This window comes from Grimontia sedimenti, assembly GCF_011045095.1.
Lineage (GTDB): Bacteria > Pseudomonadota > Gammaproteobacteria > Enterobacterales > Vibrionaceae > Enterovibrio > Enterovibrio sedimenti.
Genome location: NZ_JAALDL010000007.1, coordinates 115,343 through 173,013 on the forward strand (window position 1 = coordinate 115,343; position 57,671 = coordinate 173,013).

Annotated in this window: 57 protein-coding genes and 2 pseudogenes (2 of these 59 running past the window's edge); 21 read left to right on the top strand and 38 right to left on the bottom strand. The window is 49.9% G+C overall.

The window, feature by feature from the left end:
• From G5S52_RS11270 to zapE, 5 genes and pseudogenes are all read right to left on the bottom strand, one after another.
• Window positions 1–632: pseudogene (locus tag G5S52_RS11270) on the bottom strand (cytochrome b) (its annotated part extends 628 nt beyond the left edge of the window); the annotation flags it as partial.
• A complete protein-coding gene (gene petA / locus G5S52_RS11275; protein ID WP_002537336.1) occupies window positions 632–1,222 on the bottom strand; it encodes a ubiquinol-cytochrome c reductase iron-sulfur subunit in 591 nt (196 codons plus the stop codon). The pseudogene G5S52_RS11270 and the gene petA, both read right to left, overlap by 1 nt.
• A gap of 392 nt (window positions 1,223–1,614) precedes the next feature.
• Complete coding sequence (gene rpsI / locus G5S52_RS11280; protein WP_002537334.1) at window positions 1,615–2,004, bottom strand: 30S ribosomal protein S9; 390 nt, start codon at window positions 2,002–2,004, stop codon at window positions 1,615–1,617.
• Between the two features lie 12 nt (window positions 2,005–2,016).
• A complete protein-coding gene (gene rplM, locus G5S52_RS11285; RefSeq protein WP_002537332.1) occupies window positions 2,017–2,445 on the bottom strand; it encodes a 50S ribosomal protein L13 in 429 nt (142 codons plus the stop codon).
• A gap of 233 nt (window positions 2,446–2,678) precedes the next feature.
• The gene (gene zapE / locus G5S52_RS11290; protein WP_165013591.1) at window positions 2,679–3,782 is read right to left on the bottom strand and encodes a cell division protein ZapE; all 1,104 of its coding nucleotides are present in this window, start codon (window positions 3,780–3,782) and stop codon (window positions 2,679–2,681) included.
• A gap of 181 nt (window positions 3,783–3,963) precedes the next feature.
• On the opposite strand from zapE, the gene zapG reads away from it, so the two are divergent.
• From zapG to degS, 3 genes are all read left to right on the top strand, one after another.
• Entirely contained in the window at window positions 3,964–4,377 is a 414-nt protein-coding gene (gene zapG, locus G5S52_RS11295; protein ID WP_002537329.1) for a Z-ring associated protein ZapG, read from the top strand.
• 87 nt (window positions 4,378–4,464) lie between these two features.
• A complete protein-coding gene (locus G5S52_RS11300; RefSeq protein ID WP_165013593.1) occupies window positions 4,465–5,832 on the top strand; it encodes a Do family serine endopeptidase in 1,368 nt (455 codons plus the stop codon).
• 140 nt (window positions 5,833–5,972) lie between these two features.
• Window positions 5,973–7,037, top strand: coding sequence for an outer membrane-stress sensor serine endopeptidase DegS (gene degS / locus G5S52_RS11305; RefSeq protein ID WP_165013595.1), 1,065 nt, complete (start codon window positions 5,973–5,975; stop codon window positions 7,035–7,037).
• Between the two features lie 79 nt (window positions 7,038–7,116).
• Here the strand turns inward: degS and murA are convergent, their stop codons facing one another.
• From murA to mlaF, 7 genes are read right to left on the bottom strand one after another with little or no spacing between them, the layout of a single operon-like run.
• Window positions 7,117–8,373, bottom strand: coding sequence for a UDP-N-acetylglucosamine 1-carboxyvinyltransferase (gene murA, locus G5S52_RS11310; protein ID WP_002537322.1), 1,257 nt, complete (start codon window positions 8,371–8,373; stop codon window positions 7,117–7,119).
• Window positions 8,374–8,389: 16 nt separating this feature from the next.
• Window positions 8,390–8,647: a BolA family iron metabolism protein IbaG gene (gene ibaG / locus G5S52_RS11315; protein WP_002537320.1), complete on the bottom strand. Its 258-nt coding sequence runs from the start codon at window positions 8,645–8,647 to the stop codon at window positions 8,390–8,392.
• Between the two features lie 2 nt (window positions 8,648–8,649).
• Window positions 8,650–8,973, bottom strand: a complete 324-nt coding sequence (locus tag G5S52_RS11320; RefSeq protein ID WP_165013597.1) for an STAS domain-containing protein — start codon at window positions 8,971–8,973, stop codon at window positions 8,650–8,652.
• A complete protein-coding gene (locus G5S52_RS11325) occupies window positions 8,970–9,617 on the bottom strand; it encodes an ABC transporter substrate-binding protein (protein WP_165013599.1) in 648 nt (215 codons plus the stop codon). Before G5S52_RS11325 ends, G5S52_RS11320 begins: the two co-directional genes overlap by 4 nt.
• 5 nt (window positions 9,618–9,622) lie before the next feature.
• Window positions 9,623–10,099: an outer membrane lipid asymmetry maintenance protein MlaD gene (gene mlaD, locus G5S52_RS11330; RefSeq protein ID WP_002537314.1), complete on the bottom strand. Its 477-nt coding sequence runs from the start codon at window positions 10,097–10,099 to the stop codon at window positions 9,623–9,625.
• Between the two features lie 4 nt (window positions 10,100–10,103).
• Window positions 10,104–10,874 carry a lipid asymmetry maintenance ABC transporter permease subunit MlaE gene (gene mlaE, locus G5S52_RS11335; protein ID WP_192815500.1) on the bottom strand — a complete coding sequence of 257 codons (771 nt, stop codon included), beginning with the start codon at window positions 10,872–10,874 and terminating at the stop codon, window positions 10,104–10,106.
• 8 nt (window positions 10,875–10,882) lie between these two features.
• Entirely contained in the window at window positions 10,883–11,680 is a 798-nt protein-coding gene (gene mlaF / locus G5S52_RS11340; RefSeq protein ID WP_165013601.1) for a phospholipid ABC transporter ATP-binding protein MlaF, read from the bottom strand.
• A gap of 400 nt (window positions 11,681–12,080) precedes the next feature.
• Here mlaF and G5S52_RS11345 point away from each other — a divergent pair, with 400 nt between their 5' ends.
• The 13 genes from G5S52_RS11345 (at window position 12,081) to G5S52_RS11405 (ending at window position 22,621) form a co-directional block, all read left to right on the top strand.
• Window positions 12,081–13,043, top strand: coding sequence for a calcium/sodium antiporter (locus G5S52_RS11345; RefSeq protein ID WP_002537311.1), 963 nt, complete (start codon window positions 12,081–12,083; stop codon window positions 13,041–13,043).
• Window positions 13,044–13,048: 5 nt separating this feature from the next.
• Window positions 13,049–14,020, top strand: coding sequence for a KpsF/GutQ family sugar-phosphate isomerase (locus tag G5S52_RS11350; RefSeq protein WP_438590720.1), 972 nt, complete (start codon window positions 13,049–13,051; stop codon window positions 14,018–14,020).
• Window positions 14,020–14,577, top strand: coding sequence for a 3-deoxy-manno-octulosonate-8-phosphatase KdsC (gene kdsC, locus G5S52_RS11355; RefSeq protein ID WP_165013605.1), 558 nt, complete (start codon window positions 14,020–14,022; stop codon window positions 14,575–14,577). The genes G5S52_RS11350 and kdsC overlap by 1 nt, the downstream gene beginning before the upstream one ends.
• Window positions 14,574–15,140, top strand: a complete 567-nt coding sequence (lptC, locus tag G5S52_RS11360; RefSeq protein ID WP_165013607.1) for an LPS export ABC transporter periplasmic protein LptC — start codon at window positions 14,574–14,576, stop codon at window positions 15,138–15,140. The genes kdsC and lptC overlap by 4 nt, the downstream gene beginning before the upstream one ends.
• The gene (lptA, locus tag G5S52_RS11365; RefSeq protein ID WP_002537307.1) at window positions 15,121–15,630 is read left to right on the top strand and encodes a lipopolysaccharide transport periplasmic protein LptA; all 510 of its coding nucleotides are present in this window, start codon (window positions 15,121–15,123) and stop codon (window positions 15,628–15,630) included. Before lptC ends, lptA begins: the two co-directional genes overlap by 20 nt.
• 6 nt (window positions 15,631–15,636) lie before the next feature.
• Window positions 15,637–16,362, top strand: coding sequence for an LPS export ABC transporter ATP-binding protein (lptB, locus tag G5S52_RS11370; protein ID WP_165013609.1), 726 nt, complete (start codon window positions 15,637–15,639; stop codon window positions 16,360–16,362).
• Between the two features lie 75 nt (window positions 16,363–16,437).
• Window positions 16,438–17,928, top strand: coding sequence for an RNA polymerase factor sigma-54 (locus G5S52_RS11375; protein WP_165013611.1), 1,491 nt, complete (start codon window positions 16,438–16,440; stop codon window positions 17,926–17,928).
• A 26-nt stretch (window positions 17,929–17,954) separates the two neighbouring features.
• Window positions 17,955–18,242 (top strand): ribosome hibernation promoting factor, encoded by a 288-nt coding sequence (hpf, locus tag G5S52_RS11380; protein WP_002537302.1) that lies wholly within the window; start codon window positions 17,955–17,957, stop codon window positions 18,240–18,242.
• 2 nt (window positions 18,243–18,244) lie between these two features.
• The gene (ptsN, locus tag G5S52_RS11385) at window positions 18,245–18,688 is read left to right on the top strand and encodes a PTS IIA-like nitrogen regulatory protein PtsN (protein ID WP_165013614.1); all 444 of its coding nucleotides are present in this window, start codon (window positions 18,245–18,247) and stop codon (window positions 18,686–18,688) included.
• Window positions 18,689–18,708: 20 nt separating this feature from the next.
• Window positions 18,709–19,560, top strand: a complete 852-nt coding sequence (gene rapZ / locus G5S52_RS11390; RefSeq protein ID WP_002537298.1) for an RNase adapter RapZ — start codon at window positions 18,709–18,711, stop codon at window positions 19,558–19,560.
• The gene (locus G5S52_RS11395; RefSeq protein WP_165013616.1) at window positions 19,557–19,832 is read left to right on the top strand and encodes an HPr family phosphocarrier protein; all 276 of its coding nucleotides are present in this window, start codon (window positions 19,557–19,559) and stop codon (window positions 19,830–19,832) included. Before rapZ ends, G5S52_RS11395 begins: the two co-directional genes overlap by 4 nt.
• 132 nt (window positions 19,833–19,964) lie before the next feature.
• Window positions 19,965–21,332: a magnesium transporter gene (gene mgtE, locus G5S52_RS11400; protein ID WP_165013618.1), complete on the top strand. Its 1,368-nt coding sequence runs from the start codon at window positions 19,965–19,967 to the stop codon at window positions 21,330–21,332.
• 236 nt (window positions 21,333–21,568) lie between these two features.
• Window positions 21,569–22,621 (top strand): acyltransferase family protein, encoded by a 1,053-nt coding sequence (locus tag G5S52_RS11405; RefSeq protein WP_165013619.1) that lies wholly within the window; start codon window positions 21,569–21,571, stop codon window positions 22,619–22,621.
• Between the two features lie 80 nt (window positions 22,622–22,701).
• On the opposite strand, the gene pmbA is transcribed toward G5S52_RS11405, so the two are convergent.
• A complete protein-coding gene (gene pmbA / locus G5S52_RS11410) occupies window positions 22,702–24,042 on the bottom strand; it encodes a metalloprotease PmbA (RefSeq protein WP_165013621.1) in 1,341 nt (446 codons plus the stop codon).
• 137 nt (window positions 24,043–24,179) lie between these two features.
• Between pmbA and yjgA the strand changes: the two genes are divergently transcribed.
• A complete protein-coding gene (yjgA, locus tag G5S52_RS11415) occupies window positions 24,180–24,710 on the top strand; it encodes a ribosome biogenesis factor YjgA (protein ID WP_165013623.1) in 531 nt (176 codons plus the stop codon).
• 42 nt (window positions 24,711–24,752) lie between these two features.
• On the opposite strand, the gene tldD is transcribed toward yjgA, so the two are convergent.
• The 24 genes and pseudogenes from tldD to csrD form a co-directional block, all read right to left on the bottom strand.
• On the bottom strand, window positions 24,753–26,198 hold the full coding sequence (tldD, locus tag G5S52_RS11420; protein WP_165013626.1) for a metalloprotease TldD: 1,446 nt from the start codon (window positions 26,196–26,198) through the stop codon (window positions 24,753–24,755).
• A gap of 81 nt (window positions 26,199–26,279) precedes the next feature.
• Window positions 26,280–27,098, bottom strand: a complete 819-nt coding sequence (locus G5S52_RS11425) for a carbon-nitrogen hydrolase family protein (protein WP_165013628.1) — start codon at window positions 27,096–27,098, stop codon at window positions 26,280–26,282.
• A 3-nt stretch (window positions 27,099–27,101) separates the two neighbouring features.
• Window positions 27,102–30,977, bottom strand: coding sequence for a YhdP family protein (locus G5S52_RS11430; RefSeq protein ID WP_165013630.1), 3,876 nt, complete (start codon window positions 30,975–30,977; stop codon window positions 27,102–27,104).
• A 17-nt stretch (window positions 30,978–30,994) separates the two neighbouring features.
• Window positions 30,995–32,464 carry a ribonuclease G gene (gene rng / locus G5S52_RS11435; RefSeq protein WP_002537282.1) on the bottom strand — a complete coding sequence of 490 codons (1,470 nt, stop codon included), beginning with the start codon at window positions 32,462–32,464 and terminating at the stop codon, window positions 30,995–30,997.
• Window positions 32,461–33,048 carry a Maf family protein gene (locus tag G5S52_RS11440; protein ID WP_165013632.1) on the bottom strand — a complete coding sequence of 196 codons (588 nt, stop codon included), beginning with the start codon at window positions 33,046–33,048 and terminating at the stop codon, window positions 32,461–32,463. The genes rng and G5S52_RS11440 overlap by 4 nt, the downstream gene beginning before the upstream one ends.
• Before the next feature lie 12 nt (window positions 33,049–33,060).
• Window positions 33,061–33,549, bottom strand: coding sequence for a rod shape-determining protein MreD (mreD, locus tag G5S52_RS11445; protein ID WP_039849728.1), 489 nt, complete (start codon window positions 33,547–33,549; stop codon window positions 33,061–33,063).
• Window positions 33,542–34,464 (bottom strand): annotated as a pseudogene (gene mreC, locus G5S52_RS11450) (rod shape-determining protein MreC). The gene mreD and the pseudogene mreC overlap by 8 nt, the downstream one beginning before the upstream one ends.
• 32 nt (window positions 34,465–34,496) lie before the next feature.
• Window positions 34,497–35,540, bottom strand: a complete 1,044-nt coding sequence (gene mreB, locus G5S52_RS11455) for a rod shape-determining protein MreB (RefSeq protein WP_002537278.1) — start codon at window positions 35,538–35,540, stop codon at window positions 34,497–34,499.
• Between the two features lie 116 nt (window positions 35,541–35,656).
• Window positions 35,657–38,788: a DUF6701 domain-containing protein gene (locus G5S52_RS11460; RefSeq protein WP_165013634.1), complete on the bottom strand. Its 3,132-nt coding sequence runs from the start codon at window positions 38,786–38,788 to the stop codon at window positions 35,657–35,659.
• Between the two features lies 1 nt (window position 38,789).
• Window positions 38,790–39,221, bottom strand: coding sequence for an MSHA biogenesis protein MshP (locus G5S52_RS11465; protein ID WP_165013636.1), 432 nt, complete (start codon window positions 39,219–39,221; stop codon window positions 38,790–38,792).
• The gene (locus tag G5S52_RS11470; RefSeq protein ID WP_165013638.1) at window positions 39,211–39,960 is read right to left on the bottom strand and encodes a PulJ/GspJ family protein; all 750 of its coding nucleotides are present in this window, start codon (window positions 39,958–39,960) and stop codon (window positions 39,211–39,213) included. Before G5S52_RS11470 ends, G5S52_RS11465 begins: the two co-directional genes overlap by 11 nt.
• Window positions 39,960–40,565, bottom strand: a complete 606-nt coding sequence (locus G5S52_RS11475; protein WP_165013640.1) for a type IV pilus modification PilV family protein — start codon at window positions 40,563–40,565, stop codon at window positions 39,960–39,962. Before G5S52_RS11475 ends, G5S52_RS11470 begins: the two co-directional genes overlap by 1 nt.
• On the bottom strand, window positions 40,552–41,016 hold the full coding sequence (locus G5S52_RS11480) for a type II secretion system protein (protein WP_165013642.1): 465 nt from the start codon (window positions 41,014–41,016) through the stop codon (window positions 40,552–40,554). The genes G5S52_RS11475 and G5S52_RS11480 overlap by 14 nt, the downstream gene beginning before the upstream one ends.
• 3 nt (window positions 41,017–41,019) lie before the next feature.
• Entirely contained in the window at window positions 41,020–41,451 is a 432-nt protein-coding gene (locus tag G5S52_RS24315) for a type II secretion system protein (RefSeq protein WP_165013644.1), read from the bottom strand.
• Window positions 41,448–42,053 carry a hypothetical protein gene (locus tag G5S52_RS11490; RefSeq protein ID WP_165013646.1) on the bottom strand — a complete coding sequence of 202 codons (606 nt, stop codon included), beginning with the start codon at window positions 42,051–42,053 and terminating at the stop codon, window positions 41,448–41,450. Before G5S52_RS11490 ends, G5S52_RS24315 begins: the two co-directional genes overlap by 4 nt.
• Window positions 42,054–43,271 carry a type II secretion system F family protein gene (locus G5S52_RS11495; RefSeq protein WP_165013650.1) on the bottom strand — a complete coding sequence of 406 codons (1,218 nt, stop codon included), beginning with the start codon at window positions 43,269–43,271 and terminating at the stop codon, window positions 42,054–42,056. It abuts the gene before it with no gap.
• Window positions 43,271–44,986, bottom strand: a complete 1,716-nt coding sequence (locus tag G5S52_RS11500) for a GspE/PulE family protein (RefSeq protein WP_165013652.1) — start codon at window positions 44,984–44,986, stop codon at window positions 43,271–43,273. Before G5S52_RS11500 ends, G5S52_RS11495 begins: the two co-directional genes overlap by 1 nt.
• Window positions 44,976–46,058 carry a tetratricopeptide repeat protein gene (locus G5S52_RS11505; RefSeq protein ID WP_165013654.1) on the bottom strand — a complete coding sequence of 361 codons (1,083 nt, stop codon included), beginning with the start codon at window positions 46,056–46,058 and terminating at the stop codon, window positions 44,976–44,978. The genes G5S52_RS11500 and G5S52_RS11505 overlap by 11 nt, the downstream gene beginning before the upstream one ends.
• 6 nt (window positions 46,059–46,064) lie before the next feature.
• Window positions 46,065–46,895, bottom strand: a complete 831-nt coding sequence (locus G5S52_RS11510) for an ExeA family protein (protein ID WP_165013656.1) — start codon at window positions 46,893–46,895, stop codon at window positions 46,065–46,067.
• Between the two features lie 9 nt (window positions 46,896–46,904).
• Window positions 46,905–48,473 (bottom strand): pilus (MSHA type) biogenesis protein MshL, encoded by a 1,569-nt coding sequence (mshL, locus tag G5S52_RS11515; protein ID WP_046304906.1) that lies wholly within the window; start codon window positions 48,471–48,473, stop codon window positions 46,905–46,907.
• A gap of 47 nt (window positions 48,474–48,520) precedes the next feature.
• Window positions 48,521–48,844, bottom strand: coding sequence for a general secretion pathway protein GspB (locus G5S52_RS11520; protein WP_165013658.1), 324 nt, complete (start codon window positions 48,842–48,844; stop codon window positions 48,521–48,523).
• Window positions 48,828–49,484, bottom strand: coding sequence for a type 4a pilus biogenesis protein PilO (locus tag G5S52_RS11525; protein ID WP_165013660.1), 657 nt, complete (start codon window positions 49,482–49,484; stop codon window positions 48,828–48,830). The genes G5S52_RS11520 and G5S52_RS11525 overlap by 17 nt, the downstream gene beginning before the upstream one ends.
• A complete protein-coding gene (locus G5S52_RS11530) occupies window positions 49,481–50,935 on the bottom strand; it encodes a type IV pilus biogenesis protein PilM (RefSeq protein WP_165013662.1) in 1,455 nt (484 codons plus the stop codon). The genes G5S52_RS11525 and G5S52_RS11530 overlap by 4 nt, the downstream gene beginning before the upstream one ends.
• Before the next feature lie 142 nt (window positions 50,936–51,077).
• Window positions 51,078–53,030 (bottom strand): RNase E specificity factor CsrD, encoded by a 1,953-nt coding sequence (gene csrD / locus G5S52_RS11535; RefSeq protein WP_165013664.1) that lies wholly within the window; start codon window positions 53,028–53,030, stop codon window positions 51,078–51,080.
• Between the two features lie 144 nt (window positions 53,031–53,174).
• On the opposite strand from csrD, the gene G5S52_RS11540 reads away from it, so the two are divergent.
• Window positions 53,175–54,053, top strand: coding sequence for a LysR family transcriptional regulator (locus G5S52_RS11540; protein WP_046304833.1), 879 nt, complete (start codon window positions 53,175–53,177; stop codon window positions 54,051–54,053).
• Between the two features lie 239 nt (window positions 54,054–54,292).
• Here the strand turns inward: G5S52_RS11540 and G5S52_RS11545 are convergent, their stop codons facing one another.
• Window positions 54,293–54,826, bottom strand: a complete 534-nt coding sequence (locus tag G5S52_RS11545) for a single-stranded DNA-binding protein (RefSeq protein ID WP_002541246.1) — start codon at window positions 54,824–54,826, stop codon at window positions 54,293–54,295.
• Window positions 54,827–55,182: 356 nt separating this feature from the next.
• Here G5S52_RS11545 and G5S52_RS11550 point away from each other — a divergent pair, with 356 nt between their 5' ends.
• The 3 genes from G5S52_RS11550 to G5S52_RS11560 all read left to right on the top strand — a co-directional run.
• A complete protein-coding gene (locus G5S52_RS11550) occupies window positions 55,183–55,860 on the top strand; it encodes a LuxR C-terminal-related transcriptional regulator (protein ID WP_165013666.1) in 678 nt (225 codons plus the stop codon).
• Between the two features lie 326 nt (window positions 55,861–56,186).
• Window positions 56,187–56,804, top strand: coding sequence for a calcium-binding protein (locus G5S52_RS11555; RefSeq protein ID WP_165013668.1), 618 nt, complete (start codon window positions 56,187–56,189; stop codon window positions 56,802–56,804).
• Between the two features lie 321 nt (window positions 56,805–57,125).
• Window positions 57,126–57,671, top strand: partial view of a calcium-binding protein gene (locus tag G5S52_RS11560; RefSeq protein ID WP_165013670.1) — the 5' portion only. It continues 72 nt past the right edge of the window; the window shows 546 of its 618 coding nt (coding positions 1–546); the start codon lies at window positions 57,126–57,128; the stop codon falls past the right edge of the window.

A 57,671-nucleotide genomic window follows, 5' to 3' on the forward strand; every position in this document is an offset into this window, starting at 1 on the left:
CCCACTTCGTGCAGCGCCAGAATGTGCAGCACAACCAGCAACAGAATCACGATAGGTAAAGCAACAACATGAAGCGCAAAGAAACGGTTCAATGTTGCACCAGAAAGGACATAATCACCACGAATCCACAAAGTCAGGTCGTCACCGATAACCGGAATCGCACCAAACAGGGAAATGATTACCTGTGCGCCCCAGTAAGACATCTGACCCCATGGCAGCAGGTAGCCCATGAAAGCTTCCGCCATCAGTGCCAGGAAGATCAGCATACCGAAAATCCACAGCAGCTCGCGTGGTTTCTGGTACGAACCATAAATCAGGCCACGGAACATGTGCAGATAAACGACCACGAAGAACGCAGAAGCACCGGTGGAGTGCATGTAGCGCAGCAGCCATCCGTATTCCACATCTCGCATAATATATTCAATTGACGCAAAAGCACCTTCTGCAGAAGGGTTATAGCTCATGGTCAGCCAAATGCCGGTTAAAAGCTGATTGACCAATACCAGCATGGCCAAAGAGCCAAACAGGTACCAGAAGTTAAAGTTTTTCGGCATTGGGTATTCAGACAAATGCTTTTTATAAGCATTCATCGCTGGAAGGCGTTTCTCGAACCAGTTAATCAAGTTTTCCATTACGCTGTCCCCTCATCTGCGCCAACCAAAATACGGTTATCGTTAAGGTACGTGTAAGGTGGAACAACCAGATTAAGTGGCGCTGGCACACTCTTAAATACACGGCCAGCCATATCAAACTTAGAGCCGTGACAAGGGCAGAAGAAACCAGAAGAAACCCCTTCAACCTGCTCACCAAAGCTATCAGGCAGATACGTTGGCGAACAACCCAGGTGGGTACACAGACCAACAGCAACAAAAATCTCAGGTTTTACTGAACGGTAGGCGTTAACAACATATTCAGGTTGCTGTGGTTCGAGAGATTCAGGATCGCGAAGTTGCTCACCAATCTCATTCAACGTTTCCAGCGTCTGCTCACTACGGCGAACAACCCAGACCGGCTTGCCCTGCCAAATAACCCTGACTAACTGACCTTCTTCAATCTTACTCACATCGACTTCGACCGGAGCACCGGCAGCCTTTGCTTTGGCGCTAGGGTTCCATGACTTGATAAAAGGTACAGCGACTGCTGCTGCACCCACACCACCAACCACAGCGGTTGATAGAGTCAGGAAACGGCGTCGGCCGGAATTCACTGGCGCATTGCTCATCCAACATTCTCCCATGTGCTCCCGCATGGATTCTTATAACATTCCTTATGCGTCCCTGGAGCGTACGGCTAACTCAAATTAAGTATTTTTCTCACGTAGAAACGGGTGGTTTATCTAACAAAAACCTATTAATACGTCGCCTAAATGATAAGGAAAACCCCACTTTTTGACAAGATAAAGCTACCTTTTTGTAACAAATGTGAGGTATACACCGTTTTTTTAACTAACTGCCAAAAAAGAAAAAATTTGCAGAAATGTCAAAATGAGGAAATTGGGGACAAGCGCACAGTTCGCGCATTGACGGGAGGGGTAAATGCCTGAATGGAGATAATAAAAAGCCCGGCATAAGCCAGGCTTTTTGGACCAGAATTCCCGGATAATCCGGAAGCGAATTAACGCTTAGAGAATTGTGGACGACGACGTGCTTTACGCAGACCAACTTTCTTACGTTCAACGCGACGTGCGTCACGAGTAACGAAGCCAGCTGCGCGCAGTGCAGGACGCAGAGTCTCATCGTATTCCATCAGCGCACGGGTGATACCGTGGCGGATTGCACCTGCTTGACCAGAGATACCACCACCAGCAACGGTGATGTACAGGTCCAGCTTCTCAGTCATTTCTACCAGCTCAAGAGGTTGCATAACAACCATGCGAGCGGTTGGACGACCGAAGTAGGTTTCCAGAGAACGCTTGTTGATTACGATGTTACCGCTGCCCGGCTTGATGAATACACGAGCTGCGGAGCTTTTGCGACGACCTGTGCCGTAGTATTGTTCTGCCATTTTGAAGTCCCCTTAGATGTCCAGTACTTGCGGTTGTTGTGCCGCGTGCTTGTGCTCTGCGCCCGCGTAAACTTTCAGTTTACGGTACATTGCACGACCTAGAGGACCGCGTGGTAGCATACCTTTAACAGCAAGCTCGATAACCATTTCTGGTTTCTTAGCGATCAGTTTGTCGAAGCTGATTGACTTGATGCCACCCATGAAACCAGAGTGGTGGTAGTACATCTTGTCAGTAGTTTTCGCGCCAGTTACTTTAACTTTTTCCGCGTTGATAACTACGATGTAGTCACCAGTGTCAACGTGCGGAGTGTACTCCGGCTTGTGCTTACCACGCAGACGAGATGCGATTTCAGTTGCGATACGACCCAGAGTTTTACCTTCTGCGTCTACAATGTACCAGTCGCGTTTTACAGTTTCTGGTTTAGCAACGAATGTTTTCATGCTAATAATTACCCGATAAATTTAGATTTCACTTAAGGAGCTCTCGCTCCCACTGTTAAGAGCCCATTCAACACCCCTTCGAGTGGTGGTTCCCTCGGCCGAAGCCTTTCAACAGTAACGGTGGGTCGCAGGATTATAAGGAAGGGTGGAGAAAAAATCACCTTTTTTTCAAAAAAAGTCCTGACTTTTTCTCCATTGGATTTTTATCAATACTGTCATTACCGCAAGACTGGTTATGGAAGATGCTCCAAAGCCAAGTAATCATGGCTTTGCATCTCTTTCAGACGCGAAATGCAGCGCTTAAATTCGAATGACAAGCGACCATCTGTGTACAGTGAATTCAAGGCGACTTCAGCGGAAATGATAAGTTTCACGTGTCTTTCATAGAATTCATCGACCATCGCGATAAATCGACGCGCAGCATCATCCTTTGAGAGGCCCATTTGCGGTACGTTTGCCAGTAAAACCGTGTGGTAAAGGCGAGCTATCTCTATATAGTCAGATTGGCTACGCGGACTATCGCATAACGTGGCGAATTCAAAGTGGACTACCCCTTCGGCTTCACGCTCTGCGATCAGCTTTCGGTTGTTAATTTCGATTTCCAGTGATTCATGACAAGGCTCGGTGGCCAGCTTATAGAAGTACTCTTTGAGGTTTTCGCCTGCAGCTTCATCTAAAGGGAAATGAAAGATCTCTGCCTGCTCCAACGTTCGTAAACGATAATCCGTGCCCGCATCAACGTTCACCACTTCGCAATGCTGATTAATAAGGGCGATGGCAGGGAGGAATCGAGCACGTTGCAAACCGTTTCGGTACAGTTCATCCGGAACAATATTTGACGTCGCAACCAGACAGATCCCACGCTCAAACAAAGCTTCCATCAGCGTACCCAAGATCATCGCATCCGTAATATCAGAAACGAAAAACTCATCAAAACAAAGAATATGGGCTTCGTCGGCGAGCTTATCGGCAATCTTCTGCAAAGGATCCTGTTCGCCATCAAGGAGCTTCAACTCGTGATGCACACGGTGCATAAATCGATGAAAGTGCATCCGCAGTTTCTTATCAAACGGCAGGCTTTCGAAGAAGGTATCAACAAGATAAGTTTTACCGCGGCCAACACCACCCCAGAAGTAAAGCCCCTTTTCCGGTGCTTTCACGGGCGATTTCTTCTTAAACAGGGATTCCAAAAAGCCCTGTTTTTCAACCGGTGCGTTCGCCCTTTCTACCAGGCGATGGTAAAGATCTTCCAGTTTCTCAACCGCATTGCGTTGGGAAGCATCTTCAAAAAAGTCTGGTCTTTGTAAGTCGTTATGGTATTGCTCTAGTGGTGTCATCCTTGAACCTAGCTCTCACTCGCACCCGTGGCGTTCTCAAAATCAATAGTACCATGCGTCTATCTTGGCATGTATAGTAAACCAAGAGTATTAAGGGGTTTGTAGTTTTCTTTTGATTGCCATTTCATCGGCAAAAAAACTGCAATTTATCCAACCGGTTGGAATAAGTTAAGGAGCACTTATGGCTTGGATCAACACGCTGGTATTTGTGATCATTGGTATTGTCATTGGCTTCATTATTGCCCGCCTGACAATGCGTGATAATTCTCAACAAAAAGATCTGAAAAAAGAGTTAGAGAAGTCGCGCTATGAATTGGAACAGTATCGTCAGGAGTTGGTAGACCACTTCGCGCAGAGCGCAGAGCTGCTCGACAATATCTCCCGCGATTACAGTAAGCTGTATCAACACATGGCCAACACTTCAGCAGAATTAATGCCGAATTTGCCTGAGCAGGACAACCCTTTTGCAAAACGCATCAGCAAACTGTCGGAAGTGACTGAAGAGCAAGAACCTTCTCAAGAGCCGCCTCGCGACTATTCTGATGGCGCGTCAGGTTTGCTGAAAGACCAAAAAGAAACCAGCAAAGCGAGTTAACTCGATCACAAATATCAAATAACGGGGCATTGAACTTTTTTGACCCACCCCCACTCTTAAAACGTACCTATAGAGGGGAGTGTGTTTATGAAAAAGAAGTCTTTGCTTACTTTAAGTGCGATTGCACTTGCCGTTAGTACAACCATGACAGCCTTGCCGACAACTGCAGCATTACCAGCCGCGGTTGCCGGTGAGAGTCTGCCTAGCCTTGCGCCTATGCTTGAAGCTGTGAGCCCAGCAGTCGTCAGTATTGCTGTGGAAGGCAGCCATACATCAAAACAACGCATTCCTGAATCTTTCCGTTTCTTCTTTGGCCCGGACTTTCCTTCTGAACAAGTCAGAGAGCGTCCTTTCCGTGGCTTGGGGTCGGGCGTCATTATTGACGCGGACAAAGGGTTTGTGATCACTAACCATCATGTGATTGATGGTGCAGATAAAATCCGTGTTCAATTGCACGATGGCCGCGAGTACGATGCAGAGCTTATCGGCAGCGATGGCATGTCTGACGTCGCATTGCTCAAGCTGGAAGAAACGGATGATCTGACTGAAATCAAGCTCGCTGATTCAGATGCGCTACGTGTTGGTGATTTCGCCATTGCGATTGGTAACCCATTTGGCCTTGGTCAAACCGTCACTTCTGGCATCATTTCAGCACTGGGCCGCAGTGGTTTGAATGTCGAAAACTTTGAAAACTTCATCCAGACTGATGCGGCGATCAACAGTGGTAACTCTGGTGGCGCGCTGGTCAACCTGAATGGTGAACTGGTCGGCATTAACACCGCTATTCTCGGCCCGAACGGCGGCAATGTCGGTATTGGCTTTGCCATTCCCGTGAACATGGCGAAAAACCTCGTCGACCAGATCCTTGAGTTTGGTGAAGTGAAACGCGGCGTGCTGGGCGTGCAAGGTGGCGAACTGACATCAGAGCTCGCAGAAGCATTTGGTTATGAAACAAACCATGGCGCTTTTGTCAGCCAAATTGTACCTGACTCAGCCGCAGAAAAAGCAGGTATCGAAGCCGGTGACATTATCGTTTCTGTGAACGGGAAGGAAATTCGCAGCTTCGGTGAACTTCGCGCAAAAATCGCGACGCTGGGCGCGGGCAAAGACGTGAAGCTTGGCATTATTCGGGACGGTAAAGAAAAGACCGTTACCGCTAAGCTGAAAGAAGCCAGCCTTGCCAAAGCCAATGCAGAGACGCTACACGAGGCACTCAAAGGCGCAGAGCTGGAAAACTATAAAGAAGGCAAAGTGTCTGGGGTTCGCGTTTCAAGTGTCGAAAAAGACTCTATCGCCGCCCGCTATGGCTTAAAGCAGGACGACGTGATTGTTGGACTGAACCGAAACAAGATAAAAAACCTTGGCGATCTGCGCAAACAACTTGAGAGCAAACCGTCTGTGTTGGCACTTAACATTCTGCGCGGCGAATCTACCATGTATCTGGTGATCCGCTAAGCAAACGCTTTACGCAAAGCGTTTCAAATCAGGAGCCTGACCGTGTCAGGCTCTTTTTTATTCGGCCTTGTCAGCTACTCATACAGACCATTCAGTGGTATTCTCGGTGCTTTGTATTTCGCGGCTTTATGGGGAATTGCATGCTGGCTTTTTTAGCACGTTCTGTGGTGTACGGCGTTTTGGTCGCTGCTGTGCTGCTTATTGCCATTCCTTCGTTACGAAGTTCCCAACTGTTACCTGAAGCGACACTTGCCACGTTTGAAGTCAACAACAACCTGATTTCCTATAACTATGCCGTCCGACGTGCCTCCCCTGCCGTTGTGAACATCTACACCCGCCGTTATAGCGCCGAAAACCGCTTGCAGCTCAATGCCGAAGGGCTTGGATCCGGCGTCATTATGAGCGACAAAGGCTACATTGTGACCAACTACCATGTCGTCGCCAGAGCTGACCAAATCATTGTTGCGTTGCAGGATGGCCGTATCAGTACTGCGCAACTGGTAGGTAAAGATCAACGTACCGACTTGGCGGTATTGAAGATTGAGCTAGATAGCCTGCCTGTGATCCCATTTAACGACAGCTATGAACCTGCTGTCGGTGACGTGGTACTTGCTATCGGAAACCCCTATAACCTTGGTCAAACCACAACCTTCGGCATTATCTCAGCAACGGGTCGTGCGGGGATGAGCTTTAACCGCCAGCAAGACTTTCTGCAAACCGATGCAGCGATCAACAAAGGTAACTCTGGCGGTGCCTTGGTCAACAGCCGTGGCGAGTTAGTCGGTATCAATACCGCATCATTCCAGCAAGCCACCGATGTAGATACCTATGGCATCTCTTTTGCCATTCCTTACTCACTCACATTAAAGATCATGCAAAAACTGATTGCTGATGGTCGGGTTATCCGCGGTTATATTGGTGTGGAAGGACGCGAAGTGAACCCTGTAATGGCAAGACTTCTTGATGCGGAACAATTAAGCGGCGTGATGGTGGGAAGCATGGACCCGAACGGGCCTGCGGAAAAATCGGGACTTAAGGTCAATGACTTGATAATCGCGATAAATGAAAAGCCTGTTAGCAGTGTCCGCAATGCCCTGGATATCGTGGTTGATATCCGCCCTGGCACAAAAGTGCCTTTCAAAGTGATCAGAAACGGTCAACCTATTGATGTCATAGTCACGATTGGCGAAGAAAAACTTCAGTAGACACACTACCCACAAGTTCAACAAAAACAAAAAAGGCCACTTCTTAAGTGGCCTTCTCTTCATCTATTGCTATAAGCAATTAGTCACTGAAACGTTCAATGCTGACACCCAGCTTTTTAAGCTTATCTTCGATGTGCTCGTAACCACGATCGATATGATAAATACGGTCAACGATGGTTTCACCTTTTGCAATCGCACCAGCAATCACAAGGCTCGCAGAAGCACGTAGGTCAGTTGCCATCACCTGAGCACCACTCAGACCATCGCAATCACCACAAACCACAGTGTTACCTTCGATTTCAGCGTGAGCCCCCATGCGTTGCAGCTCTGGCACGTGCATGAAACGGTTCTCAAAAATCGTTTCTGTGATGATACCTGTGCCTTTCGCCATCAGGTTAAGCAGTGTAAATTGCGCCTGCATATCGGTTGGGAAACCCGGATGTGGAGCCGTACGGATATTCACAGCTTTCAGCTCGCGATCCGTCATGTCCAGCGAAATCCAGTCTTCACCACTTTCCACCAGCGCGCCCGCCTCTTCCAGCTTAGCCAGTACCGCTTCCATCAATTTTGGTGAGGTGTTGTGACACATCACCTTACCGCCAGATACCGCCGCACCGACTAAGAAGGTGCCAGTTTCGATACGGTCAGCAACCACTTCATGATAGCCACCGCCCAAGCGCTCAACACCTTCAATTGTGATAGCGTCAGTACCTGCACCAGTGATTTTTGCACCCAGTGTGTTCAGGAACTTCGCACAGTCCACAATCTCAGGTTCACGCGCCGCGTTTTCAATCACTGTAGTGCCTTCTGCCAGCGTTGCCGCAGACATGATGGTCACTGTTGCGCCAACACTGACTTTATCCATAACGATGTGCGCACCTTGCAGGCGGCCATCAACATGGGCTTTCACGTAACCTTCGTCCAGTGTAATGGTCGCGCCAAGTTGCTCCAGACCATGAATATGCAGGTCAACCGGACGTGCGCCGATGGCACAACCGCCTGGCAATGACACTTCACCTTTACCAAAGCGGGCAACCAGTGGACCTAACGCCCAAATAGATGCACGCATGGTTTTCACCAGATCGTAAGGTGCACAGAATTCGTTGATGTTACTGGCATCAACGTGAACAGAACCGTTGCGGGATACTTTGGCACCCAAACGTGATAACAACTCCATAGTGGTGTCGATATCACGCAATTTAGGAACGTTCGCGACTTCTACAGGCTCTTCAGCCAGCAGCGCGGCAAACAAAATAGGCAGTGCCGCATTCTTGGCACCTGAAATAGTGACTTCACCACGCAGTGGGCCACCACCGTGGACACGGAATTTTTGCATGCTGTTCCTCGTGAACTTATAGCGGTTGCATCAGTTTTTTGTCGCGCGCCCACTCAGTTGGAGTCAGCGCTTTGATGCTAAGAGCATGGATTGCATTGGTTCTGATGTGTTCCATCAGTGGGCCATAGATAGTCTGCTGTTTCTTCACGCGTGACATGCCATCGAACATATCGCCAACTGCGATCACTTCGAAGTGACTGCCGTCACCTTTAACATGGATTTCTTCCAGCGTTAGAGCTTGCTCTAGAATGGCTTTGATTTCAGTAGGTTCCACAACTATTCCCCGTCAACCGATGCACTTTCATCAGTAAAAAGACTTTCCACGTTGCTCAGCTGCAGCAAGACGCTAAGCTGCGAAGGAGTGTTACTCAACATCAGGGCTTGTTGTCTGTCGTTGAGCTCTTGCTGCAAGTGGAGCAACATTGCCATACCCGCCGAATCGACACGTTTTAACGAAGACAGATCGAGTACAACCTGCTTGTCTGACGGCAGCCAATCGGCGCGGCGGCTCCAAAATGCTGGAACTGTGTCACGATCAAGCTCTCCTGACAAGCAGTAATGCCCATTTGTGAGTTGCTGAAGTGATAATGCTTCACTCACGACGCGCTCTCATCACGGGTAATAGGCGCTTTCGCGCGTTCAATCAGTTGGTTGGCGACGTCTTCGATGCCATTACGACGAAGTTCGCCGCTCCATTCGCTGGTTTTGGTGTCCAGCATACTCACACCTTCAACCTGTACATCAAAGCCTTGCCACTCTTCCGTTTTGCCGTTTTTACGCAGGGCAAAGTCCAAACGGATTGGTGGACGGGCTTTGTCAAGAATGTCGACGCGCACTGACACCACTTTACGTTTGGCATCTATTTTCTTGGCAGGTTCCACGTTGATTTCCTGATCGGTGTATTGCGTCAGGATCTGGGCATACGATGCAACGAGATAGTCATAGAAAGCTTCAGTGAACAGGTCTCGCTCTTCTTTGCTGGCTTTACGTGCCTGTGGGCCTAGCACTTTCAGTGCGGCGTAACGGACATTGATATATGGCATCAACTCCTCTTTGACCACGACGCGCAAAAGCTCTGGGTTTTCGATGTACTGATCTTTGTCTGCTTTCAAGCGACTAAACGCATTTTCCGCGACACTATTGATCAGAAGGTACGGGTCTTTAGCATCAATTGGGGCCGCCAAAGAGACCGATGAAATCGCAACAGTCAGCGCTGCGAAAAACGTAACAAACCACTTTTTCATGACTTTTACTCCTCAGACCCACCGACGCTGTATAGGAACTGACCAATCAAGTCCTCCAACACCATCGCTGAGCGTGTATCTTCCAACAAGTCGCCATCCTGAAGGACATCAATATCCTCATCCAGAAAGCCCGGGCGAATACCAATGTACTGCTCACCCAGAAGCCCTGAGGTCAGAATCGCCGCCGAGCTGGTTTCTGGGAAATAGCCATATTTGCGCTCAATATCCATCGTCACGGTCGGAATATAATCCGGCGCCGTCAGAGCGATGTTACTAACACGACCCACCACAACGCCGCCCACTTTCACTGGGGAACGAACTTTCAAACCACCAATGTTGTCAAAATGCGCTTCGAGTGAGTAGTGCTCAGACCGCGAAAAGCTTTTGACATCAGCGACCTGAAAAATGAGCAGCAGCACCGCGGCAATACCGGCTATAACAAATGTGCCTACCCAAAATTCTGTTTTTCGGTTTTGTTGCATTTAATTAGCTCCCAAACATCAGTGCCGTGAGGACAAAGTCCAATCCCAACACTGCTAAAGACGAATGCACAACGGTACGTGTAGTGGCTCGGCTGATCCCTTCTGAAGTAGGGATCGCATCGTAACCATTAAACAAAGCAATCCAGGTCACGGTAATGGCAAACACCAGACTCTTAATAAAAGACTGTCCAATGTCGTAACCCAGCTCAACGGATGACTGCATCACCGCCCAATAGCTGCCGTAATCAATGCCTTTCCAGTCAACACCTACGAGCTGTCCACCCCAGATGCCCACCATCATAAAAATCATTGCCAGAAGCGGCATGGAGATGACACCCGCCCAAAAACGCGGTGCAACCACACGGCGGAGCGGATCAACCGCCATCATCTCAAGACTTGAAAGCTGCTCTGTTGCTTTCATTAAACCAATTTCTGCCGTCAACGCTGAGCCTGCGCGACCCGCGAATAAGAGTGCCGTCACGACCGGGCCAAGTTCCCGTAGTAGCGACAACGCTACCATTTGCCCCAGAGAGCTTTCCGCGCCAAAGTCGGCCAGTACCAGATAGCCCTGAAGGCTCAATACCATGCCGATAAAAAGGCCTGACACCATGATGATCGCCAGTGAGCGCACACCTACGGAATAAATCTGGGTCAGCAACAACGGGAACATCTTTCTTGGTTGAGGTTTGCCGATCAGCGCGCCCAGCAGCACAAAGGTCGCCCGTCCCATGGTCTGGGACACCGCCATCGCGCGGGCGCCGATTGCCTGCACCATGCTTACAATCACGAGAAAAGCTCCTGTTTGATATCTTTGGCCGGGTAACGAAACGGCACAGGACCGTCAGCATCGCCCTGAAGAAACTGACTGACTCGGGGATCAGGATTGTCACGTAAAGACTGCGGCGAGCCTGATGCGATGATCTTGCCATCGGCCAGCAAATAGACATGATCCGCAATGCTCATCACTTCAGGGACATCGTGAGAGACCACAATAGAAGTCAAACCCAGTGCCTGATTGAGATTGCGGATAAGGGAAACCAAGACACCCATAGTTATCGGATCCTGACCCACAAAGGGTTCATCGAACATAATCAGTTCGGGATCGAGCGCAATCGCCCGAGCCAACGCCGCTCGCCTTGCCATGCCGCCAGAAAGGCTACTTGGCATCAAGTCGTCGGCTCCTCGCAAACCAACCGCTTCAAGCTTTAACAGCACAATGGTTTTGATCAGGGATTCTGAAAGTTCAGTGTGTTCGCGTAGGGGAAAAGCGACATTATCGAAGACCGTCATGTCAGTGAACAGCGCACCGGACTGGAAAAGCATGCTCATGCGCTTGCGCACATCGTAAAGCTTGCTTCTCGAAAGCGTCGGGATGTTTTGACCCGCGAATTCAATGGTGCCATTTTCCGGCTGGAGTTGCCCGCCAATCAGTCTCAGCAGGGTTGTCTTGCCAATACCGGAAGGCCCCATGATCGCCGTCACTTTTCCAACAGGAACAGTTAGGCTGACGTTGTCAAAAATCACTCTCTCACCACGCGAGAAAGTCAGGTCGTTCACTTCAACCAGATTCATAGTACTCATCAAGGCCCTTTGACGTTGTTATCCTTGAGCGTTAATTGCCCGATCATAGAGGTGAGACAAAGGCAAAACAAGTAATTGTACACCATTCATTTGCAAAGTCTTTATTAGAAAACTATCAATTTTCAGACAATCACTGTCTTTTCCTATATGCATCCACTGGAATTAAGATCACTCATTTTAGGCTAGAAACGGTCGCTCATTTTTACCTTTAATTTGTATGGTTTTTTATTATTTTGTGAATCAAGGACGAGGCTACACGCTGGAAGACACTTCACTGTCTTGCTAATAAAGAGAAGCTTGCTGAAACTCATCCGTCCTTTTCCTTCACTTTTACTCAATTAGCGTTCAAAATTGCCCTTTTGTATTGTTCTTAGCCCCAGCTAATTCTGAAGGTATCTAAATGTTTGAAGCGACCGCCATTCTCGTCGTGGGCTTGTGTTTGTTGGTATGGAGTGCTGACAGACTGGTCTACGGAGCAGCCGCTATCGCCCGTAATGTGGGCATTTCTCCACTCGTCATCGGTATGACTATTCTGGCCATGGGAAGCTCTGCGCCAGAAATGGTAGTGTCGGCAACCGCAGCATTAAGCGGGAAAACCGACACGGCAGTGGGTAATGTGCTCGGTTCAAACATTGCCAACATCGCCCTGATTCTGGGTGTAACGGCTTTGATTAAACCACTCGCTATCAGTTCCGGCATCCTCCGCCGCGAGTTACCGCTTATGTTAGGCGTGACTGTGCTGGCAGGCGCTATTTTGTGGAACAACTACCTGAGCTTTTTTGAAGGCGTGCTCCTCGCGGTGTTTTTTGCGGGATTCCTGCTTCTGATGATGAAGTTTGGCCGTGAGAGCGGAGAAGAAGATCCAATGCTTGCTGAGCAGGAATCTGAAATTCCTGAAGGCGTCAGTAACGTTTCTGCGGGTATCTGGGTTGTTGTTGGTCTGGTGCTTCTGATTTTCAGCGCAGACATGGTGGTTGATTCTGCCGTTATCATTGCAAAAGCTTTTGGTATGAGTGACCTGGTGATTGGTCTGACAATCGTCGCGGTCGGCACCAGTCTTCCTGAACTGGCAGCATCGATTGCCGGTGTGATGAAAGGCGAAGACGATCTGGCGGTGGGCAACATCATCGGCTCTAACATCTTCAATATTCTCGCGGTCATGGGCATTCCGGGTATACTGGCGCCATCGGCCATTAACCCGTTGGCGATGGATCGTGACTTTTATGTCATGCTCGCACTCTCTGTATTGCTGTTCCTGTTTGCAGTCGGTAAAGCGCGCACGATCAACCGCTGGGAAGGCATTGCACTTCTCGTTTGCTTCGTGGGTTACCAAGGCTACCTGTTCTCGCATCTTGCGGCATAACCGGACTGACTATGACTTTTGATTTTCGCCAGGCAGGCATTGCAACACTGAAAACAGAGTTGGACGCCATCGTCCAGCTTGAGCAGTACATCAATGAAGACTTTGATAACGCCTGCAAGCTTATTCTTGAAGCCAAAGGAAAAGTCGTTGTGATGGGCATGGGGAAATCCGGCCACATTGGTAACAAGATTGCTGCGACATTGGCAAGTACTGGTACTCCCTCTTTCTTTGTTCACCCAGGTGAAGCCAGCCATGGCGATCTGGGCATGATTGAAAAAGGGGATGTGGTTCTGGCGATTTCAAATTCCGGTGAAGCCTCGGAAATCATCACACTGCTGCCAGTGGTGAAACGACGCGGTATCACGCTCATCACTATGACGAGCAATCCTTCTTCAACCATGGCGCGACTGGCGCAAATCAACCTTTGCATCAAAGTGCCAAAAGAAGCCTGCCCGATTGGACTTGCTCCGACTTCCAGCACCACTGCAACCCTCGTCATGGGTGATGCGCTGGCGGTAGCACTGATGCAAGCCAAAGGCTTTACAGCCGACGATTTTGCCCTGTCCCACCCGGGCGGCGCATTGGGTCGCAAGCTATTGATGCGTATTGTTGATGTGATGCATTCCGGCGACAAACTGCCAAAAGTCGCGCCAAACAACTCCATCCGTGATGCGCTTTTAGAAATGTCTGCCAAAGGCCTTGGCATGACCGCAGTTGTTGACGACAGCGACGCGGTGCTGGGTATTTTCACCGATGGCGATCTGCGCCGACTGCTGGATCAGCGTATCGACGTCCATACCACCGAGATCGGCGAAGTGATGGGCAAAAAACCAACACTGATTGGCCCAGATGTACTGGCCGCTGAAGGCCTGAAGCTAATGGAAGAGAAGAAAATCAACGGATTGCTGGTCACAGATAATGACAAGCTGATTGGCGCACTGAATATGCACGATCTGCTGAAAGCTGGAGTGATGTAATGCAACCCATGACTCAAACCCTGTATGGCCCTGTATCTACTGAATTAGTGGAACGAGCCCGTGACATCAAATTGCTGATTTGCGATGTGGACGGTGTGTTCTCAGATGGCCGCATTTACATGGGTAATGATGGTGAAGAGCTGAAAGCCTTCCATACCCGTGACGGCTACGGCGTAAAATCGCTGATGAATGCCGGTGTCGAAATCGCCATCATTACTGGCCGTAAATCGGCCATCGTTGAACGTCGTATGGGCGCTTTGGGCATCCAGCATATCTATCAGGGTCAGGATGACAAAGCCTCTGCGTATCAAGATCTCGTCAACCGCTTAGGCGTGCCTGCAGAGCAAACGGCCTACATCGGTGACGATCTTATCGACTGGGCGGTCATGTCTCAGGTCGGCCTGTCTGTTTGTGTGAATGACGGCCATCCCCTTTTGGCTAAACGCGCAGATTTGGTCACCCGTACGCCGGGTGGTTACGGTGCCGTGCGTGAAGTTTGTGATTTGATTCTTGAGGCGCGCGGGGAACTCGATGCGCATAAAGGACTCAGTATATGATGTTGCAACGCCTTGGTATCGTTGCCCTTCTCGCCGTCTGTGGTTATGCCGGGTACTACCTGCTAACCCAGCATTACTGGGAAGCAGAGGTACAAGTTGCACCGGATGCTGAAAAGCCCCTGTTTACGGCGGATAACATCAACTCCACCACATACAACATGCAAGGGACTCGAAGCTACCGCATTGAATCTGTGCACGTAGAGAACTATCAGCAACTCGACGAGACCCACTTTAACGAGCCCGTACTTTGGACATATAGTAACGGGGAAGAGGAAGAGTGGCGTGTCAGTTCCGAGTTTGCGGTTCTTGAAGATACAAAAACCCTGGTGATGACGGGTCGGGTCAGGATCTTTAACCTGTTACCAGACGCTCAAATCAAAGTCGTCACTACCGAAGAGCTTACTTTGGATCTCGTCACCCGAGATTTCTGGTCAGATACCGAAACCGAAATTACCGGTGTGGGTCTGCAAACCCGTGGCGAGAGAGTAAAAGGCAATTTTGGCTCCCACCAAATGGAACTGATTGACCAAGTGAAGAGCAGGTATGAACAACAAAAGAACTAAATTTTTTGCCATGGTATTGATGCTGTTGTCAGGCACTGCGATGGCGCTGTCAACAGATTCCGAGCAGCCAATCTATATTGATTCCGACTCGCAAAACCTCGACCTAAACACAAACACCGTGATTTTCACGGGCAATGTTTATCTGCGTCAGGGCTCTATCCGTCTGAATGCTGACAAAGTTGTCGTGACCCGCCCTAGTGGCGAGGAAGGTGTGGAAGTGATCGATGCCTACGGTAAGCCGGCCACTTTCGAACAGACCATGGATGATGGTAAAAAAATCAATGGTGAAGCGTTCGACCTTCGTTACGAAACCGGCAAAAGCTTCCTGACCATGAAGCGCAATGCCGTGTTGACTCAGGAAGGTGGTAACCAGGTAGAAGGCCAGAAGATCACCTACAACATCGACAAACAATTGCTGGTTGCAGAAAGTGATGACAGCAGTCGCGTCACTACCGTGTTGCAGCCACAGTCAAAACAAGAGAAGAACTAACTCTGCATGGCCATTCTCACCGCTAAAAATCTCGCTAAAAGCTATAACGGCCGTAAGGTTGTTACTGATGTTAGTCTTGAAGTGAAGTCCGGCGAAATTGTCGGATTGCTTGGCCCAAACGGCGCCGGTAAAACCACCTCTTTCTATATGATTGTTGGTCTGGTTGCGCGCGATGAAGGCATTATCAAAATCGACGATTTGGATATCAGTATCCAGCCGATGCACAATCGTTCCCGCATGGGTATTGGTTATCTGCCCCAAGAAGCGTCTATTTTCCGCAAACTCAGCGTTTACGATAACCTGATGGCCGTATTGCAAACCCGTTCGGATTTGACCAAAGAAGAGCGTCAGGACAAAGCGGAAGACTTGCTGGAAGAGTTTAACATCCAGCACATTCGTAACAGCATGGGTATGGCATTGTCTGGTGGTGAGCGCCGCCGCGTGGAAATCGCACGTGCATTGGCAGCAAATCCAAAATTTATTCTGCTTGATGAGCCGTTTGCAGGCGTAGACCCTATCTCGGTTATCGACATTAAGAAGATCATTGAGCATCTTCGCGATCGCGGTCTTGGGGTATTAATCACCGATCACAACGTACGTGAGACACTCAGTGTTTGTGAACACGCCTATATTGTTAGCCAAGGGCACTTGATTGCCCACGGCACACCTGATGAAGTGCTCAACGACGAGCACGTAAAACGAGTCTATCTCGGAGACCAGTTCAGGCTATAGTTATAGGAGAACGGTTGGCGAATCGCTCCTGTATATGCACTGATAATAGATAAAAGGAAAGGTGCCAGTATAACTATGAAACCCTCGCTTCAGCTCAAGCTTGGCCAACAACTTGCAATGACGCCCCAGCTGCAACAGGCAATTCGCCTGCTTCAGCTGTCGACGCTTGATTTGCAACAGGAGATCCAGGAAGCGCTGGAAGCTAATCCACTCCTCGAGCAAGACGAAAACGCCGATAACAATATCGACGGCGATAGCGCGCAGGAGTTTGAGGGTGAAGAAAAAGTCAGCGCCTCCGCGTCAGAGTCTGAAACAGAAGGCCCTGACACCATGGACAGCTCTGATGCCATGGGTCAGCAGGAAATGCATGACGACTTACCTGTCGACACCACCTGGGATGATTTCTATAGTGCCAATACTGGCAGCACAGGCATTTCCATCGGTGATGACACACCAGTCTATCAAGGCGAAACCACCGAAACCCTCTACGATTACCTCAACTGGCAGCTCCAACTCACCCCATTTACCGAAGTCGACCTCGCCATTGCTACCGCCATCATTGATGCGGTAGACGACAAAGGCTACCTCACCGTTTCTGCGGAAGATATTCTCGAAAGCCTTGGTGCAGAAGAAGGTGAAGTGGAACTCGATGAAGTCGAAGCCGTGCTCAAACGTGTTCAGCAGTTCGACCCGTTGGGTGTCGCTTCCCGATCCCTTCAAGAGTGTTTGCTGATCCAACTGGCTGCGTTTGCCGAAGACACGCCTTGGCTGGCAGAGGCAAGAATGGTACTTCGTGAGCACATGAACCTGCTCGCGAACCGCGACTATCGCCAATTAATGAAAGACACCAAGCTTCGCGAGCCTGAACTCAAAGAAGTGATGCGTCTTATCCATAGTCTGGAGCCACGTCCGGGTAACCTCATCGTTACCAATGAAGCGGAATACGTGATTCCTGACGTTTCCGTGTTTAAAGACCGTGGCAAGTGGGTGGTGCAAATCAACCCGGATGCCGTGCCGCGCCTAAAGGTTAATCAGCAGTATGCTGCACTCACCAAAAACGGTTGCAGCGCTGCAGACAGCCAATTTATCCGCAGTCATTTGCAAGACGCCAAGTGGCTGATCAAAAGTCTCGAAAGTCGCAACGAAACACTCCTGAAAGTGGCGCGTTGTATTGTTGAGCATCAACAGGATTTCTTCGAATACGGCGAGGAAGCCATGAAGCCGATGGTTCTGAACGACATCGCGCTGGCCGTGGACATGCATGAGTCCACCATCTCCCGTGTTACCACACAGAAATATATGCACACACCTCGTGGCATATTTGAATTGAAATACTTCTTCTCAAGCCATGTCAGCACAGACAATGGCGGTGAATGCAGCTCTACGGCAATCCGCGCGCTGGTGAAAAAATTGGTGGCGGCTGAAAATCCGGCCAAACCACTCAGCGACAGCAAGATTGCCACACTGCTGGCGGAGCAAGGGATCCAGGTCGCGCGACGAACGATAGCAAAATATCGTGAGTCTCTGGGTATTGCACCGTCCAATCAGCGCAAGCGCCTTATCTAGGCGTCTCAACCAAAAGGAAGATGTTTATGCAAATCAATCTCACCGGTCACCACGTTGAAATTACCGACGCTCTGCGAGACTACGTGACAACCAAGTTTGATAAGCTTGAGCGCTTTTTTGATCACATCAATAACGTTCATGTAGTGCTTAACGTCGAAAAACTGCAGCAGATTGCCGAAGCGACCCTGCATGTGAATAACGGCGAAATTCACGCAAAAGCCGACTCAGAAAACATGTATGCGGCGATCGATTCGCTGACCGATAAGCTGATTAAACAGTTAACCAAACACAAAGAAAAGATGAACCACCATTAATCATGGAACTCAAAGACGTACTCAAATTGGACTGCACCAAAAGTGCAGTCCTTTGTTCAAGTAAGAAACGTGCACTTGAAGTGATTAGCGAACTGGCTGCCAGCCAATTGGATCAAAACCCGCAAAAGCTGTTCGAGTGTATGCTTGGCCGAGAGAAAATGGGCAGTACGGGCATCGGAAATGGAATTGCCATTCCCCATGGCCGTATCTTCAACAGTGACCATGCCGTTGGTGTGCTGGTCCAGTGCGCAGAGCCTATCGAGTTTGATGCTATCGACAACCAACCTGTTGATCTGCTGTTTGCCCTGCTGGTACCGGATGACCAGTGTAAGGAGCACCTCAAAACACTTTCATTGATTGCTCAGAAGCTCGGTGACAAGCAGGTTTGCCGCCAACTTCGCCATGCAAGCTCTGATCAAGAGCTCTACGATATAATTACAGGATAAGCAGTTCAGGGACGCGCATCATGCAGCTTAAAATTGTCAGCGGCCGTTCAGGCTCCGGAAAGTCCGTTGCGCTTCGCGTACTGGAGGATCTGGGCTATTACTGCGTTGATAACCTTCCAGTTAACTTACTGCCGCAGTTTATCGCCGCGCAGAACGATCAGGACAGCCTCATCGCTGTCAGTATCGATATCCGCAATATGCCAGCCGATCCCGACGAAATTGCGCAGACGCTGGCGAAGCTGCCAAACGACGTCGACATTGATATTTTCTTTCTCGATGCTGACGACTCAGAGCTCGTTAAACGTTTCAGTGAGACCCGGCGCCTTCATCCTTTGAGCCGCGATAACCTCTCTCTCGAACAAGCTATTGAGCGTGAAAAGCAACTGCTGACTCCACTTAAAGAGCGCGCCGACAAAGTCATCAACACCTCTAAACACTCAGTGCATGATTTAAGTGAAGCCGTTCGCTCATTGGTACTGGGCCGTACCAATCGTGATTTGGTGATGGTGTTTGAATCTTTTGGTTTCAAGCATGGCCTGCCGTCTGATGCGGATTATGTGTTTGATGTCCGGTTCTTGCCTAATCCACATTGGGAACCAGCGTTGCGTCCACTTACGGGTCTCGATGAGCCGGTGAAAATGTTCCTCGCAGGCGAGCAGGACGTCGCCATGCTGATTGCGCAAGTCAAAAGTTTCCTTGAGTCCTGGCTTCCCGCGCTGGAAAACAATAACCGTAGCTACCTGACGGTTGCTATCGGCTGTACCGGCGGTCAGCACCGTTCAGTGTATATCGCGCAATACCTTGCCGATTACTTCGCCGCGACAGGCCACCAGGTTCAAGTCCGCCACCGCACTCTCGAAGGACAAGTATGAGTCGACTCAGAAAGGACGTATTGATCCGCAACCGTTTAGGGCTGCATGCCCGAGCTGCGGTTAAACTGGTCGAATTAGCACAAAGCTTTGATGCACAGGTGATGTTGACCAAAGATGAACAAACCGTCACCGCAGACAGCGTGATGGGCATTCTTCTTCTTGACTCCAGTCAGGGCGAACAAATCACAGTTTCAGCAGAGGGTTCCGAAGCGCAGCAGGCTTTTGATGCCATTACTGCGCTCATTGAAGCAGGCTTTGACGAGGAGAACTAACCCTTCTCCTTCGTTCCCACAGAAACATTTTCTCATTTCCCACTCTTTTCCTTCTTAAACGCCAAAGACAGCTTTGGTTGTTTGCGTTAATATTCATGTCATTGCGTCACCCGCCGTCATACGGACACTCCCATGGCAGAGAATTACGAAGTAGAACAACCTAGCCAAACGCACCAAACGCTGCAGGAAGTCAGTCGCGCCCTCGAAAACGGCATGTTTGTTCATGTCCGTCGCATGCTCGAAGACATGGAGCCCGAGGATATTGCGCACCTACTGGAAGCATCTCCACCGAAGAGCCGTCTGGTTCTTTGGCAGTTGACCGATCCTGAAGAGCAAGGCGAGATCCTCGAAGAGCTTTCTGAGGATGTGAAAGACGGCATCATGGTGCGAATGCAGCCTGAGCAGCTTGCCGCTGCGACAGAAGGCATGGACACCGACGACGTGGCTTACCTGCTTCGAAGTCTGCCTGATAACGTCTCCCAGGACGTTCTATCGCAGATGGACGCGCAGGACCGAGCACGCGTTGAACAGGCGCTCGCTTATCCTGAAGAAACTGCCGGTGGGATGATGAACATCGACGTGGTGACCATCCGCTCGGATGTCACCGTTGACGTCGTATTGCGCTATCTGCGTATGCGCGGTGAACTGCCGGAAGCCACCGATGCCCTTTATGTCGTTGATGAAAACAGTCGACTGATCGGTGAGCTGCCTATCACCACATTGCTCACCTCCCAGCCTGACACTGAGGTGTTGGAAGTAATGGAAGACGTGGATGATGCGATTCCCGTCGACATGAGTGACAGCGACGTTGCCAGCCTGTTTGAGCGCCGCAACTGGGTATCTGCGCCAGTTGTCGATGAAGAGCATCAGCTTGTCGGTCGTATCACCATTGATGACGTGGTTGATATCATCCGTGAAGATGCAGAGCACTCAATGATGAGTATGGCGGGTCTGGATGACGAAGAAGACACCTTCGCACCTGTGTTGAAATCAGCCCGCAGCCGCAGTATCTGGCTGGGAGCTAACGTGCTTGCCGCGCTTGCTGCTGCTTCTGTATCAAACCTTTTCGAAAACACTCTCGATCAGATGGCAGCCATTGCAGTATTGATGACCATCGTCCCTTCCATGGGCGGTGTTGCAGGTAACCAGACTGTTGCCCTAGTCATTCGTGGTCTCGCTGTTGGCCATATTGGTGATTCCAACACCCGCTGGCTTCTGAACAAAGAGGCATTGGTTGGTTTACTGAACGGCGTTATTTGGGCCTGTATCATTGGCGGTGTTGTAGTACTTTGGAAAGGCAACTTAATGTTGGGCGGTATCATTGCTGCAGCCATGCTGACCAATCTAGTGGTTGCCGGTGTTGCGGGTGTGACAGTCCCGATATTGCTCAAGAAGATGAAAGTTGACCCCGCACTGGCTGGCGGTATGGCGCTGACTACCATCACCGACATGGTTGGTCTTTCTGTTTTCTTGGGCCTAGCCACCCTATTTTTAGTTTAATAGCATTAAATTTAACACCAATATAACAAAACCTCCTTCGGGAGGTTTTTTCGTAGAAAAAGTCACATTCCTACATCGACACCCACCCCAAAAACACATTCCCCCTACTTTTGTAAATGAAAAAGTCATCGAAACTTCATACTGTTGATTTTTTTCTCGACAATCAAAAGTTAGACACTATTCTTAACATAACAAAAGTAAAATATGCAGCTGGAATATTAGCACAGGAGTTTATAATGTTCTTGCAATCGATCCACAATTACAGAGCCGTGGCTATTATCGCTATTGTTATGAGCCATTCTTATGTTTACGGCTTTGAAGATACAACCGGATTCGTTTCTGTCCTTAAGAATATTCTCACTGGCGGCACTGCACTTTTCGTTTTTATCTCAGGCTATATGTTCCATCATATTTTCTATAAGAGATATCAATATAAATCCTTTATGAAAGGGAAGTTTGAGAGGATCATTGTTCCTTATTTGATTCTTACTTCACTCGCTATCCCTCTGGTTTATGTTATTAAATCTGGTTTCTTCGCTCCTGATGCAGACTATTATAGAATTGTATTTTTCTCTCCTGATGACAGTGCTTTCTCAACAACCATTAAATATTACTTAACGGGGAGAATGCTAACCGCCTATTGGTATATTCCTTTTGCGATTCTATTATTCCTGGTTTCTCCTCTTCATTTTAAATTTATTGAGCTACCCAAGCGTACACAGGTAGTCCTCATAGCCTTATTTTCTGTTATTTCTATTTTCTTGCATCGTTCATATGAAAACATAAACCCAATACAGATGCTGGTATATTTCACACCTTTCTATTTGGTTGGGATATACATTTCTCTTTATAGAGAGGAAATTAACAAGAACTGTGGGACAAAGGCATCAATATTCCTTTCTTTTGCTTTGCTCTTAGCATTCTATCAATACATTCAAGGGCACGAAGGAAGTTACTCAAAGAGTATTTTTGAATATGGTGGTATTGACATCATGTTTATTCAGAAAATGTTTTTATCTATTGGGCTTTATTTCTTGCTGGAAACCTTCGTATTCAAAACTAAATTAACGGACCTGATATCTGATACCAGTTTTGCAATTTTCTTTATCCACCCTTGGGTGTTAACCACCATTAAAAGGCTTCCGTTTTTGGATCACCCGGAATCGACCAATATTCCTTACTATCTAGTGACCTGTTTTGTCGTCATTGCACTCAGTATGTTGATAGCCGTTGCCCTGAACAAACTCCTGACAGGAAAAGTGAAATCCCGCTATATCATTGGCTACTAGCACTCAGATAGAACCGAAAAAAGCCACCTTATCGCAGGTGGCTTTTTCATTTAGTCGTCAGGATAAGCTAAGTGTTGAGCTTACTCACCACCCACTTTCATCGACTCTATAAGAATTGAGCCAGTCTGGATTTGGCTACGGAACTCCGTATCTGCGCCAACCGCCACAATCTGCTTATACATATCAGCCAAGTTGCCCGCAATCGTGATTTCACTAACAGGATACTGGATTTCACCGTTTTTGACCCAGAAGCCCGCTGCGCCACGCGAATAGTCACCCGTGACGATGTTAACGCCTTGGCCCATCAACTCTGTCACCAAAAGACCCGTTCCCAATTCTTTCAGCATCTGTTCAAACGACTGGCCAGTGTTCTTCACAAACCAATTATGAATACCACCAGCGTGGCCTGTCGGCTGCATGTTCAGCTTACGTGCCGCATAACTGGTTGCCAGATAGGTTTGTAGCTCACCATCTTTGATGATATCCAAATCGCGAGTCACCAGACCTTCGCTGTCAAACGGTGCGCTCGCCATGCCTTTCAAAATGTGCGGACGCTCGTTGACCTCAAACCAATCAGGCAGTATCTGATGACCCAGCTTATCCAGCAGGAAGGAAGATTTACGGTAGAGATTCGAACCGCTGATACCCATCACCAAATGACCAAGCAAGCCGGTTGCCACATCCGCAGCAAACATCACCGGGAACTGCCCTGTTGCCAAGCGACGCGGTTCCATGCGGGAGAGAGTGCGCTTAGCTGCCTCAATACCCACTTTTTCCGGTCCCCACAACTCATCTTTGTCGCGGGAAACGGTATAGCTGTAATCACGCTCCATACCTTTGCTGTCTTCAGCAATCACGCTGCAGCTGATGCTGTGACGACTGGAGGCATAGCTACCCAGCATGCCATGGCTGTTACCGTAAACGCGCACACCGTAGTGGCTGTCATAGCTCGCGCCATCGCTGAACTTGATACGCTTGTCGTAATCCAGCGCAGCACGCTCAGCAGCAATCGCCTTTTCTGCCGCGTGATCCGGCTCTGGCTCATCTGGGTGGAACAGATCCAAATCCGGATAGTCAAACGCCATCAGCTCTTTCGGGCCAGGGCCTGAAAACGGATCTTCTGAGGTATAGTTGGCGATATCCAAAGCCGCTTCAACGGTTTGAGCTATCGCCTTTTCAGATAAATCAGAGGTTGAAGCACTGCCCTTACGGTTGCCGCGATAAACGGTAATGCCCAGCGCGCCATCGCTGTTGAACTCGACGTTTTCCACTTCGCACATGCGGGTCGATACACTGATGCCTGTGGTTTTGGTGATTGCCACCTCTGCCGCATCCGCTTTCTTGCCCGCCAACTCCAGCGCACGGGTTACCGCCGCTTCCAGCTCAGTACGTTGCTGAGCAACCTGTTGTTTCACGTCCATAAGGTCTTAAATTAATGAGTGTTGCTGATAAGCATACCACTCGAAAGGGCCGCAATGCTTAAAAAACACCAGCAAAATTCGACATTCTTGATAAGATACGCCGTTATCGAAACCGTCAAACAACCTCGGGAAGAATTATGGGCCGTAAGAACAAACGTGAGCCTTGGGAAGAGGAAGAAGAGATCATTTGGGTCAGCAAGACCGAAATGAAACGTGACATGGAAGAACTGCAGAAGCTGGGCGAAGAGCTGGTTGCTTTAAAACCTTCTGTATTGGCAAAGTTTCCGCTGGACGACGATTTGCGTGCAGCCATTTCTGACGCGCAACGCTTTGACAAAGAAGCCAAGCGCCGTCAAATGCAGTATATCGGCAAACTGATGCGCGCCCGCGATCCTGAACCTATTCAGGCGGCGTTGGATTTACTGCGCAATAAGCACAGCCAACAGTCGATTGAGCTGCACAAAATGGAAAAGCTTCGTGATCGCGTCGTCGCAGAAGGTGATGCTGCCATTAACGATGTCGTGGCACAGTACCCAAGTGCTGACCGTCAGAAACTGCGTCAACTAGCCCGTCAGGCGAAGAAAGAGCAGGAAGGTAACAAGCCGCCAAAAGCTTACCGCGAAATCTTCCAGATGCTGAAAACGCTGAAAGCAGAGTCGGAAGACTAAAAAAGCCGGGGTCACCCGGCTTTTTGCATTTAGCGGCAGCAATTATTCCGTGCCACCTACCGTCATCGCGTCCAGTTTCAAGGTAGGTTGACCCACACCAACCGCCACACTTTGGCCGGCTTTACCACATACACCAACACCACGGTCCAGCTTCAGGTCGTTACCGACCATAGAGACCTGCTGCATGGCTTCAATACCACTGCCAATAAGGGTCGCGCCTTTTACTGGCGTCGTCACTTTACCGTTTTCGATGAGGTAGGCCTCACTGGTAGAGAACACGAATTTGCCAGAGGTGATATCCACCTGACCGCCGCCAAAGTTAGGGGCATACAATCCATATTCCACGCTACTGATGATGTCTTCCGGCGTGCTTTCACCTGCCAGCATATAAGTGTTGGTCATACGTGGCATTGGCAAATGTGCGTAAGACTCACGACGGCCGTTACCCGTTGGCGCCACACCCATCAGGTGAGCATTATGCTTATCCTGCATGTAACCTTTCAAGATGCCGTTTTCAATCAGCACGTTGTACTGTCCCGGCACCCCTTCATCATCAATATTCAGCGAGCCACGGCGATCTTGTAAGGTGCCGTCATCCACGATGGTACAAAGTGGTGAAGTCACCTGTTCACCAATCTGGCCGGTAAACACTGACGACTCTTTACGGTTGAAATCACCTTCAAGGCCATGACCTACCGCTTCGTGTAATAAGACCCCTGGCCAACCTGCGCCCAGTACCACAGGCATGGTACCTGCAGGTGCACCTTTGGCATGAAGATTCACCAGCGCCTGTCTAACTGCTTCATCGGCATAATTCATCGCAACGGATTTACCGTCTTCTTCTGAGGTGAAGTAGGTATAGGCAAAGCGACCACCACCACCGGCAGAGCCGCGCTCACGGCGGCCGTCTTTTTCCACCAGTACGCTGACAGAAAAACGGACCAGAGGGCGAACATCCGCAGCATAAGTGCCATCGGTTGCTGCAATCAATACCTGCTCATACACACCTACAATGCTGACTGATACTTCCTGCACCAGAGGCTCTTTGGCACGGACATAAGCATCGACTTCTTTAAGCAGTGCGATTTTTTCCTCTTTGGACATGCTTTGCAGCGGATCAATCGCCTGATAAATCATTGGGTATTGGCGCGAAGCAAACGCAGACACTTTTAGCTTTCCGCCTTTGTCTGCGATTCCGCGTGCCGCGGTCGCGCTTTGCATCAAGGCATCAGCATTGATCTGGTCTGAATAAGCAAAGCCGGTTTTCTCACCCGTAATGGCACGGACGCCAACACCGCGATCAATGTTAAATGAGCCATCCTTGATGATGGAATCTTCAAGTACCAGCGATTCGTGCCAGCACGACTGGAAGTAAACATCACCATAGTCGATGTTTCTTGCCGCCAAATGCTCAAGCGTTTGGCTTAATTGACTTTTACTGACACCGGAAAGGTGCAGCATGGTTTCTTCCACGTGTTCCAGGCTCATGAATAAACTGCTCTTTAGCGCTAAAAAAGGAATGTCCCGCAATCCAGTGTATTGCGGGAGAGATATGGGTTCGAGACTGCGCTATTTCATCGCGCATTGCAACCGGGCATGCTGCATGACAGGCATTTTGCTCCGGATTGCGCTGTTAGACGCCAAATCGACATCAGCCCATGCCGTGCCAATCTGCTCGTTCAGACCTGTGACCACTTGTCCCCACGGGTCAACAATCATCGAATGGCCGTAAGTTTCACGTCCGCCTTGGTGACTGCCACATTGCGCTGCGGCTAACACCCAGCATTGGGTTTCAATCGCGCGGGCTCTCAGCAACACTTCCCAGTGCGCCGCACCCGTGACTTTCGTAAATGCGGCTGGGACGACAATGATGTCTGCACCGCGCTGGCGAAGCGCTGAATAAAGCTGCGGGAAACGGACGTCGTAGCAAATAGAAAGCCCAAGCGTGCCAAACGGTGTATCGACCAACACCAAGTTGTCGCCGGACTTGAATGTATCTGACTCTCTGTAGCTACGGTGATTGTCGGCAATATCAACATCAAACATATGCAGCTTTTCATAGGAAGCGCGCAGGTTACCGGCGGCATCGTAAACCAGACAGGTTGTGCTCAAGGTACCGTCGTTGTTGCGGATGGGAAATGAACCCATCACCAGCCAAATACCGAGATCAAATGCCAGCTGGGAAAGCTTCTTTTGCAAAGGTCCATGACCCAGTACCTCGGCGTGCTTGTCATAGTCTTCCTTTGTGCCAAACACCAGACAGTTTTCCGGCGTCAGCACCAATCGCGCCCCTTGCGCTTTCAGATGCTTCAGCTGCCCTTCCAGCACTTCCAGATTTACTTCGGGATCCATCCCTGAATTCATTTGTACGACGCCAAATTTGGTCATTACTCATTGCTCCTTCTGCTGTTCCCGCAAGCGCTTGGTGGCCTGCTCAGGTAACGTCACTTCGCCTGTACTTCGCGAAACTTCCCTGACGACGGGATCATCAATGGCCCCGGTTACCTGATATCGAACCTGTGTGAACGCGTCTACAACTGGCGAAAGCACTGTGGTGACTGCCAATACATAGAGTGCGGTTTGAGGGGTGACAGCAAATGCGGTTAAAACCGGAATCCCGGAGGTCAAATCAGGCACGAATCTAACGTCCGCATTAACCTGATTTTTCGCAAGATTTGCTATCCCTCTAATAAACATATCACCTGCGAGCGCATTCATCTGGATATTATCCGTGACAATCACCCCGTTAGTGATTGAGGCACTGCCGCTGATCTCATCAAAAGCAAGACCGTCCTCAAACACACCGGTAAAGTCGAGCTGCATTTTCCGCAAGATGGAATCCAGGCTGAACAGACCAAGCAATCGGCCTGCACCACCCACACCGCTGATGTAACCATCCTCGATTTTGGTTTCGAGCATGCCGTCCAGAGTCTCAACATTCACCGACCATGGCGCACCGTCAAAGCTGAGTTCGCCAGAGGTTTTCACTGTTGCGTCCTGAATACCGCCAGTCACGGCAAAGCGTCCCATCAGATCGCTACTGTTTTTCGCGGACACGTCGAAACTCAATTCAGAATGGTTAAACCCTTTTTCGGAGATAGACCAATCACCATTGGCACGAATACGGGTACCACCGCTGTCGATAGAAAACTTCGGCATGGTGATGGTTTGACCGCGCTTAAGCAGCTGGGTTTCCACTTTGCCGACGCGATATCCCTGCAGCCAAAGCTCTTTCACTGTCAAATCGGTTGAAGGGATATAATGCATCAGAGCGCGGTCGACATCATTGGCTAACCGGGTACCTTTGCGTTCACCCTCTTCTTCCTGCTTCTCTTTGTCCAGGTCGATATTGAGGAATAAGTGCTCGATAGAGACAGTGAGAAATTTATCTTCATCCCACCATGCGTCACCCGCCAACTCTTCACTGCCTACCAAAACATGAAAGCCGTCGCTTTTCTTACGCGCTGCCATCGAGAAGTTATTGAACACCAGCTCTCCCGCCTTCACCTGTTCGGCTTTAACGTTAAGTCGTGAAGGATTGGGCAAAACAACAGGGAATGAGCCTTTCGATTCACGATGCGCCGCTTCGGCTTTTGCCACCACATCTTTCCAGGCATGGAGATCCAGAACAGGCACATCAATACTGACCGCATTCCCCGTCAGTGGCTGCAGGGAAAGCTCCCCATCACCAATCACAGTGCGGCTTTTGGTCACCACTGGGAGCTCACCACTGATATCAATATTGGCTTGATACTTCACGTTTGGCAGCTCGACCTGCCCTACCAGACTTTGCGCATCGCCAGAGGCTTTCATGCTCCCCTGGCCTTTGATGAAGGAAGGCTTATCCAATGGAGACGGCAAGTTGAAATCTAGGGTCGTCAGATCGGCATCCAATTTCACGTCATAGGTAAAGCCGACATCTTTCAGAGCAATGCCAACATTCAAGTCCCATGCAGATTTCCCTTCAATGAAGGCCATGTCTGGCTGATCCAACGCAGCCTTCAGCTTGTCTGCTTCCCAGTTACCATCAATATCAATGTTAACCAGATAGTTATCGGACTCGGTTTCACCTTTAAACCCGATATTGATGGGCTGCTTCAATAAGTTAGCTTTGAGCTTTTTCGCCCACACCACATCATTATCAAATTTGATGGTGCCGCTGACTTTCTCAAAGGTCATTTCAGGGCTGACAATAGAGACCTTGCTGTTTTTCAATGACGCCTGACCTTTTGCCAACACATCATCCCCGTTGAGTGGAATGTTCAGTGAAATCTTTCCATTCACCTTTCCATCAACCTGGACATGGGTCAGTGCAGCACCGACAGAATCGACAAGCGGTGTTGCCAGCATATAGTCACGAAGATCAGCCCCACTTGAGGCGATATTGGCGTCAATCAAGAGCACGCTGTTGTCATCGCTGAAAGAGGGGATTTCCCCTTTCAAACCATAACCACGGGCCCCCATCAGTCCGACATTGGACGCATCAAGATACAGCGCATCGTTTTGGAACAGCAGATCCAGTTCCAAATCTGTCAGCGTCGGCCACTGGGTATCAAAACTGAACTGCCCATTTTTGAGCGGCACATAAGCCTGAAAAATGCCTTGATGTTCGAGGTACGGGAAGGTTTCAAAGTCGCCATACCACACCAGCTTGGCGTGATCAGCCTGCCCTCCGCGAATCGCTGCGGAGAGATAATCAGTGAGCTCTTCATCGAGTGCTAAAGCAGGGAGGTATCGCCAGGTTTCCCCAGCATTGTTCAAACTGGCTTCGGCGTAAAACGCAAGCCAGGAACTGCGGTCATCAAACGGGATATCCAGACGGAACTCGCCCACCACATCCAAATGGGGCGAGCGCACAGCCACGCTGTCAGACCAGATAGTCACGCTATCTTCATGCATCTGCCAGTAGCCGACCACATTACCCTGTTCAATGTTGAGCGGTGCCTGAAAGAAGTCTCCATACGGCAGGATGTCGTCAGTCATTGCCAGCGTGACCTTGCCGTTTTGACCCACACCTGCCACGGTCAAATCCAGTTTGTGCACTTCCGGCAAGTAGGTCCAATGCTTGAAGCCAACGTTTTTCAAGACTGCAGAGTAGTGAACCTCACCGCCTTTTTGTTGCTCAATACGAATATCCTGCGCCATGCCTTTCGGCGCCAATTCATTGATGGCGTTTTCCACCCCTTTGGGCAGCGCGACCAACTCTCGAAGGGGGAGCAACAACTGCACGTCAAAGTAGCCAAGGTTCACCAGCCAAACGTCATCGTTGATATCCGCTCGCAGGTTCGGCTCTGGCCAGAGTTTGCCATCGGTTTTAATCGCGAAGTTATCAGTGGCGATATGCCAGCCATCGCCGGACTGCTCAACCAGAAGCTGTCCGCGCTGAATATTGACCGATTGCATACTACTGCCCTGGCTTTGTAGTACTGGAGCATTCGGGAACCACGCGATATCACTGTTATTCACACTGATAAGTGCAGAACGGGCTTCGCCTTTTTCTACTGTCAGCCACGCTTCGCCGCCGACTTTAGCCGTCGCCAGCGACACATCTGGGTTAACGAATTTGCTGATCCAGCTTTTCAGCGAGACATCATCCGCCTTAACGTAAAACTCACCATCGAGTGAGCCCAGCCCATTGTTTTCAGTAAACACCCCTTGAACATCAAGCTTATTGAGTGATGTCCCCTGAACACTCACCACACCTTGAACATGGTGAGTCCCTGCGCGGTTGTCCCAAAGCAGAGAGTTAATATCAATGGTTTTACGCTCGTCAGACGGCGACAGCAGGGTCACTTTGGCGTCGTGAATAGCAAACTGGCCCAGCCCGACCAGAAACAGACGCTCCAGCTGAGATTTCAGACTCTCATTACTTTTGTTGTCCCGCTCCGGAAGCTGAGTGAGATCGACGTTAAGCCCGGTGATCGTCACATTGGAAAACGTCGGCTCCCGGCGCTGTAACGTCGCCCAGAGATCGAACTGCATGTCGATGCTTTCAGCCGTCAGAATTTCCAGATGGGAAGTTTCAGTAGAAAGTGTCAGATCGTGCAAAGATAAAGAAGGCACCAGATAACGCCAGTGCCCTTTGAAGGTAGAAAAGTCGATGGTAAAGCCAGAGGTATCACTTGCCCAACGCTGTATCGGCGCTTTAGCCGCATCCAAGTTGGGCAATACAACACGCATGGCCGCGGTAAATACCGCAGCACACACTAGTAAAACAACGAGTAGCCATTTCACCGTCACTGCTAAGCGTTGAGCAAATTTCGCCATGAAAAGAACGGTCTCGCTTACATCATCACTACATCAAACTGCTCTTGGGTATACAGCGGCTCTACATGCACTTTTACTTGTTTACCAATGAAGACTTCAAGCTCCGCTACTGCGTGTGATTCTTCACCTTCCAGCGCTTCGCCCACAGACGGTGACGCATACACCACAAACTTGTCGGCATCATACGCACGGTTCACCCGGGTAATTTCGCGTAAAATTTCGTAGCAAACCGTTTCCACCGTCTTCACTGAACCACGACCTTCGCAAGTTGGACATTGGCCACACAATACGTGCTCAATGCTTTCGCGCGTGCGCTTACGGGTCATCTCCACCAAACCAAGTTGAGTGAAGCCATTGATATTGGTTTTCACACGATCTTTCGACAACGCCTGCTCAAGTGACTGCAATACACGCTGGCGGTGTTCTTCCGAGCTCATATCGATAAAGTCGATGATGATAATGCCGCCGAGGTTACGAAGACGAAGTTGTCGCGCGATGGCACGGGTAGCTTCAGTGTTGGTGTTGAAGATGGTCTCTTCAAGGTTACGTCGCCCCACAAACGCGCCGGTGTTGATATCCACCGTGGTCATGGCTTCGGTTTGGTCGATAATCAGGTAGCCACCAGATTTCAGCTCCACTTTACGATCAAGTGAGCGCTGAATTTCATTCTCGGTGTCATACATATCGAAGATGGGCTGCTCGCCGGTGTAGAGCTCAAGCTTGTCAGACAATTCTGGCACAAACTCTTCAGTAAACTCCCTAAGTGCTTCCATCGCTGTGCGGGAATCAACACGGATAATATTGAGCTCAGTGCCGACGAAATCACGCAAAATACGCTGGGCCAAGCCCAATTCACCATAAAGCATCGACTTGGAAGGACGCTTGGCACGACGCTCCAGCACCTTGTTCCAAAGACGTTTGAGGAAAGCCGCATCCTGAGCCATTTCCTGATCCGATGCGCCTTCTGCCGCGGTGCGGATAATGAAGCCGCCGAGGTCATCACAGTAGTCAGACACGATGTTCTTCAGGCGCTCGCGCTCTTCTTCACTTTCAATACGCTGAGACACGCCCACATGCGCTGCGCCAGGCATAAATACCAAGTAGCGGGAAGGTAAGGTGATGTCTGTGGTCAGACGCGCGCCTTTGGTACCCAGAGGGTCTTTTACCACCTGCACCACAATATCCTGCCCCTGGCGAACCAGCTCAGAAATATCTCGTACCTGAAATTGCTGCTTTTCGTTTTCAGCGACACATTCAGTGTGAGGAACGATGTCGGAGGCGTGCAGGAACGCTGCTTTATCAAGACCGATATCGACGAAAGCCGCCTGCATACCTGGCAGTACGCGGCTCACTTTGCCTTTGTAGATGTTGCCAACAATGCCGCGCTTCGCTTCGCGCTCAATATGCACTTCCTGCAGATTACCCGCCTCAATCATGGCGACACGGGTTTCTGAAGGCGTCACGTTAATCAATAACTCTGCGTTCATAGGTTTTTACCGCTTAATTTTTGGAATTCTTTTAACAGAGTATCTGTTTCGTAAAGTGGCAGACCGACCACAGCATGATAACTGCCGTCAATTCGGGTCACGAACCGGCCGCCAAGTCCCTGAATCGCATAGCTTCCTGCTTTGTCGCAAGGTTCGCCGCTATGCCAGTAGGTTTCGATTTCTTCGTCACTCAGGGGTTTAAACCATACATTAGTTGTGACCAGAGTGGTCAGGGAATGGTTCCGATCTGCCAGCGTCACAGCCGTCATCACCTGATGTTGGCGATCAGACAACTGGCGCAGCATGGCGAGCGACGCATCAAGATCTGCGGGCTTTTCCAATACCTTGCCGTCACAGACAACGATGGTGTCTGAGCCCAGCACTGGCAGGTCGACAGGCGCGACATTGACGCCGGCTTTTGCCTTATCGAGGGATAAACGGCGGACATAGTCCGCCGCTTGTTCATGAGGCTGGCGCTGTTCTTCAACGTCAACACGTAAAATCTCAAACTGGACAGAGAGTTGTTCCAGCAGCGCCTTTCTGCGAGGTGAGGCAGACGCGAGATAAAGTTGAAGATCTGCCATGATTTCTCCAGATTACTTAATCGAAAATTGACGGCGCACCCGTCGCAGCAGCAAAAACAGCCAAGGCCATAATAAGAAGTTAAGCAGACCTGCCCAAAGCTGCGCCGGGTCGAACTGGACATTGGATACCAAGTACTCCGCCCAAAACTCTAGCACTTTTCCTGCCAAGGTCAGCAAAGACAAGAGTGCTGCCTGTTGCCAGAGCGACATGTTACGCAGCATCTGAAAGTTCAGCGCGACAATATAAACCAGCACTGACATCATCAAGCCGCGCACACCGAGTGTGGAGCCCAGCATTAAATCCCAGAGCAAACCAACCACCAGCGCCGTGCCGACATTCACACGGTGTGGCAGTGCCAATACCCAATAGAAAGCCACCAACAACACCCAGGATGGGCGAAATGGTGCCAGCTCACCAGGCCACGGCGCGGCCTGAAGGATCAGTGCGATAATAAACGACAGCCAGATAAGCGCACGGCCACGCATGCTTGAATTAGCCATTGCTTACCTCTTCGGTTTGTTCTTCGGTCGTTGAAGGTTGGGCATCTTCACTTGCAGGTGTTTGCCCTTCCTCTTCAACCACTTCTTCTTTCTCAACGTCAGTTGGCCACACCAGCAGCAAATATCTCAAACGATCAAACTGCACTTCTGGCTTAGCGTCCACCTGTGCAAATGGGCGTTTGTTGTCAAAAGAGAACGACGTGACTCTCGCCACCGGATAGCCTTCAGGGAATACACCACCCAAGCCAGACGTGACCAGCATGTCGCCCGGCTCAATGTCCGTGCTGCTTGGGATGTTTTCCAACTGGATATTGTCGTTATCACCGCGACCTGAAGCGATAACACGAATATCGTTACGCACTACCTGAACTGGAATCGCATGGGTTGGATCAGTGATAAGCAGTACACGGCTATTGTGTGCACCGACATAAGAAACTTGCCCTACGATGCCCCGCTCGTTAATCACTGGCTGGCCTTCGTAAACCCCGTTTGTACGCCCTTTATCAATCATCACCTGATGCTTGTAAGGGTCAGAGTCTACCGCCATGACTTCCGCTACCATCTTGCGTTCGTCACGCACAAACGGAGAACCCAGTAGCTCGCGAAGACGCTGATTTTCTTGCTCCAGTTGATCCAAGATCAACTGTCCGCTTCGTAGCAGCAGGACTTCTTCTTTGAGCTTGGTGTTGTCAATCAACAGCTGTTGGTGCGAGGTGAACTGACGGAAGACATTATCGAGCAGATCACGCGGCACATTCGACGCGTATTGCAACGGCGCGACCAGCGAGTTCAGCAAATAACGGAAATTGGTGAAGGCACCCAAACGACTATCAGCCAGCATAAGGCTGGCTGATATTAAAGAGCGAAGAACAGGCGTAATTGTAGCGATGGCCCACGGCCAAAAATTGGTTTCATTCAGTTACAACCTGTTTGTTGATGGAAGAAGATCAATCTTCGCTGAACAGATCGCCACCGTGCATGTCGATCATTTCCAGCGCTTTACCACCACCACGTGCAACACAGGTCAGCGGCTCTTCTGCAACAACAACCGGAATGCCGGTTTCTTCAGTCAGCAGACGGTCAAGGTCGCGAAGCAGCGCACCACCACCAGTCAGAACCATTCCGCGCTCAGAGATGTCAGATGCCAGTTCTGGCGGACACTGTTCCAGTGCAACCATCACAGCAGACACAATACCTGTCAGCGGCTCTTGCAGCGCTTCCAGAATCTCGTTGGAATTCAGCGTAAAGCTACGTGGCACACCTTCTGCGAGGTTACGACCGCGTACTTCGATTTCACGCACTTCGTCACCTGGGTACGCAGAGCCGATTTCGTGCTTAATGCGCTCAGCCGTTGCTTCACCAATCAAGCTGCCGTAGTTACGACGCACATAGTTGATAATGGACTCGTCAAAACGGTCACCACCGATACGTACAGAAGATGAGTAAACCACACCATTCAGAGAGATAACCGCTACCTCAGTGGTACCACCACCGATATCGACCACCATTGAACCGGTTGCTTCAGACACTGGCAGACCCGCACCGATTGCTGCCGCCATTGGCTCGTCAATCAAATACACTTCACGCGCGCCCGCACCCAATGCAGATTCACGGATTGCACGACGCTCAACTTGAGTAGAACCACAAGGAACTGCCACCAGCACGCGCGGACTAGGACGCATAAAGCTGTGGTCGTGGACGGTTTTGATGAAGTGCTGCAGCATTTTCTCAGTCACGTAGAAGTCAGCGATAACGCCGTCTTTCATTGGACGAATGGCTGCGATGTTTCCTGGCGTACGGCCCAGCATTTGTTTTGCTTCATGACCGACTGCCGCGACGCTTTTTGGTGAGCCTGCACGATCTTGACGAATTGCGACAACAGAAGGTTCATCCAGAACGATCCCTTGCCCTTTTACATAGATGAGAGTGTTAGCTGTTCCCAGATCGATAGACAGATCGTTAGAGAACATGCCACGAAGTTTCTTAAACATAATCTTCGGTTAATCCTGCAAGCGTTAAAATTCTTCAAATTCCGCTAAATGTACCAACGCTGACGGGGCGCGGCAAGGTGATGATCTACAAACCTGAATGAGATCTGTCTTTTTTTTCATTCCCCTGTCAATGTGATGTTTTTTTCACCTTTATAGATGACACGATCACTTCCCCGGTAAAACCCAAAGGTTCCTATTGCGCTGGGATCATCATCAAATTGCGCACCCTGCCAATTATGTTGCAACCAGGTTTGTGGTGCAGCGCTGCCGATCGCCGTATCCAGCCTCTGCCAGTAACGGAACTGCTCCCGGTTTAAATTGCCATTTTGAGCCGGAGCCTTCACAACAAACTCGGAGCGGCCATTTTCGACAGTTTTCTTTGTTATGGTGCGGTTGGCGCTATCGCGCAAGAAAATCTGGGCACGATTGGCTTCTTCGCTGGTACTGCTGAATAGCACTTCTTTCTCACCAATATCGGTCGATATTTCTGATGCATTGTCTCGTGTATTGGTGACAAAACGCTGACCATTAAACACTTCGACTACAACTGGCATGGTTTGTTCACGCGAAAGATCTTGGGTTTCAGTAAATCCTTCCATGCGCATCCGGCCAAACATAAATTCACCTTGGGCGAACTCGGCGCCAAACTCGCCATCTACATCAGGGTTTGGCAACTTTTCGACGCACTGGCTCGTAGTACTGTCATTGCAAAATCTGAAATCCGTACCATCCCTATCTGGCTGACTCGGATCTACACCCGCAACAAATTTCAACTCGGGATATGGCCCATCTGGCGAACTGCCCTTATCAACCATCATATTACCACTGAAGCTAAATCGACTGCCGGTCTCGCCATCTCCGATCCAGCGTCCTGTCAAACGACTGCTAGGGTGCTGCCAACGCGATGTGAGGCTTTCATATCCTGTCACACCAGATGACGGTATCATCGCCCAGTCCACAAACTGGGCTTTATCTGCATCATCAAACAGATGGTAGTTTTTCACTGCCTGATGCTTAGCGTTCATCGCCAAAACTGTGTATTGCCCTTCGAAAGGCTGGTTCATATAAGTAAAGCCTTCGCCGCCGCTGTCCTGGTTATCGCTGATAGCGGGTGTGATGTTTCCTGACAGAGAGAAATAAGCAGGGTAGAAGCGTCCAACCTCCAATTCCCCCGGATTCACAATCATTCCAAGGTACGGGTTTGTTAGCTTTGAGCGAATGCCGAATGAACCAACATCGCTAACTGAAAGGCCATTGAACCGGTATCGGTTGCTCGCATTCACTTGAGTATGTGCTTTTGGTGCTATCCCATGAATTTGAGCGCCTTTGCCACCTGTAGGTTTTTTTATAATGGCCGTTTCATCCAACGTGACAAACGCTTCCGGAGCGCCCATTTTCCAGAAGTTGGGCGTAGCTTCTCTTTGGCAAAATGAAGATGCAAGTGGAGCCTCAGTACCGTTAGTCAAATCCGTTCCATTCAGATCGTTTCCACCAGACCAAATCACTGGCGTTAACGCCAGACCAAAACTCTCTCCAGCCATTTTGAAAGCGTTATCGGGATTACCCGGCATACCACAGAATGCAAAAGTATATGGGCGGGAGTGAACAATTATGTCTCCGGTTAACTCAGAAACATAATCTTTGCCTTCAGGCTCATCTGAAGCCTCAGTCGCTAATCCGCCTTTATTGTTTTCTTTGATATTGGCAAAAATAGGGATATTGATAGGAATAGCGATTTCACCGGCATCGTTGTACCGAACATCCAGATCTGCTTTTCCTTCGGTAAAAGTTATCGCGTTAGGATTACTTCCATTCGCAGAAATACCATTTACATAAGCTAGCTTGGTGCCAGTTGAAGGCGAGTCATATTTTGTCGATGCTTCTAGGTCAAAGGTGCCATTGATATGTTTAACACTGCAGCTTTGTCCATTGCCTGCGCTTTTTACAACTTCAATAAGTACATTTTCTTCTTTACCCGCAACAAGCTTTAATGGACTGCCCGCATTTAAGCGAAGACCTATTTTTTCAAAATGAAAAGGGCCCGCTGTATCTTCTAAAGTTCCTTCCACCTGCTCGCTGTTTTTGAAAGTCCCTTTAACTGAAACATCGCCACCGCTTCCGCCAAGCCAAAGATGAGCGACACCATTTACCACCGGAACATTGTTCATCCACTTATTAGTGCAATTGGAGTTAGGCATACCATCTGTAGCCCAACAAGCGTGTTGGTTAGGTGATGTTACAGATACGTCTAGCAAACCATTTACATCGTCCTGAAGGACATCATTGGAGTCCAATATTGAGAAAGTCAGAGGAATGCGGTTACAGCCGCTGGCAGTGGCTGTTTCAGGAGAGATGTTTAGTTTATAGCTCTGCCGTGGAGCAGCATATTTTAATTTTGAATATCCACCTAGCTCTAGGTATCTGGCTGTAACTGCACCATATATAATGGTGCCAAAGTTTTGCTTGGGTTGCGAGCCCGCAATTTTTACTACACCGTCGGCATAAACATAAGCGTGTGTTTTGGAAAACTCTCCGAATTGTGCATCAAAAATGCCGCTAACGGATGCGTTTGCCGATGAATTGTTGTGAACCCAAAGGATGAGGTTACTCGGTTCGCCATATGTGGAAAAACTCGTATCCTTAAAATAGTTAATAGTGGAGCTTGAACCAACTTTCAGGCTGTTTACATGTATTTCAACTTCACCTTCTACACTGATATTCACTGAGTCACTGATTATTAAATCACCGAAATAGTATATCCCTGGCTTAAAGTGAAGATTAACGTTTTGGAGCACTCGAACAACCTTATAGCGAGGTTCCGAAGGTGTGAGCGTGAAATTCTTCGACTGATAAGAAGAGAATTGCTTCTCTTCATTCACAAGTGGATGGGTTCCTTTGTTCACCTCAAGTGGCTCTAGGCCAACGTATGTTGCTCTGATGAGATCACTACGTTCACAAGGCACTGTATTGGTTCCATCGACTCCCCCATCTCCGCATTTGGCATTGTACTTTTTATCGTATTGACCGAATCCCAAGAAAACCTTCTCTTGCTCTAAATGCTCAACCATCGACTCAGATTGAGCTACGACACAGCTCGAAGCTATGCTAGTTTTTGAGCCACATTTAAATTTAACGCTATCTGCCAGAGGAGCTTGTGATTGCGCAGGCCCTGGGAAATAGCTTGTTAGAGAAGCATCTGCAGTAGCAGAGAAAAAAAAGAGCCAAACGATTGAGAGCTGTTTAATCATCCTAAATCCCCCTAGCCCAGCTCTCTTGCAATCGCACAACCTGATGTGCACCACTACCGCATTGCCCCTTACTCTCAACGCGGTATTGAACAAACTCCCCAGCGTCAATGGTTTCGCAAGTCACTGAAACCGAACAGCCGCGAAGACCTGCGGCACTAAAACTCGTCACAACAGGTGTTTCACTGCATGTTGCTACAGGTAGATTGTTAGCATCTTTGGCCAGCGGAAATAGTCTCGCCATCGCCATTTCAGTGCCACTGTTAGCCGCAAGCCAGGCGCGTGTGCCCAAAACTTCACGGGTAGTGGTATCACTTTGTGAGGTGGTGATTTGCATCAGCGCAGCACCAAGTGCCGCCAAGGCTGTCATCGCAAATACCGCGATGATTAACATGCTGCCTTTTTGGCGTTTGGGAGAAGTAAATTTACGGTGCATTGAGAACCTGCACTTGTTGGTTATAAACAGAATATTCGCCGGATTGGCTGAACTTGTAGGTGATATCGATCAGGTTACCGCTGGCTAAAGATGTGGTGCCCAAATTAAATCCGCTGCCGGCAGCAATGTTCATTGCCAAGGTTGTACTGTTTTGACTGCCATTGTTAATACGGCGCTCAAGGGTTCCAGTTTTGTTATCAAAGCAGAAGCTGACTGAGTTTTCGTAAATATAGAAACGTCGGGAGGGTGATTCAGCAGGCCAAGGATCCGCAGCCGTTTTCGAGGTAGTGATTGTATTGCCAGAAACGCCCGTGATCTGGTAGCTGTTCTCCCCAGTCAAATCTGCAGGCGATGAAGGTAAAAACACAATCCGATGATTTTCGCTCACTTTGGATTGCCAATCAGTCTCTTGGGTAGACAGCGCAACACTTAGCGTATTTTCTCCCTCCACCAACTGATGATAAGTGCCGGAATAGCGAATCGGCATAAACGTTAAACACTTGCCGGTGCTGTATACATGCAAACTGTTTGGTACCGCATGTCGCAGCTCTCTACCTACCCGCTCAACCGCAAAACGGGCTTCGGATTGCAAGGCTTCACGGTTTCGTGATTCCACATAGCCCGATGCACTGGATTCGATAAAGCCAAAGATACCAACCGAAACAATCGCCAGAATCGTCAAGGTAACGATTAGCTCCACCAGCGTAAATCCGCGAGGTTTGCGGGTGAATAAAGCCATCAGAAGTTGCTCCGATAGGCCGTGAAGTCATATCGACCAAAACTGCCAGTATCGACGTACAGGTCGATGCGTTTATAGAGTCTGGCATTGTTGGTGCTGTCAGCAAAAGTGCTGTTGTCGTACTCGACATTGATATCGACGGTGAAGCCTTTGTAATCCAACGCAGAGCCACCAACCAAAGCGCTCAAATCGCCTCTGTGGGTTCGAGTACAGGCCGAGCTTTCTCCCCAGCACCCGATATAGTCTTCAACAGCAACAAAACCCGTTCCTGCTGTAAGTGGAGAAGAACAGGTTTGAATAGGATTCGGGGCAACAATACCCTGCGCCAAAACGGCGTCAGCGTCTTCATCACAGCGCCAGCGGCTGCCGTTGGGGTCAGAGTTTTTATCAAAATGACGTGCCAGGATCTCATTCATCACCGCTTGCCCAAGCGCTGCAGCACGGGCTTCATAATGCGGATTGGCAGATTTGGCGAACATAGGGAAAAGGGTGGTACTAAGCAGCACCATGGCAACGCCAAACACGACAATGCCAATCACTAACTCCACCAACGTGTAGCCACGCTGATGGTTTGAAATTCGATAAGATTTTTCAGCTGCAGGCATAGAAATAGCCCTCGCTGTTTAAACAAATACTGGCTTCTGTACCGCCTTGGGAGAAGGTAAATTCACACACAGAAGAGGTGCAAAGTCGATTACCTACTGCATTTACCGGGCGTCCCAGCAAATCAAAGTAAATCGTTTGAACGGGTGAAATGCGAACTTGTGATTCAGAAAGATCTACAACATCACTGCGGTTTTCACCAAAACTACAGGCAGAGTTGCTACTGCCCCCCATTCGGGAGGCAGCAACATACAAGGCATTGCAGGCAGAAGACGGCGTCTCCTGCTGCATCGCCCTCAGCTGGACTTGTCTGGCAACAGACACGCCCGTATCCCGCGCACTGGTTACTGAAAAAGCTTCAGACCCCGACATACGCGGTACAGCAAACACACTAATAATGCCGAGGATCACCAGTACTGTGATCAGCTCGATTAGGGTGAAGCCTTTATTCATTGGTTAAGAGCAAGATTCAATCGATGTAACAGGGAATTTGTTCGCATCAAACTTGTATACAACACAATCAGTGCCTGCTCCGATAGTCTTTCCTTTCAAAGCAAATTGGGCAATATCGTTAGCATATTTTACGGCCCAGTCAGAAGAGTCATCATCTAAACCTAGGCCAGTAACTGCGGCACCAATGCCAGCTCCTGTAGCTGCAGGGTAGCCTTCTGTTGTGGTATCAACACCCGTAACTTCTCCTGATAACTGAAATTCTGCAAAAGTCATGTTGGCGGCCCCATCAATAGCGCCTTTTAAACCTTCCAAGGCTGCTGTCTCTGCATCATCCTTGAAGTTAAAAAACTTAGGCGCCGCTGTCGCCCCTAAAATACCCAGAATCACAATCACAACGATCATTTCAATTAGCGTAAAACCGCCTTGACGTTTCATTTTACTTCTCCAGTTTCTCTCAACACTTCTACGCGACCAGTTGCCGGGTAGTAAGCAAAAACATGACGCGCCGATATTGACGTGTCATCACTCCAAATACCGGCGCGTGCCGGCCTCTCAAATCGGCAATAAGGTTGGGCGTTGTTACCTTTGTCCTTCACCACTATTGCGCGAATCTTTGGCTGCGAGATTTGTTCTGCCGCAGCCTGTAATTTGTCACCCAACCAGTAAGACTGGTCGGTAAATTGTTCCAACAATGCACCGCAATCTTCGGCGCGTATTGCTGTCAGTGTTTTTGCGCCATTTCCCAGCGCAAAAGGAAAACCTTGTTGATGGTTATCTGTTGGGTTCAATCGGAAACTGACATCTTCAACAGTAACGATATCTTTTTGTTTAATCTCGTTTTTTAAAGCAGCTCGCAAATGCACATTCTTGGCCGAACCTTCAAACGCATTGGCGAGATAACGAAACTCCACTTGATCGGCAAACTGCATCACACGCTCAAAAGCCGGAATCGCAGCCATTACGACAATACCGATAATCGCGGTGAGCAAAGCCCACTGGGCAGCACTACTTTCCCTGAACCTAAAAATCCAGCGCATTTAGCCGCCACGGATCAGGTCGAGCATGTTCCACATTGGCAGGAAAATACCCAATGCGAGGATTAATACCATGCCCGCCACAATCATTAGCAGGATAGGCTCCATACGTGCTGACAGGGTTTTCAGGTCGTAATCCACTTCGCGATCGTAAAAGTCGCTCGCTTCCAGCAGCAGGTTATCAATCTGGCCAGTTTCCTCTCCCACCTGAATCATCTGGTGAACCAGTGGCGTAAACAGTTGGCTGTCTGCGGTAACAGAACTGAGGTTAATCCCCGACTCAATTGCCGCTTTCATCTTGTCCACTTCGCCACCAAGAAAGTGGTTATCCAGCGCTTCACCAGACATTTGCAGTGCAGTATTGAGCGGCACGCCAGCACGCAGCATCAAGGCGAATGTTCGCGAGAAGCGCGACATCAAGGCTCGGTTAACCAGGTTGCCGACCAGCGGAATGCGCAGCTTGAATTTGTCCCACTTCACCCGGCCTTGCTCGGTGTTCTTCCACACCTGTAAGCCTGCTACCAAGCAAACGGTGCCGAAAACCAGTAGCCACCAGAAATCGACAAAGAAGCTCGATGTGGCCATCAAAATCTTGGTCGGCAGCGGCAGATCAGAGCCGAATTTGGCAAACATGCCTGCAAATTGCGGTATCACTTTGACGTTTAAAAACGCCATCGCGCCGATGATTACAATCAGCACAAATGTCGGATAACGCAGCGCAGATTTAATCCGGCGGCGGGTTTCCATTTCCTGCTCGTAGTATTCAGCCAGCTGGAGCATGGCATCATCGAGACGACCCGTGTTTTCACCCACCTGTACCAGCGAGACAAATAAATCACTGAACACATTTTCGTGGTCACGCATTGCCGCCGACATAGGGCGACCGTTGGAAAGCTCATTGGCGACACTTTCAAGCGCAGCTTTCAATGGCTTATCCGTGGTGCTTTGTGCCAAGCCTTTAATGGCACGTAGAAGCGGTACACCCGCTTTTATCAAGCTGTATGCCTGACGGCTGAAAATCACCAGCGATTCCAGTTTTACCTTTGGCTGAAACAGCGGCGCATTGGCTTTTTGTGCCCGCGCCTTGGTGATTTCCAGTGATAACAACACCGCGCCAGACGCCGACACCTTAGCGATCGCATCACCCTCGCTGGCAGCTTCAATAATCGCCGAAACACGTTTTCCGTTCGGCTTGCGCGCAGTGTAGCGATACCTTGGCATCAGGCACCTATCAGCGACATCGCTGCCGCTTCAGAAAGCTTCATCGCTTCTTCCAGCGAAGTTTGTCCCTGCTTGGCAAAATCCAACGCACTGTGAACCAATGGCTTATAACCTGCCTGCTGTTCTGCCAGCGCAGAGAACAATTGGGTGTCGTTAGCACGCAATGCATCCATTAACTCTGGCGTGATTTCCAGAAGCTCAAACACACCAATTCGGCCTTTGTAGCCGGTAAAGTTACAGCTCTGACAGCCTCTGCCTTTGTAGAAGCCATGTCCTGCCATTTCCGGGCGGGTGGTTGTCAGCCAAACCTGCTCCACATCGTCAGTGGCGTGTGGCACTTTACAATCCGGGCAGATACGGCGGATCAGTCGCTGCGCCAGCACGGCGCGTACCGCACTCGCCACCAGATAACCCGGCGCATCCATATCCAGAAGACGGAGCGCACTGTCGATGGCGTTATTGGTGTGCAAGGTCGAGAGCACCAAGTGACCGGTCAGTGCCGCGCGAAGACCGATTTCCACGGTTTCAAGGTCACGCATCTCACCGACTAAGATGATGTCCGGATCCTGACGAAGGAAGGTGCGAAGCGCGGAAGAAAAGCTCAGGCCAATCTTGCTTTGAATTTGCACCTGACTGATACGCGGCAGACGGTATTCCACCGGGTCTTCCGCTGTCAGGATCTTTTTGCCCGGCACATTCAGTTCATTGAGCGCGCCATACAGCGTGGTGGTTTTACCCGAGCCTGTCGGGCCGGTGACCAGAATCATGCCGTGTGGACGGCGAAGCTGGTTGCGGAAACGCGCCAGCATCTGAGCGTCCATACCGACTTCTTCCAGTTGCAGCACGCCGGCCGACTGGTTAAGAAGACGCATCACCACAGACTCGCCGTATTGCACAGGAAGCGTCGACACACGCACGTCGATAGCATTGCCACGGACATTGATATTGAAGCGGCCATCTTGCGGCAGACGCTTTTCAGAGATATCCATACCGCTCATCAGCTTTAAGCGCAGCACCAGTGCAGAAGCGATTGCACGCTCTTTCAGCAAAGTTTCATGCAGCACGCCATCAATACGCTGGCGGATGCGCAGGGCATCGGCATCTGGTTCGATGTGAATGTCCGAGGCATTCACCTGCACTGCGTCTTCAAACAATGAGTTGATCAGTTTAACGACGGTGACTTCTTCAGATTGCTCTTCCTCTGCCCCGAAGTTTTGTTCCAGCTTTACGCCGTGTTCGGCCTGCAGTCGCTCTGCGAACGAGGCGATTTCGCTGGTGCGACGATAATAGCGATCAAATGCGTCGATCAACGGCTGCTCTGCGGTGATCAGAAGTTCTACCTGATATTGATGCAGCTGGTTCAGCACACTTTCCTGTGAAGCCAAATCCGCAGGATCAGACATCGCCACACGAACCGTGTTACCGATACGGCCAATCACCAACGCGCGAAGGCGTCGAGCATGCACTTCTGGCAGCAAACTGACGGCACTTGGGTCAACTTGGGTCAAGCTAAGATCAATCAGTGGTACACCAAGCTGACGGGCAAGGAAGTCCAGCATCTGACTCTCGGTCAGAATGCCCATTTCAATCAGGGTATCGCCAAGCTTACGTCCGGTTTCTGACTGACGGGCTAGCGCAGCATTCAGATGTGCATCAGTGATGATGTGCTCTTCAACCAGCAGGTCGCCAAGACGCTTTCGTAATTTAACGGCCATCTGTCGCTCCCTGTTTCAGGTTCTGGAGGTAAACCAGACGCTGGCGGGCAAAGTTCACTGACTGGTTGCTCAAACCGCCAGACTGCACTGCTTTGCCATAGGCATTTGCGGCCTCCTCATTGGCACCGGTTTTCTCAGCAGACACACCCAATCCCAGCCACCAGCGACCATCCATCGGTTCTTGCTCTGTCAGCCATTGATAGCTTTGCTTGGCTTCAAGATTCTTACCCAGCTTTTGTGCCAAAGCCGCGCGCATGGACACGAATCGCACCTGCTCGCCGTCCAGCAAGTTCACCGAAGAAGACAGCACATTCAGCGCAGACTCTTCGCTGCCACTTTGCTGGTACATGCGCGCCAGTGTAAGTTTCAATGTTGCGGAATTCGGGTTGGCGCTGATGCCTTTACGCAGCACGTTTTCTGCCTCTCGCAATTGACTGCGACCATACAGAAGTCCCGCCAATTGGTTGGTGGCAGCAATGTGGCTCGGGTTGTATTTCACCGCATCACGCAGGAAAGCGATGGCTTTTTGTGTATCACCGACTTGGGCGCGCTTCTGCGCTTTGTCATAAGCAATATCCGCCAACTGCTCGCCAGTCAGTTCAATGGTTTCCACTGACAGGGAAGCTTCTTGTTCCACTTTTTCTTGCACCGGCGCTGCTTTAACAGTCTCAACTTTCGCCATCAGCACGGGCTCAGAGATTTGTTCTGTTGGTTTAGTTTCGGCTTTGGTTTCAAAGGTTGGCTCAACTGCAGCAACAACAGGTGTCGCCTTCATCGCCACATAGCTGACCTCACTTTTCACCACTTTCTGAGTAGGAGAAGGTAAAGCTTTTGGCGCAGGCTCCGCGAAAACAGGCTCCGGCGTCAGCATTGGCGTAGCTAATAAGGCTTTCTCGCTGCCTACTGATACCGCCCATGAAATACCTGTCGCGCCCACTAACGTCGCCACCAGTGCCAGCACGACACGTGCAAAGCGAAAGCTCCATACAGAAGGGATTGATGCAACAGCGAGGCGTTTCTCACTGTTTTGCTGCGACGAAAGGTCGCTCAACATGCGGTTTAATTCACTCATGATTTCCTACCCCCAAACGGCCTGAAGCACAGAGTGCTGGCGGGCGAGAGGTGTATCTTTAATGGCAAGGCGAACAGCATGCGCGCTGACGCGGCGTTTGCCCCTGCCAAAACTCAATAACAGCGATTTATGACAAAGCTGATGCACCAGTCGCGGAATGCCCTGACTCGCGACCCAAATACGTCGCTTTGCCCAAGTTGAAAACAGTGGCGAAGCGCCCTGTTCTTGTAATCTGTGGTCAATATAGGCTGATGTCTCAGCAAAGCTCAGTGGCGTTAATTCTGCGCTGAAACTGATACGCTGCAGCAACTGGCGCATACTGTGCTGGGACAGGCGCTCATCTAGCTCTGGTTGACCGAACATAATCAGTTGGATCAGCTTACGCTGCTCGGTTTCCAGATTGCCCAGCAAGCGGATCGCTTCAAGCACTTCATCCGGCATGGCCTGCACTTCATCACAAAGGATCACGACAGGCTTTTCATCTCGTGCAGCTGCAATAGCTGCCTGTTGGATTGCACCAAGCAGCTTGTCTTCTGTCACCTGTTCATCAATACCAAGCTCATCAGCAATCAGGCGATGCAACCCTGCTACCGTATTGGCTGGGTTTGGCAGAAATACCAAGGTAAAGCTTTCGCTCAATGCTTTGAGCACCAAACGACACACCATGGTTTTTCCTGTACCCACTTCGCCTGTCACTTTGACCAAACCTTCGCCCATTTCCATCGCCGACACGCAGGTATTTATCGCATCCACGTGCGAACGCACGCCGAAAAAGCAGCGTGTGTCCGGAGTCAAACTAAATGGCGCGGCATTGAGGCCAAAGTGCGACATATACATAGGGCTGGCTTAGTTTTCCGGGAACCAGTCGTTCAACAGCTGACGTGAACGGTTGATCTCTTCTTGCCAGGTTTGCTCACCCACCACAGAAGGTTGCAGCAAGATCACCAGTTCGGTTTTCTGCTTCATGCGGTTCACGTTGCGGAATAGATTGCCTAGACCCGGAATATCGCCGAGAAGTGGCACTTTAGAGACCATTTCTTCGTAGCTCGATTTCATCAGGCCACCAATGACGACCACATCGCCAGATTGAGCATGAATGATAGAGTCCGACTCACGGATAGAGGTCTTAGCCAGTGGCAACACATAAGGCTGTGATGAAGTGCCAAGTTGGATGGTTTTCTCTTCCGTCACCACATCAATCACCGCTGGGTGAACATGCAGCAGTACGCCATTGTCATCGTCGATTTGCGGCGTCACATCTAGGGAGATACCTGAGAAGAACGGGGTCAGTTCGATGTTCGGGCCGGAGTCTGAGTTATCGCCCGAGGTGTCGCTGGATGAAATATCCGTAACGAAGTACTCATCACCACCAACTTTAATGACCGCTTTCTGATTGTTTGCCGCTGTGACACGAGGACTCGACAGTACATTCACATCGCCCTGTGTATCAAGGAAGTTCATCACCGCGGAGAAATTGCCATCCGAGATGGTGATATTGGTTTGTCCACCGATCACATTGGAAATAAAGTCGCCGGCAAGTTCTGCCGCGTCTCGTGTGATTTCCACACCACCACTGCCAATCGATGACGTAATATCCGACCAGTTAACACCCTGCTGATAGCCATCACTCAAGGTCACTTCGAGGATTTTGGCTTCCAGAATCACCTGACGCTTCAGTCGTGCTTGTGACGCGTCGAGGAAACGTTTCACTTCGCGAAGTTCATTCGGATATGCCTTCACCGTGATAAGGCTCGCTTGTGGTGAGACCACAATGCTGCGTCCATCGCCATTACCAATCATGGCCGCGACAGCGCGTTCGAGCTGCGCCCAGAAATTGCTTTCCGCACGGGTTTCAATCACGGTTCCGCCCGTAGGCACTGAGGTACGCTCAGTTTTTTCATCATCTCCGCTGCCAGAGCTGGAATCCGTTGAAACTGCGCCAGTACTGATAGAAGTCAGTGACACACCGGCGCGTTGAAGCTGAAGGTAATCCACCGGGAAAGTTTCCGTGCGCAGTACCGCCGGGAAAATCTGGATCAGGCGACCATTGATTTCGACGTTGTAGCCGTAGATATCAGAAACCACTTCCAACGCTTCAGGCACGGTGACATCTTTCAGGGAAACCGTGACTTTCCCGCCCACTTCCGGATGCATCACCAGATTGAAATCCGTGCCCTGCACCAAAGAACCAAAGAAAGCTTTGGCATCCACATTATTGGCATTGATGCGCAGGCGTTTTTCAGTCAACACGCCACTGCCAGAGGTGTCAGAGAAATCCCCCATCAAATCCTGAGTGACCGCATCTGGCAATTCCGTCAATGGCTGGGAAGTGCTCTGTGCATAGGCTTCGTTCAGCGCTTCCTGTATTTCAGTTGGCTTTTGATGTCCCACGCTCTGACACGCCGACAACAGCATCGCTGCGGCGAAGGTCAGTAAACCTTTGCTCAGTAATGAATGTGTCTTCACTGTACTACCTGCTCGTTAAATACGGTCAATGCCCAACGCTTGCCACCACGGCTCAGCGTTACGCGCTCTTCATTGATTCGGCTGACAACGTAGCCATTGATGCTTTGACCTTTCCTCACGCTCTTGCCATTCAGCACAGCAGAACAACTGCCATCGCTCGCACACAAAATCGCGTCCAGTTTTGGCAAGCGATATACCTTTTTCTTCGCGGGCTGAGAGGAAGGCGTAAAGCCTAGCGGCGCTGTCGGATCGCTCTCTGCTAAAGACGTTATCGGCAGCGACAGCGAAAACATAATCAGAACGCTATTCAGTAATTTCATTTTTGCCCCCGATAAACACAGCACTTTCACCCAGGGTGTAAACCTCAATGGTGACTTCAGCCTTCGGGTATTCCTTCACGCTGTAGTCCACGCTTTGCCAGTAGTATTTGACGGGCAAGGCCTCCAGCGCACTCAGGTAATCGACAATGTCGAAGTAACGCCCTTCCAGCGTGATTTCGACAGGATGGATGTAATAACCCGCATCCTCCATGTCTGTCAGTTGTTGCGGTGGCAAGGAGTTCATTGATACCAGCGTCAAGCGCTCAGACTGCCTCAGCACAGCTTCCATCAATGAAGACATTTGGGCAGCGGTAACCAAGCCATCCACTTTGCGCTCCATTTCGCTATCAAGCGCTGAAATCTCTTGATTGAGTGTCGCCAACTCAGCTTCAAGCTCAGTGTTCGGTGAGGTGTGCAGCTTTTCCTGCTTCAGACGATTGAGTGTCACCAAGTCTTCGGTCGTGCGCTCTGACTGAAGAATCTGCGTTTCCAGCTGCGCCAGCGTCTTACTTACAGGCTCAATAAAGAGGAACAAACCCAAGCCGAGAATCGCCATCCAGCCTGCCAGTGCAATCATCCACTGTTCACGGATGCTCAGTGCTTCAAACGCGTCTTTACCGCGGGTGAGTAGTGCATTCATTTCGCGCTCTCCCCGCTTTCACGTTTGGATACCAGATTGAAGTTCAGGCGGTTTTTCTCATCGCGGCTCAGCGCCATTTGTTCAAAAACACGATCTGCCAGTGGTGGCTGAGATTTGAATGTCTGCAGCCAAGCCGGAACAGAAGCAGGAGTGGCAGCCAGTCCGCTCAAATCGAGCGACTGTTGACTAACAGAAATAGAAGAAATGGAAATATCGCGGCGAGAAAGTGAGGCCAGTGCGCGGAAGGTATCTGCATGACCTTGCTGCAGTGCTGCATCATGCTGTTTCACCGCAGCCAACGCACGGCGCTTAGCCTCAATGGCGGCTTTTTTCTCTTTCACCTCATTGGTCAGGCTTACCGATGGCAGATGCAAAGCCATTTGCTCGTTAAGCTCATCGGAAAGATTTTGTGCGCTCTGTCGCTCGCTGTCTGCCAATGAAAAAAACTTCTCGGCTTGCGCCAATGAAAATTGTTGGTAAGCAGCCACTAACACCACCAGTAGTGAGGTTGCGCCCCATACCAGCAGCATTTTTTCGAACGTCAGCAGCGGCGCTTTCGGCGACAGATCGTCGCTGAATAGGTTCACATCCGGAGAATAGTCGCGGCTTAGCGCGGCCATCGCAATGTGTTGATGATGGGCACCGGTATCGAAAAGCTGCTGTGGGCGCACCGCGACAGACAGACGGGAAGACAGTTGGAACGCCAACTCGGTGTCATCAACACCCTGCACACTGACGACCAGCCCTGTCACTTGCGCGCTTTTCAGTTGTGAACGCAGGTAATCAAGTGAACGCTGCACTTCTAATGCTAAGTCATCAACAACCGATGGGGGCATCATTTGCCCTTCCAGCATCACACCGCGTATCTGGCGTTGAAAACAGAGACGACCCAGATGAAATGCAGCCAACTGCAACACGCCATGGCTATCACGACTCAGTACCATCTCGGTTTTATCCAGTTGCGCCCACTGGCGCAACGCAACATCTTCAAGGGATACGTTAGTGAGTCGGCACTGACTTTTTTCCAGCGCTTTGCTGAACTGGATAAGTGGCAGCTTGTGGCAGACAAATGCCTGAAAACGGTTAGCCACCGGCGAGCTAAAGCCATCGGCGACGATGTCCGACGGCGAATCAGAAATGAAGTCTTTTAACTGGAATGGCAACGCCGCACGTTTGTCTTCATCAGACAAACCGGGATCATCAATCAACAGGGATTGATAGAGGCCATGCCCGAGCACAAGATGCACGTCTGCCTTGCTGATCCCGTGACGGGAAATCAGTTGTGCCGCTGCCGTCCACGGGTCAGATTGAGTGACGGTTTGCGCATCCAGTTGCGTCTTTCCAGCATTATCCTGATATGCGATCACCACCTGTTCGGCGGATGCGACCAAGCTAACAACATGTCGTTGTTTTACTGGGGAAAACTTTGCAAAAAGAGTAGAAACTGCCATCTGCACCTAATAATTGCTCGGGAAATGTTAATAAAGTGTTTGAAGTACACTATATTCTATCAAATTTCCCGCCAAAAAATAAGTGTTCGTGCGACAGTTTCATGACGCAATTGAGCGCTTTATAAACAATGCTCGATCGACATCATTGTTTACGCCAACGTTGCCTCTTGCGCGTGGCTGGACTGGAAGAGAGTTCCGCGCCCAGAAAACGTCCCTGGCCACCCATAACCCCAAGTTGTAAAAGCACTTTCCACTCCTGCTGGGATTCCACTCCCACCGCCAGAACTTGGGTTGGTGTCGGGTCACAGGCTCCCAGCATACTACGCACGTACAACTGGTTTTCCGGACGTTGATGAATGTCGCGGATAAGGCTTCGATGGAGTTTGATGTATTTCGGTTGGATATCTTTGACGTAGTGGGTACTCACCACAGAACGGCCAGCCTGATCCACCACCACCGCACAACCCAGTGCGCGAACCATGCGAAGCGTCGGTCTGACAGCATCGAAGTGCTTGACCAGCGGCGCTTCAGAGACTTCAATTTGCAAACGGTTGAGCACACTACGTGGCGTTTGCAGCAAGGTATCTCGCAACCAGGTTTGGTATGCGCGCTGACCCAGTGACTCAGCGCAGACATTAATAGACAACACTTCACGTCCGTCGCCCGTGCGAAGAAGATGAAGCGCTTTACCGACCACACGCCTATCTAACGTGCTGTTCATGCCCACCAGATCGATACCGTTCATAAAGCGTGATGCTTTGATGATTAGGCCATTTTCATCTTTGATGCGCGCAAGCAGTTCGGTATGCAGCTCTTCCCCTTTGGCATCTTTCACTGCCTGTCGGTAAAGATCCGGACCACCCGCTTCAAACACACGGGTCAACAAGGTTCGCCAGCGAACACTGCCACGGGCATCATCTGCGACAACATCTTTTTTAAACGCATACCAACCATTGCTACCCTGAAGCACAGCGCTGCGTTTCGCCATGTCGGCCTCTTCCATCAGGCGGCCCCGGCGCTCACCGGTGGTAAAGAAGGTCATACCGAGGTGCGCCCAGTTTTCTTCTTCCAGGCACTCAGGCGGGGTCAGGCGCTCCAGTGCTTTCATTAATTGAGTAGCAAACAAACGGGCGTCTTTAGCCGACTGATGCGTGAGCAATACGGCAAATTCCGTGTCGTAGTAACGGGCAAGCACAGCGTCAGGGAAGCGGAGAATCGCGTTCGACAGCACGTTGCCGACTTCTTTGACCCACTCGTCAGCGCCTTCTTTGCCCGACTCATGGACCAGAGTGTCCCAGTCGCCAATGCGGATCATCAGCACTGCACCTTGCGCGCCTTTATCTTGCAATAGGGTTTGCAGACGGTTGTCGAACATCACGCGGTTAGCTGCGCCTGTGAGTTTATCCAGGAAGGTGTTGGAGCGGATAAACGTATCAAAGCGACTGCGTTCCTGACGCGCTTCGCGAAGTTCTGCAATCATCTGGTCGAGCGCAATACTGGCCGTTGCTGGCCATTCACGTTCATCACCGGTATGCACCTCTTCTGCCCGTCCAGCCAGAATTAAGCGACCACGGTGTTCTAATAATTCTGCACCCAAGAGCTGGGTTCGTAGCCAACGTATACCCCATGAAAGGGCAAGCACAATGACGAGTACCGCAAGCGAAAGCGAAGACATCGCGCCTATCGAATAGGCAAAATCCGCATACGGAGGAACCGATTTAATCACAATGAAGAAGCCGGGATTACTCGGGAGATCGTAGCGGTTCACGATCAAATCCAGCGATTTGCCTACCGTTTGGATTTGTTCGTAGTGATACAAAAGGCCGGTTTTGCTGTTAATTTCCAGCTCAACGATGTCACTGGCTTTCAATAGCTGCGGAAGCCAAAGTCCGATGTTTTCGTTAGAGACAGGGTTGGCAATCGCATGGTCAATTTCGACCACCACTTTGCTGAGATAATGGGAGAGGAAGTCCGTTCCCAATTTACGAAAACTGATTGCACCACCAATAAAAAGCACGAACATGGCACAAACAACAATAAGCGTTACAAAAGCGACCAATCGGTTGGTCAGCTTCATCCCGGCAACTTTTCTCATGTACTATCCAAATGAAGGGTTTTGCTGATCCCTTCTCAGCAAAAATAAGTTCAGAAGGCCAATCGGCCTTGAATTAGTTATTATCGTTGTTCCCGTTATGAAAGTGAACGCAAAGTCGATACTCGGTTGATAATGAGTCAATAAATGGATTGGATTACCTGCGCGAAAAGTTATGTCACTGTGGTTGAAATGGGTTCGCTGGCTCAAGCTGCAACCAAGCTCAACACCTCGAGTTCAGCCCTTTCCAAGCGGCTGGCCTGGCTGGAAAATCAACTGGGGGTTCAACTGTTAAAGCGCACTACCCGCACCCTGACCATGACAGATGCGGGACGATTGTTTTATCAGCGCGGAAAACTTTTGCTGGACGACTGGACACAACTGGTCTCTGAAACCACATCCACTTACGGCGAAGTCAGCGGCGTGCTCCGAATTGGCGCGCCACTGGCGACTGGCAGTCGTCTGTTGGTTAACAATATCGGTGAGTTTCTTTCGGCGTACCCGAACATTCAGGTAGAGCTGCATACTCTCGCACCTGGGCAACTCCCAGACCCAAATCTGGATGTGGTGATCACCCGGGAGTTGGCTGACTTTAACTCAGCGAGTTTTATCGCCACCAAGCTGTTTGATTTCCAGCCGCGCTTTTTTGCTTCACCGACTTATCTTGCGCAGCACCCACCGATTGTCGATCAAGAGCAGCTCTTGCATCACAACTGCCTGCTCTATGGCTCCACCAGCCACCCACAAGAGCACGAGTTTGAGCATGGTCGAAAGCTACGCCTGAGCGGAAACTTTGTCTCACCCAACCCTGAAGCCTTAGTGAACGCAGCGGTGGCTGGACTTGGCATTATTCTGGTTGGAGATGTTACGGTCAGAAAGGAATTGGATCAGGGATTACTGGTGCCCGTGCTACCGGATGTGCGTCAGCCGAAAAGTGCGGCTTATGCCTATTATCCAAAGCTCGAATACAACCACACCAAAACGCGGCTGTTCATTGATTTTCTTAAGCAGAAAGTCGGTCACTGAAAAGCATTTTCACAGTGCCAGATAATACCAATCGCAGTAAATATCTGCTCATCCTAGCTTGTTAAAATGCTCGATAACTGCGTTGAAAAATTTGACTGTAGAAGAGCTACTTATCGAAATTTTCCGCCTTGTTCTCGAGCATTTTTCCTGCGCTATTTCTGATCACCTACTTACTGTGATTGGTATAAAACAAACCCCGCAAGAAGCGGGGTTGTGCAGATTCGATAATATCGCGTCGATTAGAACGGGATGTCGTCGTCGAAATCTGGCAGTTCGTTGTACTGCTGAGGCGCCTGTTGTTGAGGCGGCTGCTGGTGTGCGGGCTGTTGCTGCTGCGGCTGGTAGTTAGACTGCTGAGGTTGCTGTGGCTGACCCCAACCGCCTTGCTGTGGTTGCTGCTGCATTGGTGCACCTTGACCCATGCCACCACCGGCACGGCTGTCCAGCATTTGCATTTCGTTAGCAACGATTTCAGTTGTGTAACGGTCCTGACCGTCCTGACCTTGCCACTTACGTGTTTGCAGGCGACCTTCCAGGTACACTTTTGAACCTTTCTTCAGGTATTCACCCGCGATTTCAGCCAGGCGACGGTACATTACCACACGGTGCCACTCGGTCATTTCCTTGTTTTCACCGGTGTTTTTGTCGCGCCACGTTTCTGAGGTTGCAACGGTCAAATTGGCAACCGCACCGCCATTCGGCAGATAGCGAACTTCAGGATCGTTACCCAAGTTGCCAATCAAGATAACTTTGTTTACTCCACGGCTGGCCATATTGTGCTCCCAAACCTTTATTTATTGATCACGTGGGTGACGGTAAACGGCGATGATAACAGAAGCAAAAAAAATCGTCACAATCTTTAATGCCGTTACTGTGACTGAATGCAACCTGATGAAATCTACTATGTAAGAATGAATTCTCTTACGCAGAAATCGGCGTTCGAAAACAAATTGTATTAGACTAACAATGAGTTTGGGCGCGTTTTACACACAAAGCTTCGGTTGCAAGTTCTAAAAATGATACGAATTGCTTTGTGATAGAGCTTTAGAATGCTGCGAATGCATTTTCATAAACTGGTGTACAGCCGGAAAGATGCAAATCGCACAGTTACAGGCATTTAGGGATACACATGCAGAACATCGAGACCACCTCAGACAAATACACGATACTCCTCGTCTCAGAGCCGAGCATGACCATCACTGCGTTGATTTCATGCCTTGAGAAGGAAATTAAAAGCGCCGTGTCTTTGGTAGAGAAGCAAGAAATCAGCGAGAAACTCTCTACATCCTCCGGTCTGGTGTTGATTGACCTTAGCGCCTTCGAAGGTGACACCGTCAGTTTCGTCAAACAAAGTCTGGCTCCTTTTAGTGAGCAGCATGTCTTTGCCCTGTTTAACGCACACGATCTCTCCGCAAAAGAGCTCGCAAGCTGGCCGTTCATCAAAGGCGTGTTCAAAAAAGAAGATGATCTCGAACACCTGTGTCACGGCATTGAAAAGATGCTGTCTGGCGAATACTGGCTGCCTCGACAAAAACTGGCTGAGCTCATTCACTACTATCAGCAAAACAACAACAGTGCGATTGATTACTCCGAAATTTGCCTGACCAACCGCGAGCAGCAAATCCTTCGCAAGCTGGTCACTGGTGCCTCTAACAGTGAAATTGCTGACAGCCTGTTTGTGTCTGAACACACCGTCAAATCGCACCTTTACAACATCTTTAAAAAGATCAATGTGAAGAACCGCGTTCAAGCCGTATTCTGGGCCAAAAATAACCTGTCTGTTATTGGCTTGGATTACCAAGGCTAAGCTCTTTACACCTTGTCTCTCTCACTGCAGGTTTTTTCCCTCTTATCGGGTATACCCTGCAGTGAACGCTCTCCCCTCCAAGACTCTATGTTAACTAGGCTGACAGCTTAATTAGCGAGTTCTCATATTCTGTCACAACTGAGACATCTCAGACTTCATTAGTCCTTCACAATAGAAGGTGCGATGTGAGAGTTGGCCATCTCAAAACATACCTATATTAAGCCCGCCCACTGCCGTTCGCACTGATGCGAGGACACATCTATTCACTCGTCGACGTACGCATCCCCATTTGACAAAGGTAATCTCAAATACAGAGGGTTAGCACTATGAACATAATCTTAGGAACAGATCTGCCCGACGATTTTGTCGGTACGAATGATGATGATTTACTGATCGGCTTTTTCGAAGACGATGTCATCGTGGGTTTTGGTGGTGATGACGTGGTCTATGGCGGTAAAGGCAATGACAGGATCACCGGTGGCGCCGGGGATGATTTTGTCCGTGGCGGTGAGGGCGACGACTACGTTGCCGGCGGCAGCGGGAATGACATCCTGTTCGCCGGTAAAGGCGATGATGTCCTCAACGGAGGTATCGGCAACGACTTACTCTACGCCCGCGAAGACAGCAATGTGCTTTTCGGTGGCAAAGGTGATGATGCATTGATCAGCGGTACGGGAGACGATTTCCTGTTCGGTGGCGAAGGTGCTGATGTCTTCATGTTCGACAACATTCTCGGTAACGGTACGGGCAATGACCGTATTACCGACTTTGAAATCGGTACCGATTTGGTTTGGATCCGTGCAACCGGCGATACCGATTTTGCTTCATTGAGTCTGACTCAGGTCGGCAATAACACACTTGTCAGCCTAGCCGACGGTTCAAGCATCATTATGAACAACATTGATGTCGACGACCTATCAGCCAGCGACTTCAACATCATTTAACCTCTTCTTATATATCAATGAATTAATACAAGGCAGCAGAATTCTGCTGCCTTCTCTCATTTCTCTGACACTGCTTCTCGAAATCCCAACAGTCCTATTTGGGTCTCATAACATGGCAATAAATCTGTCATACAGATCAGACAGTAATCTCGCACCTCAAATCACTATTGAGACAATTTTCTCAACGCGATTCCTGCAAAGTGGTAGCGCGGCTAGTTGGGCGAGGTCATACCTGTCTGCCAGTCGCCGATGTGAAGAAGTGAAAAATCACCTGAGCATCGTTAAGACAAAGGTAGGTAGTATCAAAAGGACATATAAAAAATGGCTGACATTGTAGGAACCAATAATCCAGAGTCACTGGAAGGAACAAACGATGCTGATGTGATCAGCGGACTGGGTGGCGATGATCGCATTGTAGGTTTTAATGGCGATGATCAAATCCTCGGCGGTGCAGGTAACGATCTGCTCATCGGTGGTAAAGGCGACGATCTGCTGAAAGGCGGTGAAGGCGACGATGTACTGCGCGGCGGTACAGGCGAAGACAACCTCCAAGGTGGTGAAGGCGACGACAAACTGCTTGGCGGTGAGGGGAACGATACCCTTTACGCAAACAGCGGCAACGACTTCATGTACGGTGGTAACGGTGATGACTGGCTGTTCAGCGGCACAGGAAACGACTTCATGTTTGGCGGCGACGGCGCAGACACTTTTGTTTTCCATAACCTGCTGGGTGAAGGCACTGGTAATGACCGCGTTGTGGATTTCGAAGTTGGCATCGACACACTGATCATTCGCTCAACTGGCGACACCGACTTTGCTTCACTGGACATCACCCAAGTAGGCAACAATACGCTGGTCAATCTGGCG

Bases quoted from the DNA above. Each gene is read 5' to 3' on its own strand.
- mlaD (WP_002537314.1), bottom strand. From the start codon at position 10,099: ATGCAACAAAACCGAAAAACAGAATTTTGGGTAGGCACATTTGTTATA.
- rplM (WP_002537332.1), bottom strand. From the start codon at position 2,445: ATGAAAACATTCGTTGCTAAACCAGAAACTGTAAAACGCGACTGGTAC.
- degS (WP_165013595.1), top strand. From the start codon at position 5,973: ATGCTGGCTTTTTTAGCACGTTCTGTGGTGTACGGCGTTTTGGTCGCT.
- G5S52_RS11525 (WP_165013660.1), bottom strand. From the start codon at position 49,484: ATGAATGCACTACTCACCCGCGGTAAAGACGCGTTTGAAGCACTGAGC.
- petA (WP_002537336.1), bottom strand. From the start codon at position 1,222: ATGAGCAATGCGCCAGTGAATTCCGGCCGACGCCGTTTCCTGACTCTA.
- G5S52_RS11325 (WP_165013599.1), bottom strand. From the start codon at position 9,617: ATGAAAAAGTGGTTTGTTACGTTTTTCGCAGCGCTGACTGTTGCGATT.
- G5S52_RS11555 (WP_165013668.1), top strand. From the start codon at position 56,187: ATGAACATAATCTTAGGAACAGATCTGCCCGACGATTTTGTCGGTACG.
- G5S52_RS11520 (WP_165013658.1), bottom strand. From the start codon at position 48,844: ATGAAATTACTGAATAGCGTTCTGATTATGTTTTCGCTGTCGCTGCCG.
- G5S52_RS11300 (WP_165013593.1), top strand. From the start codon at position 4,465: ATGAAAAAGAAGTCTTTGCTTACTTTAAGTGCGATTGCACTTGCCGTT.
- csrD (WP_165013664.1), bottom strand. From the start codon at position 53,030: ATGAGAAAAGTTGCCGGGATGAAGCTGACCAACCGATTGGTCGCTTTT.
- rpsI (WP_002537334.1), bottom strand. From the start codon at position 2,004: ATGGCAGAACAATACTACGGCACAGGTCGTCGCAAAAGCTCCGCAGCT.
- G5S52_RS11495 (WP_165013650.1), bottom strand. From the start codon at position 43,271: ATGCCAAGGTATCGCTACACTGCGCGCAAGCCGAACGGAAAACGTGTT.
- hpf (WP_002537302.1), top strand. From the start codon at position 17,955: ATGCAAATCAATCTCACCGGTCACCACGTTGAAATTACCGACGCTCTG.
- ptsN (WP_165013614.1), top strand. From the start codon at position 18,245: ATGGAACTCAAAGACGTACTCAAATTGGACTGCACCAAAAGTGCAGTC.
- G5S52_RS11395 (WP_165013616.1), top strand. From the start codon at position 19,557: ATGAGTCGACTCAGAAAGGACGTATTGATCCGCAACCGTTTAGGGCTG.
- G5S52_RS11475 (WP_165013640.1), bottom strand. From the start codon at position 40,565: ATGCCTGCAGCTGAAAAATCTTATCGAATTTCAAACCATCAGCGTGGC.
- pmbA (WP_165013621.1), bottom strand. From the start codon at position 24,042: ATGGACGTGAAACAACAGGTTGCTCAGCAACGTACTGAGCTGGAAGCG.
- G5S52_RS11545 (WP_002541246.1), bottom strand. From the start codon at position 54,826: ATGGCCAGCCGTGGAGTAAACAAAGTTATCTTGATTGGCAACTTGGGT.
- G5S52_RS24315 (WP_165013644.1), bottom strand. From the start codon at position 41,451: ATGAAACGTCAAGGCGGTTTTACGCTAATTGAAATGATCGTTGTGATT.
- rng (WP_002537282.1), bottom strand. From the start codon at position 32,464: ATGAACGCAGAGTTATTGATTAACGTGACGCCTTCAGAAACCCGTGTC.
- mreD (WP_039849728.1), bottom strand. From the start codon at position 33,549: ATGGCTAATTCAAGCATGCGTGGCCGTGCGCTTATCTGGCTGTCGTTT.
- G5S52_RS11530 (WP_165013662.1), bottom strand. From the start codon at position 50,935: ATGGCAGTTTCTACTCTTTTTGCAAAGTTTTCCCCAGTAAAACAACGA.
- G5S52_RS11345 (WP_002537311.1), top strand. From the start codon at position 12,081: ATGTTTGAAGCGACCGCCATTCTCGTCGTGGGCTTGTGTTTGTTGGTA.
- lptB (WP_165013609.1), top strand. From the start codon at position 15,637: ATGGCCATTCTCACCGCTAAAAATCTCGCTAAAAGCTATAACGGCCGT.
- G5S52_RS11550 (WP_165013666.1), top strand. From the start codon at position 55,183: ATGCAGAACATCGAGACCACCTCAGACAAATACACGATACTCCTCGTC.
- yjgA (WP_165013623.1), top strand. From the start codon at position 24,180: ATGGGCCGTAAGAACAAACGTGAGCCTTGGGAAGAGGAAGAAGAGATC.
- G5S52_RS11465 (WP_165013636.1), bottom strand. From the start codon at position 39,221: ATGCACCGTAAATTTACTTCTCCCAAACGCCAAAAAGGCAGCATGTTA.
- G5S52_RS11405 (WP_165013619.1), top strand. From the start codon at position 21,569: ATGTTCTTGCAATCGATCCACAATTACAGAGCCGTGGCTATTATCGCT.
- G5S52_RS11510 (WP_165013656.1), bottom strand. From the start codon at position 46,895: ATGTATATGTCGCACTTTGGCCTCAATGCCGCGCCATTTAGTTTGACT.
- lptC (WP_165013607.1), top strand. From the start codon at position 14,574: ATGATGTTGCAACGCCTTGGTATCGTTGCCCTTCTCGCCGTCTGTGGT.
- kdsC (WP_165013605.1), top strand. From the start codon at position 14,020: ATGCAACCCATGACTCAAACCCTGTATGGCCCTGTATCTACTGAATTA.
- mlaF (WP_165013601.1), bottom strand. From the start codon at position 11,680: ATGAGTACTATGAATCTGGTTGAAGTGAACGACCTGACTTTCTCGCGT.
- zapE (WP_165013591.1), bottom strand. From the start codon at position 3,782: ATGACACCACTAGAGCAATACCATAACGACTTACAAAGACCAGACTTT.
- mreB (WP_002537278.1), bottom strand. From the start codon at position 35,540: ATGTTTAAGAAACTTCGTGGCATGTTCTCTAACGATCTGTCTATCGAT.
- rapZ (WP_002537298.1), top strand. From the start codon at position 18,709: ATGCAGCTTAAAATTGTCAGCGGCCGTTCAGGCTCCGGAAAGTCCGTT.
- zapG (WP_002537329.1), top strand. From the start codon at position 3,964: ATGGCTTGGATCAACACGCTGGTATTTGTGATCATTGGTATTGTCATT.
- G5S52_RS11470 (WP_165013638.1), bottom strand. From the start codon at position 39,960: ATGGCTTTATTCACCCGCAAACCTCGCGGATTTACGCTGGTGGAGCTA.
- murA (WP_002537322.1), bottom strand. From the start codon at position 8,373: ATGCAAAAATTCCGTGTCCACGGTGGTGGCCCACTGCGTGGTGAAGTC.
- G5S52_RS11425 (WP_165013628.1), bottom strand. From the start codon at position 27,098: ATGACCAAATTTGGCGTCGTACAAATGAATTCAGGGATGGATCCCGAA.
- G5S52_RS11505 (WP_165013654.1), bottom strand. From the start codon at position 46,058: ATGAGTGAATTAAACCGCATGTTGAGCGACCTTTCGTCGCAGCAAAAC.
- G5S52_RS11460 (WP_165013634.1), bottom strand. From the start codon at position 38,788: ATGATTAAACAGCTCTCAATCGTTTGGCTCTTTTTTTTCTCTGCTACT.
- mlaE (WP_192815500.1), bottom strand. From the start codon at position 10,874: ATGGTGCAGGCAATCGGCGCCCGCGCGATGGCGGTGTCCCAGACCATG.
- G5S52_RS11430 (WP_165013630.1), bottom strand. From the start codon at position 30,977: ATGGCGAAATTTGCTCAACGCTTAGCAGTGACGGTGAAATGGCTACTC.
- G5S52_RS11490 (WP_165013646.1), bottom strand. From the start codon at position 42,053: ATGCGCTGGATTTTTAGGTTCAGGGAAAGTAGTGCTGCCCAGTGGGCT.
- mgtE (WP_165013618.1), top strand. From the start codon at position 19,965: ATGGCAGAGAATTACGAAGTAGAACAACCTAGCCAAACGCACCAAACG.
- G5S52_RS11480 (WP_165013642.1), bottom strand. From the start codon at position 41,016: ATGAATAAAGGCTTCACCCTAATCGAGCTGATCACAGTACTGGTGATC.
- mshL (WP_046304906.1), bottom strand. From the start codon at position 48,473: ATGCTGTTGTCGGCGTGTCAGAGCGTGGGACATCAAAAGCCAACTGAA.
- G5S52_RS11440 (WP_165013632.1), bottom strand. From the start codon at position 33,048: ATGGCAGATCTTCAACTTTATCTCGCGTCTGCCTCACCTCGCAGAAAG.
- G5S52_RS11375 (WP_165013611.1), top strand. From the start codon at position 16,438: ATGAAACCCTCGCTTCAGCTCAAGCTTGGCCAACAACTTGCAATGACG.
- lptA (WP_002537307.1), top strand. From the start codon at position 15,121: ATGAACAACAAAAGAACTAAATTTTTTGCCATGGTATTGATGCTGTTG.
- G5S52_RS11540 (WP_046304833.1), top strand. From the start codon at position 53,175: ATGGATTGGATTACCTGCGCGAAAAGTTATGTCACTGTGGTTGAAATG.
- tldD (WP_165013626.1), bottom strand. From the start codon at position 26,198: ATGAGCCTGGAACACGTGGAAGAAACCATGCTGCACCTTTCCGGTGTC.
- G5S52_RS11500 (WP_165013652.1), bottom strand. From the start codon at position 44,986: ATGGCCGTTAAATTACGAAAGCGTCTTGGCGACCTGCTGGTTGAAGAG.